38 protein-coding genes (1 of these 38 cut by a window edge) are annotated in these 43,531 nt (G+C 38.7%); 20 read left to right on the forward strand and 18 right to left on the reverse strand.

Features of this window, described 5'->3' with window-relative positions; genetic code table 11:
• Both bioB and queG read right to left on the reverse strand, forming a co-directional pair.
• Positions 1-845, reverse strand: partial view of a biotin synthase BioB gene (gene bioB, locus GA0116959_RS02350; RefSeq protein ID WP_053580049.1) — the 5' portion only. The gene continues 148 nt to the left of window position 1, outside the view; the window shows 845 of its 993 coding nt (coding positions 1-845); the start codon lies at positions 843-845; the stop codon falls past the left edge of the window.
• A 296-nt stretch (positions 846-1,141) separates the two neighbouring features.
• Positions 1,142-2,242 carry a tRNA epoxyqueuosine(34) reductase QueG gene (gene queG / locus GA0116959_RS02355; RefSeq protein ID WP_092717974.1) on the reverse strand — a complete coding sequence of 367 codons (1,101 nt, stop codon included), beginning with the start codon at positions 2,240-2,242 and terminating at the stop codon, positions 1,142-1,144.
• A 23-nt stretch (positions 2,243-2,265) separates the two neighbouring features.
• On the opposite strand from queG, the gene GA0116959_RS02360 reads away from it, so the two are divergent.
• On the forward strand, positions 2,266-3,801 hold the full coding sequence (locus tag GA0116959_RS02360; RefSeq protein ID WP_092717977.1) for an NAD(P)H-hydrate dehydratase: 1,536 nt from the start codon (positions 2,266-2,268) through the stop codon (positions 3,799-3,801).
• Positions 3,802-4,058: 257 nt separating this feature from the next.
• Positions 4,059-4,394: a hypothetical protein gene (locus tag GA0116959_RS02365; RefSeq protein ID WP_092717980.1), complete on the forward strand. Its 336-nt coding sequence runs from the start codon at positions 4,059-4,061 to the stop codon at positions 4,392-4,394.
• 9 nt (positions 4,395-4,403) lie between these two features.
• Here GA0116959_RS02365 and ruvC read toward each other — a convergent pair whose 3' ends face one another.
• Entirely contained in the window at positions 4,404-4,949 is a 546-nt protein-coding gene (gene ruvC / locus GA0116959_RS02370) for a crossover junction endodeoxyribonuclease RuvC (RefSeq protein WP_053580053.1), read from the reverse strand.
• Between the two features lie 122 nt (positions 4,950-5,071).
• Here ruvC and GA0116959_RS02375 point away from each other — a divergent pair, with 122 nt between their 5' ends.
• Positions 5,072-5,647 carry an FxsA family protein gene (locus GA0116959_RS02375; protein WP_092717983.1) on the forward strand — a complete coding sequence of 192 codons (576 nt, stop codon included), beginning with the start codon at positions 5,072-5,074 and terminating at the stop codon, positions 5,645-5,647.
• A 310-nt stretch (positions 5,648-5,957) separates the two neighbouring features.
• Here the strand turns inward: GA0116959_RS02375 and GA0116959_RS02380 are convergent, their stop codons facing one another.
• Positions 5,958-6,158 carry a hypothetical protein gene (locus GA0116959_RS02380; RefSeq protein ID WP_092717986.1) on the reverse strand — a complete coding sequence of 67 codons (201 nt, stop codon included), beginning with the start codon at positions 6,156-6,158 and terminating at the stop codon, positions 5,958-5,960.
• Positions 6,159-6,480: 322 nt separating this feature from the next.
• Between GA0116959_RS02380 and GA0116959_RS02385 the strand changes: the two genes are divergently transcribed.
• Entirely contained in the window at positions 6,481-6,711 is a 231-nt protein-coding gene (locus tag GA0116959_RS02385; protein ID WP_053580056.1) for a hypothetical protein, read from the forward strand.
• A 74-nt stretch (positions 6,712-6,785) separates the two neighbouring features.
• Here the strand turns inward: GA0116959_RS02385 and GA0116959_RS02390 are convergent, their stop codons facing one another.
• Both GA0116959_RS02390 and metK read right to left on the reverse strand, forming a co-directional pair.
• Positions 6,786-7,094, reverse strand: a complete 309-nt coding sequence (locus GA0116959_RS02390; protein WP_053580057.1) for a monooxygenase — start codon at positions 7,092-7,094, stop codon at positions 6,786-6,788.
• Between the two features lie 144 nt (positions 7,095-7,238).
• Positions 7,239-8,405, reverse strand: a complete 1,167-nt coding sequence (metK, locus tag GA0116959_RS02395) for a methionine adenosyltransferase (RefSeq protein WP_092717989.1) — start codon at positions 8,403-8,405, stop codon at positions 7,239-7,241.
• 749 nt (positions 8,406-9,154) lie between these two features.
• Between metK and tkt the strand changes: the two genes are divergently transcribed.
• Positions 9,155-11,143, forward strand: coding sequence for a transketolase (gene tkt / locus GA0116959_RS02400; protein ID WP_092717992.1), 1,989 nt, complete (start codon positions 9,155-9,157; stop codon positions 11,141-11,143).
• 199 nt (positions 11,144-11,342) lie between these two features.
• Complete coding sequence (locus GA0116959_RS02405; RefSeq protein WP_053580060.1) at positions 11,343-11,558, forward strand: hypothetical protein; 216 nt, start codon at positions 11,343-11,345, stop codon at positions 11,556-11,558.
• 61 nt (positions 11,559-11,619) lie between these two features.
• Here the strand turns inward: GA0116959_RS02405 and GA0116959_RS02410 are convergent, their stop codons facing one another.
• The gene (locus tag GA0116959_RS02410) at positions 11,620-12,027 is read right to left on the reverse strand and encodes an OsmC family protein (RefSeq protein WP_092717995.1); all 408 of its coding nucleotides are present in this window, start codon (positions 12,025-12,027) and stop codon (positions 11,620-11,622) included.
• 295 nt (positions 12,028-12,322) lie between these two features.
• On the opposite strand from GA0116959_RS02410, the gene GA0116959_RS02415 reads away from it, so the two are divergent.
• A complete protein-coding gene (locus tag GA0116959_RS02415) occupies positions 12,323-12,907 on the forward strand; it encodes a YceI family protein (protein ID WP_092717998.1) in 585 nt (194 codons plus the stop codon).
• Between the two features lie 60 nt (positions 12,908-12,967).
• On the opposite strand, the gene GA0116959_RS02420 is transcribed toward GA0116959_RS02415, so the two are convergent.
• From GA0116959_RS02420 to GA0116959_RS02450, 7 genes are all read right to left on the reverse strand, one after another.
• A complete protein-coding gene (locus GA0116959_RS02420; protein WP_092718001.1) occupies positions 12,968-13,588 on the reverse strand; it encodes a LysE family transporter in 621 nt (206 codons plus the stop codon).
• A gap of 61 nt (positions 13,589-13,649) precedes the next feature.
• Positions 13,650-14,369: a glutamine amidotransferase gene (locus GA0116959_RS02425; protein ID WP_092718004.1), complete on the reverse strand. Its 720-nt coding sequence runs from the start codon at positions 14,367-14,369 to the stop codon at positions 13,650-13,652.
• A 333-nt stretch (positions 14,370-14,702) separates the two neighbouring features.
• Positions 14,703-16,214: an acetaldehyde dehydrogenase ExaC gene (gene exaC / locus GA0116959_RS02430; RefSeq protein WP_092718007.1), complete on the reverse strand. Its 1,512-nt coding sequence runs from the start codon at positions 16,212-16,214 to the stop codon at positions 14,703-14,705.
• A 498-nt stretch (positions 16,215-16,712) separates the two neighbouring features.
• Positions 16,713-17,681 carry an alpha/beta hydrolase gene (locus GA0116959_RS02435; RefSeq protein WP_092718009.1) on the reverse strand — a complete coding sequence of 323 codons (969 nt, stop codon included), beginning with the start codon at positions 17,679-17,681 and terminating at the stop codon, positions 16,713-16,715.
• Positions 17,682-17,720: 39 nt separating this feature from the next.
• Positions 17,721-18,551, reverse strand: coding sequence for an SDR family NAD(P)-dependent oxidoreductase (locus GA0116959_RS02440; protein ID WP_092718012.1), 831 nt, complete (start codon positions 18,549-18,551; stop codon positions 17,721-17,723).
• A 260-nt stretch (positions 18,552-18,811) separates the two neighbouring features.
• Positions 18,812-19,807 (reverse strand): ABC transporter substrate-binding protein, encoded by a 996-nt coding sequence (locus GA0116959_RS02445; protein ID WP_092718015.1) that lies wholly within the window; start codon positions 19,805-19,807, stop codon positions 18,812-18,814.
• A 3-nt stretch (positions 19,808-19,810) separates the two neighbouring features.
• A complete protein-coding gene (locus tag GA0116959_RS02450) occupies positions 19,811-20,398 on the reverse strand; it encodes an ANTAR domain-containing response regulator (RefSeq protein WP_092718018.1) in 588 nt (195 codons plus the stop codon).
• A 444-nt stretch (positions 20,399-20,842) separates the two neighbouring features.
• On the opposite strand from GA0116959_RS02450, the gene GA0116959_RS02455 reads away from it, so the two are divergent.
• The 8 genes from GA0116959_RS02455 (at position 20,843) to GA0116959_RS02490 (ending at position 32,124) form a co-directional block, all read left to right on the forward strand.
• A complete protein-coding gene (locus tag GA0116959_RS02455; RefSeq protein ID WP_092718021.1) occupies positions 20,843-22,216 on the forward strand; it encodes an MFS transporter in 1,374 nt (457 codons plus the stop codon).
• Between the two features lie 36 nt (positions 22,217-22,252).
• On the forward strand, positions 22,253-24,799 hold the full coding sequence (gene nirB / locus GA0116959_RS02460; protein WP_092718023.1) for a nitrite reductase large subunit NirB: 2,547 nt from the start codon (positions 22,253-22,255) through the stop codon (positions 24,797-24,799).
• Positions 24,800-24,829: 30 nt separating this feature from the next.
• Complete coding sequence (gene nirD, locus GA0116959_RS02465) at positions 24,830-26,455, forward strand: nitrite reductase small subunit NirD (RefSeq protein WP_092718026.1); 1,626 nt, start codon at positions 24,830-24,832, stop codon at positions 26,453-26,455.
• A gap of 273 nt (positions 26,456-26,728) precedes the next feature.
• Positions 26,729-29,521, forward strand: a complete 2,793-nt coding sequence (locus GA0116959_RS02470; protein WP_092718029.1) for a nitrate reductase — start codon at positions 26,729-26,731, stop codon at positions 29,519-29,521.
• Complete coding sequence (mobA, locus tag GA0116959_RS02475) at positions 29,518-30,159, forward strand: molybdenum cofactor guanylyltransferase (protein WP_092718032.1); 642 nt, start codon at positions 29,518-29,520, stop codon at positions 30,157-30,159. The genes GA0116959_RS02470 and mobA overlap by 4 nt, the downstream gene beginning before the upstream one ends.
• A 130-nt stretch (positions 30,160-30,289) precedes the next feature.
• Positions 30,290-31,330 (forward strand): GTP 3',8-cyclase MoaA, encoded by a 1,041-nt coding sequence (gene moaA / locus GA0116959_RS02480; protein WP_092718035.1) that lies wholly within the window; start codon positions 30,290-30,292, stop codon positions 31,328-31,330.
• Position 31,331: 1 nt separating this feature from the next.
• Positions 31,332-31,583 carry a MoaD/ThiS family protein gene (locus GA0116959_RS02485; RefSeq protein WP_053580075.1) on the forward strand — a complete coding sequence of 84 codons (252 nt, stop codon included), beginning with the start codon at positions 31,332-31,334 and terminating at the stop codon, positions 31,581-31,583.
• 1 nt (position 31,584) lies between these two features.
• Entirely contained in the window at positions 31,585-32,124 is a 540-nt protein-coding gene (locus GA0116959_RS02490; RefSeq protein WP_092718038.1) for a molybdenum cofactor biosynthesis protein MoaE, read from the forward strand.
• A gap of 301 nt (positions 32,125-32,425) precedes the next feature.
• Here GA0116959_RS02490 and GA0116959_RS02495 read toward each other — a convergent pair whose 3' ends face one another.
• The 4 genes from GA0116959_RS02495 to fahA form a co-directional block, all read right to left on the reverse strand.
• Positions 32,426-32,812, reverse strand: coding sequence for a carboxymuconolactone decarboxylase family protein (locus GA0116959_RS02495; protein ID WP_092718041.1), 387 nt, complete (start codon positions 32,810-32,812; stop codon positions 32,426-32,428).
• A 409-nt stretch (positions 32,813-33,221) separates the two neighbouring features.
• On the reverse strand, positions 33,222-33,797 hold the full coding sequence (locus tag GA0116959_RS02500) for a VOC family protein (protein WP_092718044.1): 576 nt from the start codon (positions 33,795-33,797) through the stop codon (positions 33,222-33,224).
• A 21-nt stretch (positions 33,798-33,818) separates the two neighbouring features.
• A complete protein-coding gene (gene maiA / locus GA0116959_RS02505) occupies positions 33,819-34,469 on the reverse strand; it encodes a maleylacetoacetate isomerase (RefSeq protein ID WP_092718046.1) in 651 nt (216 codons plus the stop codon).
• A complete protein-coding gene (fahA, locus tag GA0116959_RS02510; protein ID WP_092718049.1) occupies positions 34,456-35,772 on the reverse strand; it encodes a fumarylacetoacetase in 1,317 nt (438 codons plus the stop codon). The genes maiA and fahA overlap by 14 nt, the downstream gene beginning before the upstream one ends.
• Positions 35,773-36,162: 390 nt before the next feature.
• Here fahA and GA0116959_RS02515 point away from each other — a divergent pair, with 390 nt between their 5' ends.
• From GA0116959_RS02515 to GA0116959_RS14380, 5 genes are all read left to right on the forward strand, one after another.
• Positions 36,163-36,942 carry an IclR family transcriptional regulator gene (locus GA0116959_RS02515; protein WP_092718085.1) on the forward strand — a complete coding sequence of 260 codons (780 nt, stop codon included), beginning with the start codon at positions 36,163-36,165 and terminating at the stop codon, positions 36,940-36,942.
• 66 nt (positions 36,943-37,008) lie between these two features.
• Positions 37,009-38,310, forward strand: a complete 1,302-nt coding sequence (locus tag GA0116959_RS02520; protein WP_092718052.1) for an MFS transporter — start codon at positions 37,009-37,011, stop codon at positions 38,308-38,310.
• A gap of 75 nt (positions 38,311-38,385) precedes the next feature.
• Positions 38,386-40,095, forward strand: a complete 1,710-nt coding sequence (locus GA0116959_RS02525; protein ID WP_092718054.1) for an FAD-dependent monooxygenase — start codon at positions 38,386-38,388, stop codon at positions 40,093-40,095.
• Positions 40,092-40,277 (forward strand): hypothetical protein, encoded by a 186-nt coding sequence (locus tag GA0116959_RS02530; protein ID WP_092718057.1) that lies wholly within the window; start codon positions 40,092-40,094, stop codon positions 40,275-40,277. Before GA0116959_RS02525 ends, GA0116959_RS02530 begins: the two co-directional genes overlap by 4 nt.
• A gap of 942 nt (positions 40,278-41,219) precedes the next feature.
• Positions 41,220-43,531, forward strand: a 2,312-nt coding sequence (locus GA0116959_RS14380) for a BapA/Bap/LapF family prefix-like domain-containing protein (protein ID WP_280513240.1), incomplete at its 3' end; no start/stop codon positions are given.

Consider the following 43,531-nt stretch of genomic DNA (forward strand, 5'->3'; position numbering starts at 1 on the left):
GCACCTGCCATAAATGCGAGTGCCTGATCAGAATCAGACAAAGATTCACGACCAGCAGAAAGACGAATATAACTTTTCGGCATAATAATACGCGCCACTGCAATAGTACGAATCCATTCTGTCACTTCTAATTTTTCAACTTCTGCCAAAGGCGTACCTTCAATCGGAACCAACATATTAATCGGAACAGATTCTGGATGAATGGCCAATGTGGCCAATTCATGTAAGAGCCCAACACGATCTTGCTGGCTTTCACCCAAACCGACAATACCACCGCTACAGACTTTCATGCCCGCTTGGCGAACGAAATCTAAGGTATTTAAACGATCATCAAAAGTTCGCGTCGTAATAATATTGGCGTAGTATTCACGAGAGGTGTCAAGATTATGATTGTAGTAGTCTAAACCTGCTGAATTTAAACGTTCAGCTTGCGATTGGTTTAGCATGCCTAAAGTCATACAGGTTTCTAAACCTAAGGCTTTAACTTCACTGACCATTTCCAGTACATACGGCATATCGCGTTCATGCGGGTTTCGCCATGCTGCGCCCATGCAAAAACGTGAAGAGCCAGCGGCTAAAGCTTCTTTGGCTTCTTGAATGACTTTATCGACTGCAATACGTTTTTCAGCTTCTAGCTTAGAATCGTAACGTGCCGATTGAGAGCAATATTTACAATCTTCAGGACACTTACCTGTTTTGATAGAAAGCAAAGTGCTGACTTGAATCGTATTCGGATCAAAATGTTCACGATGAATGCGTTGTGCTTCAAAAACTAAATCTAAAAAAGGCTGGTTATACAAAGCCTCAATTTCTTGACGTGTCCAGTCATTACGTACATTCGTCATCAGTGAAATCCATAATCATCGTTATTACTTTATTTTATCATACCTAATTTAATTAAAATCTACAGGCATAAAAAGCCAATTTTAATAGTATCTATCGATTAATTTTGTGAATTTATGCTCATTATAAGATTTAACTTTATTCACGAAATTATTCTATTTTTAGCCATTATCGTTACAAAGTTTTTTTGACTTATCTTTTAACTATGCCTTGAACAGGCAACTAATTTTTTTCTACAGATGAAATTTTGTAAATATCTGGAAAACTGAGAGAGTAAACAAAAATATTATTAAAAGATTCAAACTACACCTGATTTAATCATTTGTTCCTGAATCGCCCAATCTATATGGACTTGCACAATTTCATCATGCAAGTCGTAATGCTGTTTTAAAATTTCAATAATTTGATGTGAAAAAGGTGCATTGCCTAAGCCAATGGCAATATTACGCATAAAGCTTTGGTAGCCTGTGCGTCGTAGTGGACTTCCTTCTGTATTGGACAAAAAAGTTTGCTCATCCCATTGCCATAAGTCCAGTAAAGTAACCTGATCTAATCCATGACGTGGATTAAAATCTTCAATCGTGGCTTTTTTGGCAAAACTGTTCCAGGGGCAAATGAGTTGGCAATCATCACAGCCAAACACTCGATTACCAATCCCACGACGTAATTCTTCAGCAATAATCCCTTTATATTCGATGGTTAAATAAGCAATACACTTTCGTGCATCGAGCATATAAGGTTCAACAATCGCTTGTGTGGGACAGATGTCGATACAGGCGGTACAAGAGCCACAATGCTTTGTGGTTGGGCCGTCAAAAGGTAAATCTAATGAAGTAAACAGTTCGCCTAAAACAAAAAAAGATCCTGAGCTTTTATGAATGAGTAAGGTATGTTTTCCAGTCCATCCCATACCAGCATTTTCAGCCAAGGACTTTTCGAATACTGGTGCAGAGTCCGCAAAAGGGCGCGCTTCAAAATCACCTACTTTTTCACGAATTTTTGCCGCCAAAGTTTTTAAGCGTCCGCGCATAACTTTATGATAATCACGACCACGTGCATAGCGTGCAATAATGGCTGCATTGGGTTCATCTGGAATATAACGTGGTTTTGGTGTTTCAACTAAGTAGTTCATCCGAACACAAATAATGCTTTTTGTACCAGGAATGAGTAAGGTGGGGTCAGCGCGTTTCTCTAAATTTTCTTCTAGAAATTTCATATCGCCATGATAACCCCGTTTTAAGTATTCTTTAAAACGCTCCAATTCTGCTTGAGCATCTGGTTTGGCGATGACACAATCACTAAAGCCCAACTCTAAAGCTTGCGCTTTAATCCACTTTTTGAGTGCTTCAGAATCATCTTGATCTAAATGGATTTTTTGTGACAAGGTAGAAGAAACCATAATGAAATATAAAGGGAAAAATAATGCATCAGCAAGTTTACCATAGCAGTGTTTATCATAGCCAAAGTATTCAAGCATGGGAGCAACGCTGGTTTGAGAATAAAAACAGTAGATATGGCTTAATGCAGCAAGTTGCATGGAATATAGCACAACGTTTAATTCCCATTTTTAGGCAAGAGAAAATTCACCACATTGCAGTATGTTGTGGGAAGGGCAACAATGCAGCTGATGGTTATTTAACAGCTAAATATTTAAAAAAAATGGGTTTTGAGGTCGATATTTTTGCGACTGAATTAGGGCAGTCACAAGCATTACAACAAGCGCATCAAGAAGCGATAGAGAGTGAGATTAATATTTATTCAAATTTTAACTTCCAAAAAAAATATGATTGTTATATCGATGCTTTATTTGACCTAGGTCTGAACAGAAATTTAAATCCAGATTTGCAACAGATTATTCAAATTATTAATGCGCAAAAGGGTTTAAAAATAGCCATTGATATTCCAAGTGGTTTACAGGCAAATACTGGTCAGCCCTTACCGTTTGCTATTCAAGCAGATTACACTTTTGCAGTGCTCGCTCTAAAAGCTGGGCTTTTTACAGGGCAAGGAAAAGAATTTGTGGGGCAAATCAAACTCATTTCTCTTATTCCATTTGATGCAGATTTAAAACCGTTGGCTCAGCTTTCATCGCATGATTTTTCACTGCCCAAACGTCAAGCTTTTGGTCATAAGGGGAATTATGGTCATGTACTCGTGGTAGGTGGGCATGCCAATATGGGGGGTGCAGTAATGCTAGCAGGCGAAGCGGCATTTTGTGCGGGTGCAGGCAAAGTTACCGTGGTGTGTCATGAGAAACATCACACAGCAATTTTGGCACGTTCACCCAATATTATGCTGCACGATATTAATGCTTTAACCAAGGCAGAAATTCAAAAGTTATTACAGCAAGTTGATGCAATCAGTTTTGGAATGGGTTTAGGCCGAGATTCATGGTCAGAACAGCAGTATTTAAAATGGTTTCCCCTGATCAATAATAGTGAACATCTAGAAGTAGTCATGGATGCGGATGCTTTATGGTTTTTGGCAGAATATTCTGAACCATTAAAAACACAAACTTATGCAACACCACATCCAGGTGAAGCTGCAAAACTTTTAAAGTGCTCAGTGAAAGATATTGAAGATGATCGAATTGCTGCCATTCAACACCTACAAAATCAGTATGCAGGGCAGTGGGTACTTAAAGGAGCAGGAAGTCTGATTTTAGAAGATCGCTTGTGGATTTGCACGGCAGGCAATGCGGGAATGGGCACCGGCGGGATGGGTGATATTCTGGCAGGAATGTTGGCCAGTTTAAAAGCGCAATTTCACCAGCAGATCCATCTGCATCAAGTTGTAACGCTACACGCTTTAGCAGGTGATTGGCTAGCCGAAAAAGGAATGCGTGGTTTACAGGCCCAGAATATGAATCAAGCGGTTTATCATGTGGTAAATCAGAGAAATCAGAATGCAGAAGCCCATGAAACTTTTATGAATACTTCCAGTCCAAACGATAAGTGATGACTTATAATGCAGAGGGTAAATCTAAATATTAAACTGAAAAATCAGATATAAATTTTAAGCCTAGTAAAGTTGAAATTTTGCTATTTAGTGCTTTAAAGTCGACTAGATATTCTAATAGAATAGTTCATTCTCGCTTCACTGCATGTAGAAGTTTCTCAAATGATTGAGATAAATGTTGATTTAATTCATGCTATTAAAATCATTTGAAATGCTACGCTAAATTAAAGTTCGGTGGAAAAAGTAAAGAGAACGAAATGAATAAATATTTTGTGGTTATGATAGTGCTTATAATTTGTATTTTAATCGTGATTTATACACAGCGAGCTAGCTCAACCTCAAACAAGAAATCATTCAAACACATCGTGCAGAATGAATTCAGTCAATATAAAGTCATCGAAAAGAATGAGAGCTTTGTAATCTGTGAAATCAATTCTCGCAATGAATTAGAGGAATTTATTGTCATTCGAATTGATTCAAATCAGATAAAGAACATTCGAACTTTTGGTCGTAGAGTAACGTTTACTTATTCTAAGCAACCTTCACTGCGTGAAATGCGCAAAGATTTTGCACCTTATCTTTCAAATATTTGAAATTAAGACTTAACGTCTTCTACCACTATAACGACTACGACCCCTTGCCATGCCGCCAAGTGCATTCAATACTGCCATTTTGCTCATACTACCTGAAGCGTGCGCATGACAAATAGCAGCGGCTAAGGCATCAGCAGCATCTTGTTGCGGCTTAATACTTAAATTTAAAATTCGCATGACCATCATCTGGACTTGATCTTTATCAGCTGCACCATAACCCACAACCGATTGTTTTATTTGACGGGCAGTATATTCCGCGACTTGTAAATCTAGGTTGACTAAAGCCGCAATAGCAGCACCGCGTGCTTGACCTAGTTTTAACGCAGAGTCTGGGTTTTGCGCCATAAAAACTTGTTCAACTGCAGCCTCGGTTGGACCATGAAATTTAACAATCCGTTCTACCCCCGCAAAAATGCGTTTTAAGCGTTCGGGCATTTCAGTGGTTTCAGTACGAATGGTTCCAGCATCTACAAAAGTCAATTTTTGCCCATCTTTTTCGATAATTCCGTAGCCTGTCATACGTGAACCCGGATCGATACCAATAATTAATGACATAAAAAGACTTTAAAAATAAAATAATGCCCATATTGTTACATAAGCGTATCAAAAAAGCTTGATCTGGTGATCATGCATAGAATTTTGTCCCCATTTACTTTGTTGAGATTAGATTAATTTTTATGAAATTATTTCTTATTGTTTTAGCTGGCTTAATCCTTGAAATATTCGTCTGGATTGGCGTGGGTGACCTCGTCGGTAGTATGTGGTACGTATTTTTCTGGTTTGTAATCGCCTTTTTTATTGGTCTAAATTTGATTCGTAAATATGCCGTTGGTGTCATGCCGCAGATGCAACAAATGCAAATGGGACAAATGAATGGTGATCCAACATTAACTGCGAATTTACCCAAAATTTTAGCTGGTTTTTTCTTAATGATTCCAGGCTTAATTACCGATGTTTTAGCCGTATTAATTTTGATTCCAGTCGTTCAAAATCTTTTTAAAAATGCCATGATGAAAGCTATGGCAAAACGCCAACAAGCCATGATGGAAAAAATGATGGGCGGGATGATGGGAGGCAATATGAATGGCATGGGCGGTAATGCTTCGGGTCAGAGTCCTTTTGCGGATTTGATGCGTCAAATGCAGGAGATGCAGCAGGGATCAACGCATCAAGATTCGAATGTCATAGATGGCGAAGCCCGTGAGGTTAAGCCTGAAGCCAAAAAAATTGAAATGAAAGATGTAAATAAATAAAGAGATCAATTTTTGTATTCATCAGCCGAATCATAAAGATTCGGCTTTTTTAATCTTGGTTATTTGAGGAGGAGGTATTAGAAAAGAAACATTTATATAACTGAAATAAAAACAATAATTATACTTTTTAAATCATTCATATGTATAAGCGATCATTTTATTGATTAAAATATTTTTGAGAAATTGATTTGGTTTTTTGTGATTTGATTAATTGTTGATCGGGTGCTTTGATGAGAGCATCCAAGTTAGAAGCTATAAAAATTAAAAGAACAGAGCCTAGATTTAAACTAAGTATTTATTAAGCTTTTCATCAGATTTTAATCTTTTCAACCACACTTTGCTCAAGTTGGGTAGATACAGAAGAAATAGATTCTGCTTGATTTTGCTGTTTTTGTAGATGTTGTATATAACGATTCGGCTTTAAAGTTGTTTCAGTATTTTCTGAACCTTGATAACTTCGGCTACGATTTGCACGTTCGCGTAAACCACCTTTTTTAATGAGTTGTACCATTTTTTATACTCCGAATATGATTGTGTGATTTTAACCAAAAATAAAAAATCGAGTTCATTTTTAAATCTGAAAGCATAATATGTTTTGTTTCATAGTGTAACAAAGCATTTCTCTAGAAAGATTTTAATTTCTACTTTATGAAATAAAATAAATCACTTAAGAGTGAAAACAGAAAATTATTGACTGTTGAGTTCAATTTTATTTGTAGAGTGTCTTGTATCTAGATAAAGACTCACATAAGCTCATTGAGAAGGATATGGTCTATCTGGTAAAAACAGATAGCAATAAAAAAAAGAAGGGACACTAAAATAGGAGCATACCTATGCTATATCAATATCATTGTGGTTGTTGTAATCAAGTGGTTGAGTCCAGTGAAAAGGCGTGTTCAAATTGCGGTTCGCACAATATTCGAAGTCCTTTTGGTTTTTGGATTTTTTGTGTCTTAACCTGTTTGGCTGCTGTGATTGTATTTAAAGTGGGACATATTTATTTGCAAGATCATCAGGAAATTCCTGTTCAGCAATCGGTACTTGAAGCCATTAATGAAAAGTAATAAATAACAGCAAAATATAGTCGTCGTCATTTTAAATCCTGACATTCACCTAAAATGTCAGGATTTGGCCGAGTTTAATTGAGAAAATTTGCTTTGTTAAGCACAGAGAGCGTTTGATTGACCTGAAAAATCTTACTTCGAATATTATCAATCCCAAAACTTTCTAAACGTGCAGTGTGCATTTTCAGATATTGTTCAGCATGTTTTTGCTCATCAAATAAATAAATTCCGCCAGCTTCTTGAGTCTCAGCATTTTCAGTCCAAATTTTCCAGCGTAAGCCTTGTTCTTGATTAATACTTTCTGCCAAAGCTTGAAAAGCCTCTGACATTTCTTGTCCAAAAGGTCCGTGAGTCGGAAAATCTACTTGTAATATAACGGCCATTTTATTTTCCTTCTCGTTTTTAAATATGATGAAGCTTAAAATATATCTCAGTTTTAGATTTGATGATCATTTTAAATTTTTAAAAAGTCATTAAAAAAGCTCACCAGTGTGAGCTTTTAAATTGAGAACAATTGACTTTAAAGTTTAAAGTCCTGCTGAAGCTTTAAGTGCTTCAACTTTATCCGTTTTTTCCCAAGTAAATGCATGATCTGAACCTTCACGGCCAAAGTGACCATAAGCAGCAGTTTGCTTATACATTGGTTGGATCAGGTCTAACATGCGGGTAATACCGTATGGGCGTAAGTCAAAGTGTTCACGGACCAATTGAATAATCAGTTCTTCAGCCACTTTTGCAGTATTAAAGGTATTAATGGAAATAGAAGTAGGCTCTGCAACACCAATCGCATAAGACACTTGAATTTCACATTTGTCTGCAAGACCAGCAGCCACGATATTTTTCGCAACATAACGACCCGCATATGCAGCAGAACGATCAACTTTTGATGGGTCTTTACCAGAGAAAGCACCACCACCATGACGTGCCATACCACCATACGTATCGACGATAATTTTACGGCCTGTTAAACCGCAATCACCTACAGGTCCACCAATCACAAACATTCCCGTTGGGTTGATGTGGAATTTGGTGTCTGCATGGAACATCTCCGCAGGAATCACTTGTTTCACAATTTCTTCAATAATTGCTTCTTTTAAAGCAACTTGTGAAATCTCAGGATCATGTTGCGTTGAGAGAACCACTGCATCCAAACGAACAGGCATGCCATTTTCATAAGCAAAAGTGACCTGACTTTTCGCATCAGGGCGTAACCAAGGTAAACGGCCATTACGACGTAGTTCAGCTTGCTTTTCCATTAAACGATGCGCATATGAAATTGGTGCAGGCATCAGTACGTCAGTTTCACGACTTGCATAACCAAACATTAAGCCTTGATCACCAGCACCTTGATCTTCAGGTTTTTGACGATCAACACCTTGAGCAATTTCAGGTGACTGTTTGCCAATCATGTTAATGACGGCACAGGTTGAACCATCAAAACCAAGGTCTGAATGGTGATAACCAATACCATTCACGGTTTGACGTACAATTGCTTCAAAGTCTACATTTGCTGTTGTTGTGATTTCACCTGCAAGGACTACAGCACCTGTTTTTACAAGCGTTTCACAAGCAACCCGTGCAAATGGGTCCTCCGTTAAGATTGCATCCAAAATAGCATCACTGATTTGGTCAGCCATTTTATCCGGATGGCCTTCGCTTACAGATTCCGAGGTAAATACAGCGTACTCGCGCATAAGTCCTATCACAGTTAATTCAAAAGACGCAATATGTTACATCGAGTTCGACTTTTCGACCAGTTCTACTCGACCAAAATGCCTGAAATTATTTCAATTTTACGACTTTTTAATTGATATGAGCATTTAAAAAACTGATAAGGAATCAAAAATGTGGATCTAAACTAAGTTTTCACTCTTACATATTTTGAGAATAATAAATCAAGCAAGTGATAGCTGACTTGAGCCACCTAGAGATTTTATCTTTATATTTTTAATATTTTAATGCTTATCAATGGCTTAAATTTTACTAAAATTCATTTTATAAAATAGAAAAAATTTTAAAACAAATATTAAGGTCAATCACAGAGTCATTATTATATGAATTTTTGATTTATTTTAATTAAAGTGAATTTTATTCATTTAATAAATTTTCTAGAGAATAATTTTTTCATAAGAGATGAAAAGTTCAGATAAAAGCATGAATAAGTAAAATAAGGACATTTGTCGCAGCATTTAATTGTTGAATTGAAAATTGAAAATTTTAGTCATCACATTTTTAGTGTAGAAATTCTCCTATTTTTGGCTCTTCATCAATAAAATTGATACTAAATTTCACTTAATTGTGAATAAGAGATAAGCAGTCACGAATAAATGTGGAAATGTTGACTATTAGGCTTTACCCCTTGGCGTTTTTTTAAGACAATATAGCCAACTTTGAATGTTCCTATTCATGATCTTCTTTAAACGATTTAGTTGGACGCTGACCTATGACAACCCCGCTTAATGAACGTCGTATTGCAAACGCAATTCGTGTATTGGCAATGGATGCTGTGCAAAAAGCAAATTCAGGACATCCAGGCGCTCCAATGGGGATGGCAGATATCGCTGATGTGGTGTGGCGTGATTTTTTAAACCACAACCCAAGCAATCCACAATGGGCAAACCGCGATCGTTTTGTTTTGTCGAATGGTCATGGTTCAATGCTGCAATATGCATTGCTACATTTAGCAGGATATGACCTATCAATTGATGACTTGAAATCTTTCCGTCAATTGCATTCAAAAACGCCAGGTCATCCTGAATTGGGTTATGCGCCGGGGATCGAAACGACGACTGGTCCATTAGGACAAGGGATTGCCAATGCGGTAGGTTTTGCGCTGGCTGAAAAAACCTTAGCCGCTCAGTTCAATAAAGATGACATCCAAGTGGTTGATCATTTTACGTATTGTTTCTTGGGTGATGGTTGTTTAATGGAAGGTGTTTCTCATGAAGCATGTTCATTGGCGGGTACTTTGGGTCTAGGCAAACTGGTTGCTTATTATGACGACAATGGTATTTCAATTGATGGTGAAGTTGAAGGTTGGTTCTCTGACGATACAGAGCAACGTTTCCACGCTTACGGTTGGCAAGTAATTAAAGTTGATGGCCATGATACAGAGGCATTACGTGCTGCAACCTTAGAAGCCAAAGCTGAAGCAACGAAGCCGACATTAATTATTTGTAAAACGATTATTGGTTTAGGTTCGCCAAATAAACAAGGTAAAGAAGATTGCCACGGCGCACCTTTAGGGAACGACGAAATTACGCTAACGCGCGAAGCTTTAGGCTGGACTGAAGAAGCATTTGTTATTCCTGAAGACGTTTACGCGGCTTGGAATGCAAAAGATAAAGGTGCGAAATCTGAAGCAGCTTGGAATGAAACTTTTGCTGCCTATGCTACAAAATATCCAACGGAAGCTGCTGAGCTGAAACGTCGCATGTCAGGCGATTTACCTGCTGATTTTGCGGCTAAAGCAGATGCATATATTGCTGAAGTGAATGCAAAAGCTGAAACCATTGCAACGCGTAAAGCCAGTCAAAATGCATTACAAGCTTTTGGACCTTTACTGCCTGAAATTTTAGGTGGCTCTGCTGACTTAGCGGGTTCTAACCTGACCATTTGGAAAGGTTGTGAAGGTATTCAGGATAATCCTGCGGGTAACTATGTACACTACGGTGTGCGTGAATTTGGTATGACTGCGATTGCCAACGGTGTTGCACTGCACGGTGGTTTTATTCCTTACGTTGCAACATTCTTGATGTTCATGGAATATGCACGTAATGCGGTACGTATGTCTGCATTGATGAAACAACGTGTGATTCATGTTTATACCCATGACTCAATTGGTTTGGGTGAAGATGGTCCAACACATCAACCTGTAGAACAAATTGCATCACTACGTGGAACACCAAATTTAAATACATGGCGTCCATGTGACACAGTTGAAGCGGCAATTTCTTGGAAATCTGCATTATTACGTTCAGAAGGTCCATCTGCACTGATTTTCTCACGTCAAAATTTGGCTTTCCAAACACGTACTCAAACTCAAATTGAGGATGTTGCGAAGGGTGGTTATATTCTGGCTAAAGAGAAAGGTGAGTTAAAAGCGATCATTATTGCAACAGGTTCAGAAGTATCACTTGCAATGGAGGCACATGCTCAGCTTGAAGGCGTACGTGTTGTGTCTATGCCGTGTGCTGAAGAGTTTGTAAAACAAGATGCCGCATATCGTGAAGCTGTTCTTCCTGCAAATATGCGTGCGCGTGTTGCTGTTGAAGCTGCACATGTCGATTACTGGTGGAAATTTGTCGGTCTGGATGGACGTGTGATTGGAATGACGACTTATGGTGAATCTGCGCCAGCAAAAGATTTATATCAGCATTTTGGTATTACCACTGAAGCAGTGGTTGCTGCTGTACAAGAATTAACTGCGTAATTATTTATTGTTTTATTTAACGACACAGTGAGTTTGAAAACGCTCCCATCGGAGCGTTTTTTATTGTGTGATGACCAATGAATTCTGCTGTTTAAAATTTACTAAATATGACTGGCAGTTTTGATCGGAAAGTATATAGTTGCAGCATTCATTCCGTATACATCTAGCTATGGTTTCATAAACCATAAGTGAGGAAATTATGAGCCTTTATGAACAGATTAGTGATGAAATCACTTTGATGGATGTGGGCGAGCAAAAGTGGATTGGACAGGATTTGCCTCTTGAATCCATGATGGCAGTCGTACTCATGTTGAAAGAACTTGATGAAGAGAAAGTCATTAAAGTTCGTCGACAAAATCGTGAAAAAAATACGGGTTTAAAACAGATTGATCGTGTTTTGGTTGAAAAGTTATAAATATTTAAAAATCCTTTAAAAGCCCCATCTGGGGCTTTTATTATTTGAGCTCACTTATTTTCTAAAGTGTTAATTGAGTCTGAATATGAATAGTGGAGGTGAGTAATTTATGAACGGGACAGTTTTCAGCCACTTTCAATAAGCGTTTATGCTGCTCTTCAGTAAAATTGCCTTTTAAAGTAATTTTACGTTCAATGATATTTTGGCCTATTTCAGGGTCACCCGCTGGATTTAAAACTAAATCGACTTGAACATGTTCTAACGTTATTTCTTTATGATCTGCATACATTTGTAAAGTGACTGTTGTACATGCACCTAAAGCTGAAAGCAAAAGTTGTATTGGGTTGGGAGCTGTATCTTGTCCACCTTTTGAGAGAGGTTCGTCTACATACCAAGTATGACCTGAAGGATCAGTAAGTGTAACGCGATAGGGTGTGGTTGTATTTTGAGCTTGCACGCTATGAATCATAAGAATTATTTTTTAAAAAATGATCTAGATATAGAAAACTTTATAGTGCATGAAGACTGTTTGTTTTTTGTATTAAATTATTCTCAGATAATCAGTAAAAACAATATTTTTATAAATTATTTTTAAAATCTATATTTTTATCAATTGCTTAGTTTTATCTATTATTTTTAAATATCAGACATTAATAAAGCCCTATAGATTGTTCTATTCTTGCAACATATCGTTTTATCAAGAGCAGTGAATTAAGATAGGAAAGGTATAAACTCATCACTATTCGAAAACGAGATAAAAACACATGAACTTAAAAGCAATCACTTTAGGCTTGGCAGTTGCATCAATTGCAACATTCTCTATCGCAAAACCTGTTGCGTACAAAATTGACCCAACCCATACTGCCACTGTTTTTTCTTGGAATCATTTAGGCTTCTCTACGCCTTCTGCCAACTTTACTGATATTCAAGGCACAATTAACGTTGACAATGAAAAGCCTGCCAATTCTTCAGTGAATGTGACTATTCCTGTTAGCAGTATCAATTCAAATGTGCCTGCTTTAGACAAAGAGTTTCAACAAGAGGGTTGGTTTGATGCAGCCAAATATCCAAACATTACTTTTAAAAGTACCAAACTAGAAACCAAAGATAAAAAGCATTTTAAAATCACGGGTGATTTAACCGTCAAAGGTATTACTAAACCCGTTGTATTGGATGCTGTACTAAACAAACGCGGTATTCATCCAATGAGTAAATTGGATACAGTGGGTTTTAATGCAACCACCTCTTTTAATCGTTCAGCATTTGGCATTGGTAACCTTGTACCGAATGTAGGCGATAAAATTACGGTCAATATCACCACTGAAGCATCGGTTGCTGCTCCTAAATAAATAACGCTTGTGTAATAAAAAAGCACCCTAACTTTAGGGTGCTTTTTTAATTTTTTAATTTTAATCACGATTGAGAATCAAATAACAGCCAAAGCTAATAAAAATACCGCCAGTCAGACCATCAATCCATTGGCTTAAACGTTGATATGCGCTATTCATTTTCTGCCAAGAAAATAAATACGCGACCAGTGCAAACCAAATCAAGCTTTCAATCCAGATGAGAGTCAATAAAGAACTTTGAGTGCTTAAGGGTAAATCTGCATTGATTGCCAAAGAAAAAACACTACTAAAATAAACCAAGGCTTTCGGATTTGCCATATTGGTGAAAAAGCCTTGTAATAATAAAGAAGTTTTGGATTTAGGCGCACTAGCTAAATTTTGAAGCGTTATAGGTTTTTGATTAAATGCAGATTTTAATAATTGGATGCCCAAGTAGAAAAGATAGACCCCACCCAAAATAATTAATGCCTGTTGTAACCAAGCAATTTTTTGAAAGAGAAAATGCAAACCACTCAGCGCACAAATCGCCCAGACCAAAATACTTAAGGAAATTCCTAAAGCCGCGAACATAGCATGAGATCGAGATTGACGAATTGCACATTGAGTGACAAAGAAAAAATCTGGACCAGGACTGAGCAGGGCAAAAAAATGAATGATGGCAATACTTATAAAAAGTGTCATCGGATGACCTGATTCGTGGAAGATGACACTTTTATAATGTGCAAATTAAGGCTTGTACAGCTTAATTTTCAATGATCTGTTTTAAATATTGCTGAATAATTTTGCCTGACACTTGTTCTAGTGCTGAAGCATAACGAAGATTATCTGATCTGAGCGCTGAAATATTGATATTGGCTTGTCGAAGCTCACAGGTATGACCAATTAACCATTTTTCCAAACTTTCTCCCGCCACTTCAAGATGAAATTGTAAGGCTAAAATATTTTTTCCTATCGAAAAAGCCTGATGTGGATAAAGTGCTGAGCTTGCTAATAATTCAGCATGTTCAGGCAAATCGAAAGTATCGCCGTGCCAATGTAAGACAGGAGTGTTGCTTAACGCTGAAAGCAGATTATTTGCACTATCTGAAATATTCAGCGTACTCCAACCAATTTCTTTTTGATCTCCTGCATAAACTTTCGCACCCAAAGCATGTGCAATCAGTTGAGCACCCAAGCAAATGCCTAAAGTAGGTAAATTTTGTTTTAAACGTACTTTAAGTAAGTCTATTTCTTTTTGTAGGAAAGGGTAGTCGTTACTTTCATATACCCCAAGTGGGCCGCCTAAAATAATCAATAAGCCTTTATGCTGAAATGCTTTGGTTAAATCATCAACACCTGCTTCAAAATAACGTACCCGAAAGCCAAGTTGATAAAATACATCTTCTAATGCGCCTAAGTCCTCAAAGGCAAGATGTTGAACGGCATAAATAGTATCGGGAAAGTCTGTCGAAGTGCTGAGCATAAGAACGTTCAAAAAAATTGAAGAGAATAAGAATTTAGCCTGAATATAAAGAAAAATGAAGATATTAATGGAGGTTGAGTGAATATTTTTCAATTTAAGATTCATGCTTTCAGCGCTGAGCTTATTTAAGATTTTGGCAAAGAACTCAATAAAAATAACCACTTTTAAAATGAACAGATCATCTTTGATATTTAAAAATTATTTAATAGCTCAAAGATCATCCTTTTGTTATCGCAACAGATTGGCGCAAGTGTAAAGGAGCAATATAAAATAAAAAAGCGAACCAAAATTCGCTTTTTTATTTTATATTTAAATCATTAGAGGATTAATTTTTTAGAAAAATCCCATCGGTTTGGTTGCATAACTGACCAATAAGTTTTTGGTTTGTTGATAATGATCAAGCATCATTTTATGGTTTTCACGACCAATCCCTGATTTTTTATAACCTCCAAACGCGGCATGGGCAGGGTAAATATGATAACAGTTCGTCCATACTCTTCCAGCTTGAATGGCACGACCTGCTCGATAAGCCGTATGCGCTGAACGTGACCAAACTCCTGCACCTAAACCATAAATTGTGTCATTGGCAATTTGGATTGCATCGTCAAAATTTTTAAATGTCGCGACGGAAAGCACAGGGCCAAAAATTTCCTCTTGGAAAATTTTCATGTTATTTGTGCCTTTAAAAATGGTCGGCTCAATATAGAAACCTGCTCCAACTTCACTCCGGTCATTGCCACCTGTAAGCACTTGAGCACCTTCACTACGACCTGTGGCAATACAACCTAAAATTTTATCTTGCTGTTCTTGAGATGCTTGCGCACCAATCATGGTATCGGTATCCAGAGGATGACCCGTCTTAATCCGTTTTACCCGTTCAACTGCCATTTCTAGAAATTGATCAGCAATACTTTCCTGCACTAATGCACGAGAAGGGCAAGTGCAAATTTCACCTTGATTTAAGGCAAACATGGCAAAGCCTTCTAATGCTTTATCTAAATAATCATCATGTTGTGCCATCACGTCTTCAAAGAAAATGTTTGGTGATTTGCCACCCAATTCAAGCGTGACTGGAATAATATTTTCAGTTGCATACTGCATAATTTGCTGACCGACGGCAGTTGAACCCGTAAAAGCAATTTTGGCAATCCGTGGGTTGGTTGCAAGTGGCCGACCCACCTCGATCCCGTAACCATTGACGATGTTCAATACACCTTCAGGCAGCAAGTCTTGAATGAGTTCAGCCAATACCAAAATACTGGCAGGGGTTTGTTCAGCAGGCTTTAAAACAATGCAATTACCAGCAGCGAGCGCAGGGGCTAATTTCCACGTGGCCATGAGAATAGGGAAATTCCAAGGAATAATTTGCCCGACGACACCTAAAGGTTCATGAAAATGATAGGCAACAGTATCTTCATCAATTTCTGAAATACCACCTTCTTGGGCACGAATACAGCCTGCAAAATAGCGAAAGTGATCAATTGCTAAAGGAATATCAGCTGCTAAGGTTTCGCGAATAGGTTTGCCGTTATCCCAAGTTTCTGCAACTGCCAAAAGTTCTAAATTGGCTTCTAAACGGTCAGCAATTTTTAATAAAATATTGGAGCGAGTTGTAGGAGATGATTTATTCCACTGTGTTTTGGCTTTATGGGCCGCATCCAGTGCAAGTTCAATATCTTCAACTGATGAACGTGGAATTTTGGTAAAAACCTGACCATCAACAGGAGAAATATTGTCAAAGTATTCACCTTTTACAGGTGCTAACCATTGTCCACCAATAAAATTTTCATATTGAGTTTTAAACTGAATTTTTGAACCATCTTGATTAGGGTCGACATAACGCATATGTATATTCCTTTGCTTCTTATGATGTATTAAACCGTATCTACAATTTGCTATAAGGTACTTTTGTACATTACTGAATGAGCATACAGGGAATAAGGTCGCAAATAAGTGGAGGAAAAGAAGGGTTACAATCTTTGTCAGATATCCTTTAAAAATAAATCTGATCATGGGAATCATGAATGATGCTGAAAATGGAGAGTAAGAAAGGATAAAAAATAGGATGTAATTTGGAAGTGAGAGAAAAATAGGGCAGTCTAGGTAAATGAGCTGTGAATCGTTCTTTTCTTATTGAAATTGATCGGTTCTAACGGAGTTGAAAGATAAAATAAAGCATATTTTCTGCGTTGAAAGTTCCTGTATATTTTTTAGCATCTTTGATGTAGCAAGTTTTCCTAAAAAGATTGATGCAATAGAACAAGGAATGGAAATCATACCCAAAATATTCTATGCATCAAATTTGATTAAGCTCTAAAGAATAAGGTTTTTTTAAAAATTGCTTTATAGCCCTTTTTGTTTAAGCCATTCAAACAGCTGTTGATAGACATTTTCACGTACCGATCTTTCAGACAAAACTAAGTCATGGATGCCATTTTTTATTTCGCTAATGCTGACATCTCCTTTAATTTTTTTGGCGTACTTTTTAATATGTTGGACATCTAAAATCACATCACTTTTGAGGGCATCAGCATGCCATTTTTTTGGGTTTTTTGTCTGATGGGAATGCATGACTAATACAGGAATATTAAGATGCACCCCACGATGAATTTCTTTTTGTGCTTCAAAAATGGCCCTTACAAAACTTAAGCGAACCATAGGGTAGGCGGTTTTTTTCCATTCCAGATTAAAATCCCATTCGCCATTCATGGTTTTATGCAAACTAGGGACATAGAATTTATTCAACTCACTTGGAAATTTTAAATCTGGACAAAGTTTGCCAATACGACTTAAATTTGGAACACCCAATTTTTTCTTGATGGGGTTCATATTGAAGTCATAAAAAGGACTATTGACCCAAAGTGCTTTAATTAAAGGATGTTCTGGATGGTGGGCTGCATACAAGGTGGTGGTTAAACCACCAGTAGAATGTCCACTCAGCACAATAGCATCATGACCTTCAGCTGCAATGATATCAAGCGCTTGGCCAATTTCAGCATCATATTCGGCTAGGTCACGCACGTTATAATATTTTTGATGTGGTAGGTACGAGCGTCCATATTTGCGTAAATCAACGGCGTAAAAATCAAAACCATGTTGATTAAACTGCTCTGCCATTTCAGTTTGAAAGAAATAATCAATAAAACCATGAATATATAGGACGGCTTTATGGGTTGTTGATCCTGCCTTTTTACGGATTAAGGTTGCTGTGACTTGACCTTCATGATCATCGGGAAAATTTAAAGTGGCCTGTTCATAGCCCATTCCCAATATATCTTGTTGATAAAGCGGTTCAATGATTTTTCTGGTCATTTTGCTGTACCTTCGATGGAGACATCTAAGTTTTTAAAATTATAGATATTGTTTGATCAGATCATAAGACAGATCATAAAGTTGTTGCGCCAATTGCATGTCTTTAGACTTTGGCGAACGAAGTGCAGGTGTTTGCACACTGGCGTACTGTCCATTCTTTTTTGCCCATGATTTGTCTAAAGCCATTTTTTTAATGAGCTGAGCAGGTTTGCTGGCAGGAATTAAAGCCAAGGAAACCACTCGATATTGAAGTTTAGGCAGCTGACGATATAACTCAGAATCGACTACACCTGGATGGATCGCATTACTGGTCACATTGGAATGTTGAAGTTGTTTCGCCAACACATGACTAAACAATAAATTCTGCAATTTACTGCTGCCATAACTTGAAAAGGTATGATAAGCAGGATGATGATCTGCATGAAAATTTTCAGGCTGAATACGTCCAGCCCAGTGTGCCAGTGAAGATAAATGAATAATTCGACCTTGTTGCGCTTTTTTGAGCAAAGGTAACAATTTTAAGGTCCATAAATAATGGCCCAGATAATTTACCCCAAAATGTTTTTCAAAACCGTCTTCTGTACGCGCCAGATGGGTGGAAATGAATCCTGCATTGTTAATTAAAACATCAATATGATTATATTGAGATAAAATTTGATTGGCTGAATGGTTAACTTTTTCGAGACTATTTAAATCAAGTTCAATCAGATCAACTTGACCTTTGCCTTGTTGTTGCAAGAGCTGTCTGGCTTGCTGCGCTTTTTCCATATTTCTACAGGCCAGAATGACATGATGACCCTCATTTACAAACTGTTCCGCAGTTTTGAGCCCAATGCCTGCATTGGCGCCGGTAATTAGAATTGTTTTCATTATTTTAATTGCATTTTCTGTAAAGGTGGACTCATTTATAAACCGAATAGGGTCGATAGTGAATACTTATTCAGCATTTTCAAACATAAAAAAATATAATGACGAAGATCTTGCTTCAACAGGGACGATCTGTGATCCATTCTATATCTATCACTATTTCTATAGACGTATTTAGCTCATAGAGCAAAAACCTTTCATTTTTGAAGTTGTACTGCGTCGTTATTTTTCTGCATGAATAGGTTTTGGCTTTAAAAGGTCACTTATTCTTTTAAATATAAAATACAGTTTTGACTGATTTGTTCAATTTCTGCTATATCAATTTCAATTTGATCCCATTTCTGCATTTGTTCAATTAACCATTTAAAATCCTCACTTCGAGGTTTTGAAGATTCATGAACAAAGTAACGGATAATCATTTGAATGGAGTGAAATTTTTGTACATGAATACGATCAGAACATTGAAATTGAATAATATTAAACTCAATCAACATTTGCCAGACCGCTGTGTAATCTTCTAATATTTTGAGCTCTTGTTGTGCTTTTTGAATGGCTTGAACTAAAGCAAAATGGGTATGTGGATGTTGCTCAGCCCAATCTGCAGTAACAGCCAATACTTTATCTGCCACTGGGGGAATGATGTCTTGGCTTTCGGCTACAATCTGACTCATTCCAGAAAGTTCGGCTTGAGTATTCCATGGCTCACCCACACAAAAACCATCAATCACATGGTTACTCAAAGCTTCAAACATGTAGGGCGGCGGTAGTGTCGCCAGTTTGATATGTTGAGCAATATTGATGTTAGCTAAAGCCAACCACTCTCTTATACAATAATGGTGGATAGACTGCTGAAACACATGTGCTAACTGAATGGATTTCTGTTGTTGTAGTGCAGAGACTATTTTCTGTGCCGATTCCTGCGCGCTATCTTGCCTTGAAATATGGAGCTCAAAACATAATTTCTGACTTAAACTAATAAATGCACAATTTTGACTTAAAACCAAAGCCGTCTGTAAAGGAATGCCAAGCTGATCTTTACCTAATGCAGCAGCAGGCAGCATGGCAGATAAACAATGTGCTGCATCTAAGAAACCAAAAGCCAAGCGATCTCTTAAACTTGCCCAAGACGCTTCTTTGACCAAAGTGACCTTTAAACCCAGTTCATCAAAAAAACCGCGTTGCTTGGCCCACAGTATGGCCACACAATCCAACAAAGGAATGTAGCCGATTTGAATTTCATTTTTTTCTAAATCGGTCATAGTTCAATCCTTCAGTTGGTTTTGTAACAGTTGTTGAGCATCTAACAGGCGTCGCGACATTTCCCCAATGGTCATGCGATGACTCATGGCATTTTTTCTTAGCAGTTGAAATGCTTGATCTTCAGTTAAAGCATGTAAGTGCATCATCAAAACTTTGGCTTTTTCGACATCTTTACGGTCTGCCAATTTATTTTTCGTTTCTTCTAAATCACCCAATAATTTCTTATGTTTTTTAAATTGTTCAATTGAAATCTCTAAAATATTTTCCAATTTACTCGGATCAATACCATCGACGATATACGCCGTGACGCCTGCATCAATTGCATTTCTAATGGTATCTTTATGACTGTTTTTCGTAAATAAAACTGTGGGTAAATCGAATTGACTCACGCAACTCTCAATAACATCGCGCTGCGGATGATCCATATCTAACAAAATTACATCGGCATAGAGTTGCTCCAATCGGAACATATTTAAATGATCAATCGTCAAACAGGCGACGACATCGAAATGATGTTCGATCAAGGACGCTTTAATATAATTAGCACGCTCTTGATCATCATCAATCAATGCGATTTTAAGTTTTGGCATAAGGGCTAAACAACAGGCAAAGCCTGAAAAAAATTATAGTAAAAATAAAGCAATTACAGTGCCAAGATATTAATTATTATATTTAATTAATTAAATCAATAATCTAGATTTAACTCTATATTTTTGTGCACTGTCTTAAAGCAAAAATGCGCTATGAGAATGCAGGATCTGGAGTGTTTTTAGTTGCTCCCTAGGGTTTGGCTCTCTGAAATAACACTTCTATAAGCTTAAACACAATAGATAGAAATTATAAAAATTATTATTTATAAATAGGTTATCTAATTTTTTATTTACTTGGCACGGTGTTTGCATTATTTAATTTGAGTCAAAGACGACTCTAAAAAATTTGTAAGACGGCCAACGACGTCCGTTCTGATCGAATCTGATATGCAGCAACCCGCATAGCAGATAACCCTACACGTTCAGTTCAGGAAGGAGATGACAATGTCTTCAAATTTATATGCTAAAAAAGCCACAAAAATAAGTCTTTTTAACTTCAGCAGCGCAGCGACACGAGCCTTCCATATGAGTTGGCTCGCTTTTTTTGTCTGTTTCTTTGCATGGTTTGCCTGCGCACCTTTAATGCCTGTTATTGCTGGTGAATTTCATCTGACGAAAGATCAAATTGCCAATATTAATATTGCTGCCGTTGCTATCACTATTTTGGTGCGTCTGATTGTGGGTCCACTCTGTGATAAGTATGGTCCTCGAAAAACCTACACGGCATTGCTCATTATCGGCAGTATTCCAGTCTTTGGCGTGGCATCGGCCAACAGCTATGAATCTTTCTTGTTCTTCCGTTTATTGATTGGTGCGATTGGTGCCAGTTTTGTCATTACTCAATATCACACCAGTATTATGTTTGCGCCAAATGTCGTGGGAACTGCAAATGCAACCACAGCAGGTTGGGGAAATGCAGGCGGTGGTGCAACGCAAGCACTGATGCCACTGATGCTGGCGGCTTTGGTCATGTTTGGTGTCGAGCAAGCCATGGGCTGGAGAATTGCACTCATTGTGCCGGGTGTATTAATGCTGATAGTGGGTGCAATGTACTGGAAATTTACCCAAGACTGCCCACAAGGTGATTTTAAAGAACTCCGTGCAGAAGGTGTACAGGTCGGTAGTGATAAAAAAGGCGGTTTAGCTATTTTAAAACATGCAGCCAAAAACTACCGCGTATGGATATTGTTTGGTGCTTATGCAGCGTGTTTTGGAATTGAAATTTTTATTCACAATATTATTGCACTGTATTTTGTTGACCACTTTCAGTTCGGTTTAAAAGAAGCTGGTTTTGCTGCGGGGATCTTTGGATTGCTAGCACTATTTGCCCGTGCTTTGGGCGGAATTGTTTCAGATAAAATCGCGATTAAAAAAGGCTTGGATGGGCGTACCAAAGTTTTGTTCAGCATGATTTTGCTGGAAGGTGTGTTCTTAATTTTATTCTCACAAATGAATACCGCCATTCTCGCCATTCTTGTGATGACCGTATTTGCATTGTTCACTCATATGGCTTGCGGTGCAACCTATGCACTTGTTCCATTCATTGATCGTGATGCTTTAGGGGGTGTAGCAGGCATTATCGGAGCGGGTGGTAACGTTGGTGCAGTTGCAGCAGGTTTCTTGCTTAAAGGAATGTTAGACATTCAAACCACGCTCATGATTTTGGGTGGTTTAGTGGTTATTTCGGCCAGTTGTGTGTTGATGATTCGCTTCTCTGTTGAACATAAAGAGAAAGAACAAAAGTTATTTGATGCCGCAGTACTTGAGCGTCAAAGCCTTGAACAAAACGCATCAGCCACTATCAAGCAAAGCGTTTAAGTCGAAGCATAACGATAAGAATTGAGGAGAATAGAAATGAAATTAGTAATGATTGGTCATGGCATGGTCGGCCATAAATTCATTGAATCTGTGTTGGAACACGCAGGCGATGACATTGAAATCACTATATTGGCAGAAGAACCACGTTTAGCCTATGACCGTGTACATTTAACAGAGTACTTCACAGGAAAATCAGCCAAAGATCTCACTCTTTGCCGCTCTGACTTTGCTGATGCCTATGGTATTGACCTACGTTTAAGCACTAAAGCATCCTCAATTGATACCGTAAATAAAACAGTCACGACCCATCACGGCGATGTGATTGTTTATGACAAATTAGTTCTGGCAACTGGTTCCTATGCTTTCGTTCCACCGATTTCAGGCAACGACCGTCAAAATTGCTTTGTTTATCGAACTATTGATGACTTGGATGCCATTCGCACTGCGAGTTTAAATGCAAAGACTGGCGTCGTAATTGGCGGCGGACTATTAGGTCTTGAAGCCGCCAAAGCCTTACGCGATCTGGATCTGGAAACACATGTGGTTGAATTTGCACCACGCCTCATGGCAGTACAGATTGATGATCTGGGTGGAAAGGTTTTACGCTCTAAAATTGAAAATTTAGGGGTGAAAGTTCATACCCAAAAAGCCACATCATCTATTGAAAAGGGTGCAAATAGCACGCATGTGATGAAGTTTGCTGATGGTTCAGAACTTGAAGCTGATATCGTTTTATTTTCTGCAGGAATTCGCCCACGTGATGAACTAGCACGTCAAAGTGGTTTGGCCATTGGCGAGCGTGGAGGTATTGTCATTAATGATTATTGCCAAACTTCTGAGGCCGATATTTATGCGATTGGTGAATGTGCACTGTGGCAGAACAAAATTTATGGCTTGGTTGCACCAGGTTATGACATGGCACGTATTGCAGCAAAACATGTGATGGAACAGGCTTGCAACGAATTTGCAGGCGCAGACATGAGTACCAAACTTAAACTTATGGGCGTAGATGTCGCATCGGTGGGTGATGCCCATGCCATAACACCAAAATCTCTCAGCTATTTCTATGCTGATGAAGAAACCATGACTTATAAAAAAATCGTGGTGAATAACGACAAAACCAAACTGTTGGGAGCAGTCTTGGTGGGTTGTGCCAAAGAATATAATGATCTTTTACAAATGATGCTTAATGGCTTAGCACTTCCTGAAAACCCTGAAAGCTTAATCATGCCAGGCTATGCTCAGTCTGCTGCTAAAACAGGCGGAAGTGGCGTCGATTTACTGCCTGACAGTGCCACCATTTGTTCATGTAATAACGTGTCTAAAGCAGATATTTGCTCTGCTATTGCCGAAGGTTCAACCTCACTGGGTGCATTGAAAAAATGTACCAAAGCAGCAACTGCTTGCGGTGGTTGTTCAGCATTGGTGACTCAGGTTTTAAAATCTGAATTGCAACGCCAAGGCGTCACAGTCAATAACCATCTGTGTGAGCACTTTGCCTATTCACGTCAAGAGCTGTATCACTTGGTACGTGTCAATGAGATTAAAACCTTTGATGATCTGATTCAGCAACATGGTCATGGTTTGGGATGTGATATTTGTAAACCCACTGCCGCAAATATTTTAGCGTCTTGCTGGAATGATTTTGTGTTGAAACCAAGCCATGCAGGTCTACAAGACAGTAATGATTATTACCTCGGCAATATTCAAAAAGATGGTTCTTATTCGGTTGTACCACGTATGGCAGGTGGCGAGGTCACTCCAGACGGTTTAATTGCTGTAGGTCAAATTGCCAAAGAATATGGTTTATATACCAAACTCACAGGTGGACAGCGTGTCGATATGTTTGGTGCACAATTGCATCAGTTGCCTGAAATTTGGGAAAAACTGATTCATGCGGGGTTTGAGTCTGGTCATGCTTACGGTAAATCATTACGCACCGTAAAGTCCTGTGTCGGCAGTACATGGTGTCGTTATGGTGTGGATGATTCTGTTGGTTTAGCCATCTTTTTAGAAAATCGTTACAAAGGCTTACGTTCACCCCATAAGCTTAAAATGGCAGTTTCAGGCTGTACTCGAGAATGTGCTGAAGCCCAAAGTAAAGATGTCGGTGTGATTGCCACAGAAAAAGGCTGGAATTTGTATGTGTGTGGTAATGGTGGGATGAAACCACGCCATGCAGAGTTGCTGGCATCTGATTTGGATACACAGACTTTAATCAAATACATCGACCGATTCTTTATGTTCTATGTGCAAACCGCAGATCGTTTACAACGGACCTCGGTATGGCGTGACAACATGGAAGGTGGTTTGGATTATCTGAAAGATGTCGTCGTTCATGATTCTTTAGGTGTTGCTGCCGAACTTGAACGCCGTATGAGCCATGTCGTAGGCACTTATCAGGATGAATGGCGTACTGCGGTGGAAAATCCTGAGGTGCGTAAACGCTTTGTGACTTTTATCAATGCAAAAGCGGAACAACAAAAAGATCCGCACATTCAGTTTGCAGCAGTCCGTGGGCAAATTCGCCCTAAAACAGATGCTGAACGTGATGTGACACGTATTCCTGTGGTTGAAGCTTAAGTTGCTCAAAAAGCATAAAGGAAAATAATGATGACAATTTTAAAAGAAATGAATGAATTAGATTGGATTGACGTGTGTGATTTAGATGACCTAACCGCCAATACAGGTGTGGGTGCTTTAATTGAAGATCAACAAGTGGCCATTTTTCGTGTTGGTAATGAAAAACGTGTTTATGCTTTAAGTAATCAGGATCCATTTAGTAAAGCCTACGTAATGGCGCGTGGCATTATTGGTGATTTACAGGGGGAGCGTGTGGTTGCCTCACCTATATACAAGCAGCATTTTAGTTTAGCGACAGGGCGTTGCTTGGAAGATAAAGATCAAAAATTGTTGGTTTTTCCAAGCAAAATTGAAAATGGTCGTGTGTTGATCAGTCCAACGCCACAAAAAACCTATATCACCAATAATGGTGTATCGAATGAAAAAATGAAGCTGGTGCTTATTGGCAACGGTCTGGCAGGCATGCGTTGTCTTGAAGATTTAATCGATATGGCACCTGATCGTTATGAAATTACGGTGATTGGCGAAGAGCCATGGGGCAATTATAACCGGATCATGTTATCCCCAGTATTGTCGGGTGATAAAACCATTGACGACATTATGTTGCACCCACATGCATGGTATGCCGATAAAAAAATTCGCTTTATTGCAGGCGATGCAGCGGTAAGGATCGATCGACCACGTAAACAGGTGTATACCGAAAAAGGTGTCATGGTGGATTATGACCGATTGATTATCGCCACAGGTTCTAAACCTTTTGTACCACCTGTCAACGGTGCAGATTTAGAAGGTGTGATGAGTTTCCGTGATATTTACGATGTGAATAAAATGATTGATTACTGTACTTCTAAGAAGAATGCTGTAGTGATTGGCGGTGGATTGCTCGGTTTGGAAGCTGCGTATGGTCTAAAACAACGGGGTATGAATGTCACGGTTTTACACCTGATGGATCGTATTATGGAACGTCAGTTGGATGCTAAAGCCAGTCAAATGCTTCGCCATAGTATCGGACAAAAAGGCATTTCTATTATTACTGAAGCCAATACTGAAGAACTGATCGGTGAAAATGGTCATGTCACGAAAGTTCGTTTAAAAGATGGTCAGGTTTTAGAGGCGGATCTTGTGGTATTTGCAGTTGGTATTCGCCCCAATATGACATTGGCGCAAAGCGCAGGTTTACGTTGTAACCGTGGCGTTTTGGTGAATGACACCATGCAAACTTATGACCCAAGTATTTATGCAGTCGGTGAGTGTATTGAGCATCGTAACCAGACTTTTGGATTGGTTGAACCGCTTTGGGGACAGGCATTTATTTGTGCATCACATCTAGCAGAACATGGAAGTTTAACTTTTAAAGCACCGACTGTTCCAACTCAGTTAAAAGTCAGTGGCTGTGATGTGTTTTCAGCAGGGCGAATTGATTTGGACAATAGTGAAGCCAACGAAGATTTTGAAGATATTGTATTAAATGACGAAAAACGTCAGATTTATAAACGTATTATTATTCAAAAAGATAAAGTGATTGGTGCAGTGCTCTTTGGTGATACAGAAGATGGAACATGGTATGCAGAACTCATTTCCGATCAAACATCCATTTCTTCGATTCGCAATAAACTGCTATTTGGTAAAGATTTTGCATTAAAGAAAGCAGGGTGATTCTAATCAGGCCAGAATTTTGTACGGTCTTGTTTACCTCGAAGATTAATCTGAATTTGCGTAAGCGTTTAACTTACTTTTGAAGTATGAGCCGTATTGCGGCACAAGGTAAGAAAATCTTTGTCCCTTCTATATGACATCCTTGTAATGATGGGAAATGGTGGCATTCATGCCACCTCAAGATTGTTGAGGTTTACATGGATCTAAAAACGTCTGAATCAATTGTTTTTCAAAGTAATACATGTATAAATTTAGAGAAGGAGCATAGCAGAAATGAAGAGTATCCCTGTAATGGAACTGCATAGCTCCACAGATTTAGACACCAAAATAGTGAATACCACATGCCCGTATTGTGGTGTAGGTTGCGGCGTAACAGCGACTGTGCAGCAAACAGCTGTGGGGCAAAAAGTATCAGTAATGGGTGATGTAGATCATCCATCTAACTTTGGTAAATTGTGCATTAAAGGGAGTAATCTAGCCGATACAATTGGATTGCAAACGCGTGTTTTACAGCCAATGTTGGGCCGAAAAACATCCATTGACAATCAGCGTAAAACCACAGATTGGGAACCGGCAATCCATTTAATTGCCAATAAATTTCAGCAATGTATAGACGATTATGGTCGTGACAGTATTGCCTTTTATGTTTCAGGGCAGTTGTTGACAGAAGATTATTATGTAGTGAATAAATTTGTCAAAGGCTACTTGGGCACAGCGAATATCGACACCAATTCACGGCTGTGTATGTCTTCTGCGGTTGCAGCGCATAAACGTGCTTTTGGGGAAGATTTAGTTCCTGCAAGTTATGAGGATTTTGAACATACGGATATGGTGGTGTTGGTCGGGTCAAATACAGCATGGTGTCATCCTGTGTTGTATCAACGCATTATGAAAGCCAAGGAAGAAAGAGATTTATTTGTGGTGGTGATTGATCCACGCTTCACCGCCACCTGTGAAGCTGCTGATTTACATTTACCGATCTTACCAGGACAAGATGTCGCGCTGTTCAATGGATTATTACAATATTTACAGCAACATGGTTATGCTGATGCCGCATTTGTTGCAGCACATACACTGGGTTTAGATGCTGCTTTAGAAAGTTCACAAACTGAAGCAAATATTGAAGATGTAGCACTGAAAACAGGAATTTCCTTAGAAAAACTACACCTCTTTTTTGAAAAATTTGCGCAGATTGAAAAAGTGATGACATTATTTTCGATGGGGGTCAATCAATCTTCTCAAGGGGTGGATAAGGCCAATAGTATTATTAACACACATTTACTGACAGGAAAAATTGGTAAGCGTGGTGCTGCGCCATTTTCCATGACAGGACAACCGAATGCGATGGGTGGGCGTGAAGTCGGTGGGCTGGCCAATATGTTGGCGGCACATCTGGAACTTGAAAATCATGAACATCAACAGCTGGTTCAGACTTTTTGGGGCAGTCCGCTGATTGCAAAAAAACCGGGTTTAAAAGCCGTTGATCTGTTTGAAGCAGTGGAAAGCGGTAAAATTAAAGCCATTTGGATTATGGCAACCAATCCTGTGGTAAGTTTACCGAATGCTGATCAGGTCAAACGTGCTTTAGATAAATGTCAGTTTGTGGTGGTGTCTGATATTTGTCAGGACACGGATACCACGCAATATGCCGATGTTTTATTGCCTGCCTTGGGTTGGGGGGAAAAAGATGGCACAGTCACCAACTCGGAACGCCGTATTTCCCGTCAATGCCAATTTTTAGATGCGCCTGAGCAGACCAAGGCCGATTGGTGGGCAGTATCTCAAGTGGCGCAAAAAATGGGCTTTTCAGGTTTTGATTTTAAAAATAGTCATGAGATTTTTTTAGAACATGCGCAACTTTCGGCTTATCAAAACCTAGAGGTTTCGAGTCGTCAAAATATCAAAAACTTTCGATATTTTAATTTACAGGGGCTAACTCATTTAAGTTTTGAAGCCTATCAAAATCTTAAACCGATTCAGTGGCCTGTTTTAAAGAACGATCAAAACGAAGCTCAATATGCCCAATTATTTTCAGAAGGGCAGTTTAGTCATGCTGATGGCAAAGCCAGATTTATTGCGACCATGGCTAAAAAACCAATCAACTTACCCAATGCTGAATATCCACTGATTTTAAATACAGGACGGATTCGTGACCAATGGCACACGATGACCCGTACAGGACTGTCTGCCAATTTAAGTACACATAAAGCTGAGCCTTATTGTGAAATACATCCGAATGATGCCTTGAAATATGGCATTAAAGAGGGTGAGTTAGTCGAGGTCAAATCAGCTTGGGGAAATTGCGTACTACGTAGTGTTGTGAGTGACAATATTCGCCGTGGACAAATTTTTGCACCGATTCATTGGAATGATCAGTTTGCTTCTGATGCCAGAATTGGCAAAGTCGTTAACCCCGTGGTCGATCCCATTTCTGGTGAGCCAGAATTTAAACATACACCTGTCATCGTTCATCCATTTTATACCCAATGGCAAGGGGTGTTCTATGTACGTGATGGTTTTGAAAAAATGGTGCAAGCTTCCATAGAGAGTTTAACGTGGTGGACAAAAATTAAAACGACTAAAGCCACACGTTATGAACTTGCAGATCGGCGTAAACTGACTGAAACCACTAAGCATTTAAAAGCGTTGTTACCATTTGAGAATGAAGATTTTGAATGGTTGAATCTGGATGATCCTTCGGCACATATGAGCCATAGTGTTATTATGAAAGATGGTATTTTGATTGCGAGTTTGTACATTGCACCCAAAGCTTTATTGCCTGATCGAGATTGGGGCGCCAGTTTATTTAAACGTGAGCGTTTAAGTGCCATGCACCGTAAAGCATTGCTGGCAGGTCAAGCCATGTCAATGGGGAATAGTGAAGGGCCTTTGGTCTGTAGCTGCTTTAAAGTCGGTAAAAACCGAATTATTGATACGATTAAAGAAAAAAATCTCAGCAATGAAAAACAGGTCACAGCATGTTTAAAAGCAGGCGGAAATTGTGGTTCATGTTTGCCTGAAATTCGTGGCTTGATTAAAGCGTGTCAAATGGAGGCCGTAGAATGAGTCGAAGTTCAATTATAAAAAGTTTGACCTCTTCATTTTATCCTCGCACGGATTTGGTGATTTTGGCAGGTGGGCAGGCGCGTCGCATGAATGGGATCAATAAACTATTACAGAAATTTGATGATCAAATTCAACTGATTAAAATTTATCAGCAGCTTAAAAATGATGTTAATGCAGTTTGGATTAATAGCCATCGAGATGATTCAATTTATCAGAAAATCATTCCCAGTATTGGTTGTTATCAAGATGAAGAAAGCGGTTTCTTCGGTCCACTTATGGGAATTAAAAGTGCTTGGTCGCATGTTGAATCGGATTATGTTCTTTTTGTGCCGTGTGATGTGACTTATATTCCACCCAAAGTCATATTGAAATTACATTTAGCTTTAACTAAAAATAGTGTAGCTGAAGTGGCCTATGTCGAAGTGAATGGTCAGGCACTGTATCCATTTTGTTTGGTAAAACGCAGTGCTTATACGACCATTTACAAGCATCTTGCGCAAAATCAGCGTAGTTTAAAACAGTGTTTTCTGGATTTACACGCTCAGGTTATTAATTTTAAAAATCAGGCTTTATTTTTTCACAGTATTAATTCAATCGATGAATTGCAGCAGCATCAACAACTCAAATTACTGCATTAACACTTTGTTCCTTAGCGGTAGCATAAAATTGGAACATTTATTGCATATTTAATCTTAGTGGATTGAATAATTTTAGTTCTATTCACAAGTACTGTGTATTTCTATATCAACACCTCAGAATGGATTGAATATGAATAGGATGCTCGGACTGAAAGATGAAATGCAATTCATGGATCAATTTGGTCGTGCTAAGCGAAAACTCAGAATTTCAGTCACTGATCGCTGTAATTTTAAGTGCATTTACTGCATGCCTGAACATCCTGAATGGATGAAAAAAAATGAATTACTGAGTTTTGAGGCGCTTTATCAATTTTGTAATTTCATGGTACAGCGAGGTATCCACTCTATACGTATTACAGGCGGTGAACCGCTGATGCGTCAAGGCGTTGTGCATTTTATTGAGCAACTGCAAGGTCTAAAAAAAATTGGATTGAAGCGCGTATCTATGACGACCAATGCGCATTATTTAAAAAAATATGCCTTCGCTTTAAAACAAGCAGGACTAGATGACTTGAATATTAGTTTAGACAGTCTCGATGAAACTCAATTTAAACAGCTCACACAAAAAGATTTGGCACCAGTACTTGAAGGAATTCGTGCTGCAAAAATTGTTGGATTACCGATCAAAATTAACAGCGTACTGATGAAGGGCATCAATGATGATCAAATCTTGCCTTTGGCGCGTTGGTCGATTCAAGAAAAAATAAACTTACGTTTTATTGAATTTATGCCGCTCGATGGTGACCATAAATGGTCAAATGCGCATGTGGTCAGCGAACAAAATATTTTAGATGTATTAAAAACTGAATTTAATGTAACTAATCAAATGAATCATTCTGCCGATCCTGCGCGACAATATCTGATTAATCATCATCCAATTGGGATGATCTCTACGATTACCCATTCATTTTGCGGAAGTTGTGATCGATTACGGTTAACGGCACAAGGTGAGTTTTATAATTGTTTATTTGCACCTCAAGGCTTGAAGCTCAGTACAGAAATTAAGGCATTGGCTTCCACTCAGGCTTTGAGTGAAGTGAATCTACATCATATTTTATCTCAGTATATCTGGAACAAAGAACAAGGCTTTCATGCCATTGAGCAACGTTTAAAAAATCAAACTACCACTACAAGCAGTCGAAAAATTAGCATGCATATGCTTGGAGGTTAAAGTGTCACAGATCAAAATTAAAATTGAAGCCTTCGGTGCAATAGAACGACATTTGCCGACTGGTTTAGAAATTAGCTGTAATTTAAATAGTTCCGTTTATGATGTTTTGAATCAAATTTCATTTGATTATCCATCAGCTTTAGCCATGTTAGAAAGATGTGCTTGTGCTATCGGTGAAGATATTATTCCACGTCAGAACAAACTCACCTCGGACAGTACTTTGGTACTGCTATCGCCTGTTGCAGGAGGTTGAAATGAACGTATTCAAACAATTTCCTAGAATTCAAGAGACTGCTTTAAATCTAGATGGTTTTGATGGAATTCAGTGTTTTCCTGAATGTGGTGGTACAGGTATTTTTGTGGGGTCGGTACGTAATCATCATCAAGGTAAAGCAGTGAAAGCACTGAAATATAGCGCTTATGCACCTGTCGCAGAAAAAATGATTCGGCAAATAGAGCAAGAAATTCAGCAAAAATTTGGAGCCTCTTATGTACGGGTGATTCATCGAGTTGGCGCTTTAGATATTGGTGAAACAGCCATCATCGCGATTGCTTATGCTGCGCATCGCCGTGAAGCCTTTGCTGCATGTGAAGAAGCAGTGGAGAGGGTTAAGCATGAGGTTCCTGTTTGGAAAGAGGAATTTTATATGGATGGTAGCAGCCAATATGTGGAAGGCTGCTGCATCCGAAAAGATGACATAGACCATAGCGCTGCATCTCAGCCTGCCGTGCCACAGCATTTATATAAGCGTCAGCCATCTGAAGATGAAGAGCATCTCTATTGTCATCATTAAATCGAAAATAATCGAATCTATTGAGTATTGAGTTTTTTTATTTCCAATATGAAGCGCTAATGACTGATCTTGAAAAAAGGTTAGCATTCATCGGCGCGTGAAAATATTAATTGTAATTTCAAAATTGGATGAATGTTATTGCCATGCGCCAAAATGATTCCATTGAAAGGCGCATGTAAGGAAATGAATAGGCAGGAACATGAGCGCATTAAGCTTAGTAAATCATGCTAAGATTTTAATAAGGATTTAAATAGCCTAAGCTGAGCAGTTGGTGATTGAATCAATTTTTACAATCCTTAACTTATTCTATTTTTTGATATTCATTGATCACTTCAAGGGCGGCACGAAAGGCTTCTTGAGTTGCTGGCGCACCACAATAAGGCAAGCTATGTAGTAAGACTTCTTGAATTTCTTCAACGGTTGCACCATTGTTTAAAGCACCACGGACATGACCTTTAAGCTCAGTTGGGCTTTTTTGGGCGGTTAAAAATGCGATGGTAATGAGTGAACGATACTTACGTGGTAGCACACCTTCACGTTGCCAAGTCGAACCCCATGCATGTTCATTAATCCAATCTTGCAATGGTTGTGTGAATGGAACCGTATTGTCCTGTGCACGTTGGACAAATGACTCACCCATCACTTCAGTACGAACTTTTAAGCCATTTTCAAAGTCTTGTTTTGACATATTATTTACTCTTGTTATATCGATCAAAAAATTAAGTGACTCAAGTTTATGCTTTGCTGATCCATCTGCATATCGGTTTATGGTCTAAATTTTAGTGTCATCACGGTTTTTAAAGTTGAAGATGATTTTCGCCAAAGTTAAAAAAATACAAAGTAATTTCTGCTGTTCTTTGCAGTGTTTATTTTCTCGCAAATTGAATTGATCTAAACGTTTCAACTGAAATTTCAATATTAATGAGTTTGATCTCTGACAATGTGTTGATCAGCATTTAAGTTCTCCTTTCATTACTTAAAAATTTATCAATGCTTAATCAACTATTGTCTAACTTAATCTTTTAACTAAGTATTCATTTGAGGAAAGAGAATGTTAATGATTTCCTTCTCTTCCCCCGTAAATTGATAATGAAAAATTAAGCATCCGCTTTTGCATAACTTGTGCTGTGCTCAAGTTCATTTGCATGTAAAAACTGCGTATGATGCGGCGCGCGTTTATTTTTGCTCCATTCTTCTAACATTTCATATTTCATTTCTTCTGTGATCAAGGCAATTTTTGAGGCGGCTTTTTCATCATCATAGGCCAACTCTAAGCGATGACCATTTGGGTCGAAAAAGTAAATAGAATGGAAAATACCGTGATTGGTCACGCCTAAAACATTATTGCCATTGGCTTCTAAATGTTCTTTCGCGGCCAGTAACGCTGAGCGATCTTTAACTTTTAAAGCAATGTGTTGCACCCATTTGGGTGTATTTTCATCACGGCCCATATCGGGTTGGGTCGGTAACTCAAAAAAAGCCAATACATTACCATTTCCAGCATCTAAAAACAGATGCATATACGGGTCAAAAGCTTTGGTTGACGGCACATAGTCTTCTGCAAATGCTAAAATGAAGTCCATATTCAGATTCTTTTTGTACCATTCCACTGTTTCTTTGGCATCTTTACAGCGATAAGCAACATGGTGAATTTTTTCGATTTGAATGGTCATAACAATATCCTTATTTATAATTTAAGCAGCATCAGCTTGCGCTTCAGGCGCAGCATTTTGAAATGCGGAGAGGGTGTTACAGTGTTGGTAAATGGCTTGAATTTTCGGGTAAAGTGTCAAATCAATTTTAAAACGTAATGCGTTATACACTTGCGGAATTAAGCAACAATCCGCAAAGCTAGCGGTTTCACCGAAGCAGAATTGGCCGTTTGAGTTTTTCAACTGTATTTCTAATGCTTTGAATCCAGTTTCAATCCAATGTCTGTACCACGTTGTTTTTTGCTCATCAGAGATTGCCAAAGTATTGGATAAATATTGCAACACTCTTAAATTGTTCAGCGGATGAATATCGCAGGCAATACTTTGGCTGACTGCGCGAATTAAAGCGCGCTGTTGAAAATCCTGAGGTAATAGAGCCACGTCTGGATATTTTTCTTCCAAATATTCCAAAATGCTGAGTGATTGGGTGAGTGTGAACTCATCTTGTATATTTTTTTCAATCCACGCTGGAATGAGCTCTGTTGGATTGATCTGACGATATTCAGGACTGTGCTGTTCACCGCCATTTTTAACCAAATGTATTGGAATATATTCAGGATCTAAACCTTTTAAATTCAAAGCAATTCGGACACGATAAGCCGCAGAACTTCGGAAATAGCTATACAGTTTCACTGAGTTTCTCCTCAGCAGTATGGGCGGTGAAGTTAAATTGAAGAGCAGGCAAAACTTTACCTGATACTTCGCCAAACCCAATCCGTAAACCCTCTTTTTGACAGTAGCCTTTCATAATGAGCGTATCGCCATCTTGTATAAAGCTACGTTGTTCGCCATTCGATAAGGTGAGTGGTTTGCTACTATTCCAAGTAATTTCCAGTAATGATCCATAAGATTCCGGCGTGGGACCAGAAATAGTACCCGAACCCATCAGGTCACCGACTTGAAGGTTACAACCTGCAATGGTGTGATGAGTCAACTGTTGTGCCATCGACCAGTACATATATTTAAAATTGGTTTGACTAATCACATCTGCGTGTTCAGCATTTTTGGCTTTTAATTCCACAGACAAATGGATGTCATAGCTGTTCTTTGCATGATCTTCACGTAAATAGTGAAGTGGTTGGGGGTCTTGAATAGGAGAGTGGGTTTTAAAGGGTTCAAGCGCTTCCATGGTCACAATCCATGGTGAAATAGAGGAGGCAAACGTTTTTGCATTGAATGGGCCTAAAGGCACATATTCCCATTGCTGTAAATCACGTGCTGACCAGTCATTAAACAGCACCATACCGAAAATATGATCCCACGCATTTTCAATAGAAACTGGCTCACCCAATCGATTTGCTTTACCCACAATAAAGCCAGTTTCAAGTTCAAAATCAAGTTTACGACAAGCTGAAAATTCAGGACGTTCACTATTTGGAAGTTTGATTTGGCCTGAAGGTCGTACTACATCCGTTCCGCTGACAATCACGGAACTCGCACGACCGTTATAACCTACGGGCAGTTCTGACCAATTGGCAAGCAGTGCATTTTTAGGATCACGGAACATGCAGCCTACATTGGTGGCATGTTCTTTAGAGGAATAGAAATCGGTATAACCTGGAATATGAACTGGTAAATGCAGGATGACATCGCTTTGTTTAAAGAAAACTTGATCACGTAAAACTAAGTTATCACGTAATTTTGGATTGTCTGCTGAAAGTAGATTTTGTAATTCTGCACGTAATTTAGACCAGTTACTTTTTCCTGACTCGATAAATGTATTTAAGGTCGGTTGATTAAAATAATTTTCATTTCGGTGAAGATTTAAACAACCATTTGCTTCTAAAGCTGCAAGATCAACGACCCATTCACCAAGTGCGACACCCACACGACGTTTACCTTCACGCGATTGGCTAAAGACACCAAAAGGTAAGTTTTGAATAGGGAAGTCAGAATCTTGTGCGACCTCAATAAATGATTTTAATTGACCCGTCATTTGAATGTTCCTTGTGTCTAAACGAATTCGATTCAATAGATTCGTTTGTTCATCCGAAATATAAAAATATCCAAACGATCTGCGACTTTAGTTGTATTTAAATGACTTTTCACACAATTTATTTAAATAACAAATTGATTTAAATAAATAAATAAAAATATACAACCTTGCTGTGAGAACGCTTGATTTTTACGCTTAATCTCATCATACTCATTTTAATTAATTACGCAATAGATAATTTAATTATGTATATCGTAATTTAATGAGGTTTTAGATGACCATAGGCAAAAAGTATTCAAGAACCCAAATTCATTTTTTGTTGTGGGATTGCTTCGAAATTGGGTCGCTTAGAGTAGAATGCTGATCATTCAATTCATGAGTTTGAAACCAATGTCAGAAGAAAAAATACAAGGTGGGGTTCAATCTTTAGAAGTAGGGCTAACGGTACTTGATGCGTTGATTGCACATCGCAGCCCTATGATGTTGAAAGAGCTTGCTGAAAATTTGTCGATGCATCCTGCCAAAGTTCATCGTTATGTTGTAAGTCTAGTTCGAATGAACTATGCCAAACAACAAAGCGATGGACGTTACGCACTGGGTGATCAGGCATGGCGTTTAGGTTTGAGCTGTATTCAGCGTACCGACACGATTCAAGCTGCTCAACCACTGATTGATGAACTGCATCGGAAAATTGATTGTGGGTTACAAATTAGCAAATGGACTTCGCAAGGACCATTAATTGTGCAATGGATGGAACCCAATCAACTGGTTTCAGTGATTACACGAGTGGGTTCGATCATGCCTTTACTTAATTCTGCCACAGGGCGTGTATATGCAGCCTTTGGTGCAGAAAAGATGATCAGACCATTGCTAGAACGTGAATGGCAGCAAAAACAGGCACTCAATCAGCAGGTTTATCCTGCCAATTGGGAAGAATTTTTGGTGTTAAAGCAAAGCATCATTCAGCAGGGTGCCGCGACAGTGTCAGGTGATTTGTTGGTCGGTGTAAACGCAATTTGTGTACCGGTTTTCAATCGATACAGTGAAATAGAGTTTTGTATTGCAGCTTTAGGAAGTGAACACCATCTTCCTATTGATTTTAAAAATGAAAGAGTTAAAGCGTTGAAGGAAACAGCAGAAGCTTTAACTCGGTACATTGCTCAAGATTAAAGTTCGATTGATGTGTGCTTTTTCTTGAGTCCTGTAAATGATGTGTATGGAAACGGGAAAAACACAATGAATAATTCGAACAAGTTGTTTTATGGTTGGTGGGTGGTTTTGGCATTGATGGTCGTATCAGGTACAGCCATAGCACTCACCATTACCACATTTAATATTTACTTAAACCCATTTACCGAGTCTATGGGAATTTCACCAACCCAATTTGCGCTGTGTTCAACCATTATTAATATCACCGTGATGTTATTTTCTCCGAAAGTCGGAAAAATTCTGCAACAACATACACAAAAAGTATTACTCATTTTCTTGCTCGGTTTTTGTTTGAGCTATGCCGCATTTTCTATTGCGACCAATATTTATATTTTATATGGCGTAGCAGCGTTGTTCGGGTTCTTCTCGACAGGTCTAACCTTCATGCCACCTAATATTTTGGTCAACCGTTGGTTTGTTCAGAAAAAAGGGTTGGCGATGAGTATCGCACTCTCGGGTAGCGCAATTTTCGGCATGATTCTTAGCCCATTCATTACCTATTGCATTCAAAATTTTAGTTATCAGTTGGCTTATCAAGTTATAGCAGCAACCATGTTTGCGTTTAGTAGTGTGCTGATCTTGTTTGTAATTAAAGCCCAACCTGAAGATATTGGTTTGAAAGCTTTAGGCGCAGATGCAACTGACGTTTGTCCGACCAAAACCCTAGGTTCAGTAATAAAACTGGTTCATCTTGAGCCTAAAGTTTTAAAGAAAAAACCGTTTTTTTGGTCTATGTTGGCAGCCCATTTTTTGGTCGGATTTGTCGGCGGAGGTATTGTTTTGCAACTTCCGGTATTTTTGCAAAATACCTTTGGGATGCAACAGGCCGCTCAATTTTTAGTGATTACTTTAGGTGTAATGATTTTTGCCAAGGTGATGTTGGGTTGGCTTTACGACAAACTGGGTACCATGAAAGCAACCACATTAGTCTGTGCCAGTATTTTAATGACATGTATTCCGTTTGCTTTAGCGACAGGTTCAAATGCATGGTTATTGGGTTTAATCGCTGTAGTGTTCTGGGGAGTTGGAAATTGTATTGGTACCGTCACACCTGCAGTGGTGGCCTCACAAACCTACGGCCCACAGCATTATGGTGAAGTATACGGTATCTGCTTACGTTTCCAAACTTTGGGAATTGCCAGTGGTGTACCTGCTATTTCTATGCTTGCCACTGCAACGGGCTCATTCACGATGGTCTGGACCATCTGTAGCATTTTAACGGTATTACTCTTGGTATTTTATGCACTGGGTTTAAAAGGCAGTCAGACGTACCGTAGTGATCAACATCGAGAACTTACGCAATGTGCATCCACTGCTCAAGCGGCTTAAGCTGGTAATACTAATTTTTTATTTAATTTAGAAACAATTTTTTAATTTATAAACAATGACGATAAGGAGTTCGATATGCACTTTCCTGAAATTCAACCTAGAAAATCACTCTATTATAATTATGAGATTTATCCCTATTTTCATTCAAATCAAAATACGCTTGCAGAATCAGATACGGTCACAGTCGTTGGTGCTGGGCCAATAGGCATGGCAACAGCGCTCTTGTTGGCAAAACAAGGCATTAAGGTTATTTTACTGTCCGCTGAACAGCAGCTATCTGAAGGTAGTCGCGCCTTGGTGTACACCAAACGTTCTATGGAAATTTTACAAGCAGCAGGTGTTGCTGATCGTATCATGACCAAAGCTTTAGCATGGACACATGGTAATTCAATTTATAAAGGTCAGGTGGCATTTCGTATGGCATCACCGATCCATGACAATGATCAGTTTGCACCACTCAATAATTTACAACAAAATTGGTTAGAGCATTTTTTATTACAGACCATCAAAGAACAAAAAAATATTGAAGTGCGTTGGGGGAATAAAATTGTTGCGCATCAACAAAATGATGAACACGTCACTTTAACAATTCATACACCTGAAGGTGAGTATCAGCACATTTCACATTGGGTGGTTGCCGCGGATGGTGGGCGTTCACCGATTCGTGAAGGGATGAAACTCCGGATGGAAGGTGCAAGTTATGAAGGTCGTTTTGTGATCGCCGATATTCGTATTAAATTAGACTATCCTACAGAACGCCTTGCATTTTTTTCACCAGATTGGAATCCTGGAAATACTATTTTGATGCATCGTGAACCAGATAATATTTGGCGTTTTGATTATCAACTAGATCCAAAAATTGCTCCAGAAGACGCTTTAAAACCTGAAAATTTAAATAAAGCAGTCAATGATCAGTTAAAAATGATTGGTCAAGATCATTTGGAATGGGAAATGGATTGGAGCACTGTGTATTCAGCCCGTGCTTTAACGCTTGATAACTATGTACATAACCGCACCATATTTGTTGGAGATGCTGCGCATTTGTTGCCAATATTTGGTGTTCGTGGTGCAAATACAGGTTTCCAAGATGCTCAAGATTTGGCATGGAAACTTGCGGCTGTTGTGAAAGGGTGGGCAACAGAAAAATTACTTCAAAGTTATAGTTTTGACCGTGTCGGTGCAGCACGCGAAATTATTGCAGAAGCGGGTAAATCAACACGTTTTATGGCACCGCCAACGGCAGGTTATCGTTTATTGCGTAATGCTGTACTCTCTTTATCACTTGAGCATGAATTTGTTCGACCACTATACCACTGGCGTACGTCACGACCACATGCTTATACGCATTCACCCTTAAACAGTCAAAACGATGATAATGCTTTGATGCACGAATTGACTGAAAATGGTGCTCTCATTCCAAATATAAAATTTGCAGATGGCTCATTTTTATATGATGCCATTAGTGGTAAATTTTCGGTCATAATGTTTACTCAAAATGGTCAAGTACCTGAAAATTTAATCAGTGAAATAAATGCATTAAAACAATTCGGTATTCCTGCTCAACTGATTGCACTGGCAATCGATGATCAAAAGGTCAAACAAGCTGATATTTCATTTACGATTGATCCAAACATAGTGAAAGACTGTTTTTTTGCAGATGTGAACACCATTTATTTAGTACGTCCTGGGCATCATATCAATGGACGTTGGTTGAACTATCGTGAAAATGCGATTACTGAAATTTTTCATCAATTCACTCAAGTCGCTGAAGGAGTCAACGCATGAGTACCATTTCAATTCCTGATTTAGAAAAAGTTTATGATCAATTGGCGGAAAGCGTAGACTCGATTTCAGTCGAAAAGCGTGAATTATTTTTAGTTAAATTGGCACTGTTGAGTGCCAATCAAATTAAGGACGCTTGTGTATTTACACAACTTATTCAGCAAGCCAAAGTTTTTGAAGATTAATTTTTTCTTTATTTTGAGCTGATTATTGAAAAAGGGCACATTATATGTGTCCTTTTTTAATTTTTTGGCATTTAAAATTGTATATAAAAATACAAATTTTTAAATTGATTTTTGGATTAAAGAACTGGTGTTAAGTCTATCTTTGATGATTAACATAGCAATAGATTTACAATTGAATAGATTTTTCCGTCTATACCTTTTAAAGCACATGGTTCTCGGTGTAATAACAATAAATAAAAAAATTCAAAGCGTCTATAAGTTGACTTGGGTATTGTTCTCTTAAAAGCTTTTATAAAAATTACACGAGTTAAAAATCAAAAATGACAATCCTAATAGTCATATTACTTCTTCAAAATATTGCTCATATGGCGAGGTACTTTATTGCACTAATAGAGTTAAAAAATCATCTAAAAGGAATAAGGTACATAGATAACTCATAATGTGTAGCTCAGGTATTAAAATAAACCATTATATTTAATAAAAGCAGAATATTAGCCTAAAAAATAAATCTTTAGTTGATGTGGATATATAAAGTCTCTTATTAATTAAACAATGATTTTAAAAAAACTAATTAATTCACTATATTTTAACATAATAAAACAAAAATCAAACAAAGCATATTTTAAATACTTCATATTTTAAGAAATCTACATATTAATAATTTAAAAAAAAATTAATTACAAATAAAGTGTGATAGAGGGCACATTATACCTATTGTTTTGTAGTTTCGGGATTATCCTTATTAATTATTTAAAATTTTTGCTTAAGAAAAACTAATCATTTATTAATTTGTATCAAGATTTATCAAAATAATAAAATTATATTTTTCAATATCTTGAGTTATTTTTTATAAATTACAAAGGCTTTTTGTAGAATGTATTTTTATTAATGAATGGATATAAACTGTATTTATTTATTAACGGTTTGTTAAGGGCGTACGATATGGATAAATTATTTATAATTGATAAAAATACACATGCAAAAAAAGAAGTCTCACAAGAAACAGGGGTATTAAAGCTATCAAATAATCCTACAGTCGTAAAATTAGATAATTTAAACGAAAAAATTATAGATATAAAAAAAGTAAATAATAATGTAGAAATTTTATTAGAAAGTGGCAAAAAAATTACGATAGAAAATTTTTTTAGTGCCGATCATAGTTTAGTGATCAATGGAGAAAATAAAGAACTTTTGTGGGTTCAATTTGTTGATCAAAAAGGTGAGTTATTAAATCAGATTCAATATCAACCGTTAGAGAATGTAGAGCCTTTACTTTATGAAGACGGGGCTATGTCTCCTCTACTTTGGGCATTGATTCCAGCAACTGCAGCAGGTATTTTGGCTTGGGTCGCTAGTGATGATGATTCGGGAGGCGCTCAGGGTCAAGCAGGGGCTACAGGTGCCATAGGTGAAACTGGGTCGACAGGTGCAACGGGTGTTACTGGTGGTACAGGTGCTACAGGATCTACGGGAGCAACTGGCGGTACAGGCGCGGATGGTGCAACAGGCGCCACGGGTAGTGACGGGGCAACGGGTGCAACAGGTGACACCGGAGCAACGGGTGCTACAGGTTCGGATGGTAAGTCTCTTTTGGAATTACTAATCGATTCGGGACAATTACCTCCTGACGCAACCACAAATGATTTAATTGAATACCTTAAAGGTGCAGATGGCGCTACAGGTGCAGACGGCAAATCCGCTTTAGAGCTGTTGATTGAAGCAGGTGAATTACCTGCTGACGCAACCACAAATGATTTAATTGAATACCTCAAAGGTGCAGATGGCGCTACAGGTGCAGACGGCAAATCCGCTTTAGAGCTGTTGATTGAAGCAGGTGAATTACCTGCTGACGCAACCACTAATGATTTAATTGAATACCTCAAAGGTGCAGATGGCGCTGCGGGTGCAGACGGCAAATCAGCCTTAGAGCTGTTGATTGAAGCAGGTGAATTACCTGCTGATGCAACCACTAATGATTTAATTGAATACCTCAAAGGTGCAGATGGCGCTGCGGGTGCAGACGGCAAATCAGCCTTAGAGCTGTTGATTGAGGCAGGTGAATTACCTGCTGATGCAACCACTAATGATTTAATTGAATACCTCAAAGGTGCAGATGGCGCTACAGGTGCAGACGGCAAATCAGCCTTAGAGCTGTTGATTGAGGCAGGTGAATTACCTGCTGATGCAACCACTAATGATTTAATTGAATACCTCAAAGGTGCAGATGGCGCTACAGGTGCAGACGGCAAATCAGCCTTAGAGCTGTTGATTGAAGCAGGTGAATTACCTGCTGACGCAACCATTAATGATTTAATTGAATACCTCAAAGGCGCAGATGGTGCTGCGGGTGCAGACGGCAAATCCGCTTTAGAGCTGTTGATTGAAGCAGGTGAATTACCTGCTGACGCAACCACTAATGATTTAATTGAATACCTCAAAGGCGCAGATGGTGCTACGGGTGCAGACGGCAAATCCGCTTTAGAGCTGTTGATTGAAGCAGGTGAATTACCTGCTGATGCAACCACTAATGATTTAATTGAATACCTTAAAGGCGCAGATGGCGCGACAGGTGCAACCGGATCTACAGGTGCCACGGGTGCAACGGGTGATACTGGCGGCACAGGATCTACAGGCGTAACTGGAGCAACCGGCAGTACTGGTGCAACGGGTACAGATGGTAATGATGGCGCGACAGGTGCAACCGGATCTACAGGCGTAACTGGATCTACGGGAGCAACGGGTACAGATGGTAATGATGGTGCGACAGGTGCAACCGGATCTACAGGTGCAACGGGTACAGATGGTAATGATGGCGCGACAGGTGCAACCGGATCTACAGGCGTAACTGGAGCAACTGGATCTACAGGTGCCACAGGTGAAACTGGATCTACAGGTGCCGCAGGCGAAACTGGTGCTACGGGATCTACAGGTGCCACAGGCGAAACTGGTGCTACGGGATCTACGGGAGCCACAGGCGAAACTGGTGCTACGGGATCTACGGGAGCCACAGGCGAAACTGGATCTACAGGTGCCACAGGTGAAACTGGATCTACAGGTGCCGTAGGCGAAACTGGTGCTACGGGAGCCACAGGTGAAACTGGATCTACAGGTGCCGCAGGCGAAACTGGTGCTACGGGATCTACAGGTGCAACGGGTACGGATGGTAATGATGGTGCGACAGGTGCAACCGGATCTACAGGCGTAACTGGAGCAACCGGCAGTACTGGTGCAACGGGTACAGATGGTAATGATGG

Origin of the sequence: Acinetobacter albensis, assembly GCF_900095025.1 — a bacterium.
Classification (GTDB): domain Bacteria; phylum Pseudomonadota; class Gammaproteobacteria; order Pseudomonadales; family Moraxellaceae; genus Acinetobacter; species Acinetobacter albensis.

Bases quoted from the DNA above. Each gene is read 5' to 3' on its own strand.
- queG (WP_092717974.1), bottom strand. From the start codon at position 2,242: ATGGTTTCTTCTACCTTGTCACAAAAAATCCATTTAGATCAAGATGAT.
- GA0116959_RS02360 (WP_092717977.1), top strand. From the start codon at position 2,266: ATGCATCAGCAAGTTTACCATAGCAGTGTTTATCATAGCCAAAGTATT.
- GA0116959_RS02365 (WP_092717980.1), top strand. From the start codon at position 4,059: ATGAATAAATATTTTGTGGTTATGATAGTGCTTATAATTTGTATTTTA.
- ruvC (WP_053580053.1), bottom strand. From the start codon at position 4,949: ATGTCATTAATTATTGGTATCGATCCGGGTTCACGTATGACAGGCTAC.
- GA0116959_RS02375 (WP_092717983.1), top strand. From the start codon at position 5,072: ATGAAATTATTTCTTATTGTTTTAGCTGGCTTAATCCTTGAAATATTC.
- GA0116959_RS02380 (WP_092717986.1), bottom strand. From the start codon at position 6,158: ATGGTACAACTCATTAAAAAAGGTGGTTTACGCGAACGTGCAAATCGT.
- GA0116959_RS02385 (WP_053580056.1), top strand. From the start codon at position 6,481: ATGCTATATCAATATCATTGTGGTTGTTGTAATCAAGTGGTTGAGTCC.
- GA0116959_RS02390 (WP_053580057.1), bottom strand. From the start codon at position 7,094: ATGGCCGTTATATTACAAGTAGATTTTCCGACTCACGGACCTTTTGGA.
- metK (WP_092717989.1), bottom strand. From the start codon at position 8,405: ATGCGCGAGTACGCTGTATTTACCTCGGAATCTGTAAGCGAAGGCCAT.
- tkt (WP_092717992.1), top strand. From the start codon at position 9,155: ATGACAACCCCGCTTAATGAACGTCGTATTGCAAACGCAATTCGTGTA.
- GA0116959_RS02405 (WP_053580060.1), top strand. From the start codon at position 11,343: ATGAGCCTTTATGAACAGATTAGTGATGAAATCACTTTGATGGATGTG.
- GA0116959_RS02410 (WP_092717995.1), bottom strand. From the start codon at position 12,027: ATGATTCATAGCGTGCAAGCTCAAAATACAACCACACCCTATCGCGTT.
- GA0116959_RS02415 (WP_092717998.1), top strand. From the start codon at position 12,323: ATGAACTTAAAAGCAATCACTTTAGGCTTGGCAGTTGCATCAATTGCA.
- GA0116959_RS02420 (WP_092718001.1), bottom strand. From the start codon at position 13,588: ATGACACTTTTTATAAGTATTGCCATCATTCATTTTTTTGCCCTGCTC.
- GA0116959_RS02425 (WP_092718004.1), bottom strand. From the start codon at position 14,369: ATGCTCAGCACTTCGACAGACTTTCCCGATACTATTTATGCCGTTCAA.
- exaC (WP_092718007.1), bottom strand. From the start codon at position 16,214: ATGCGTTATGTCGACCCTAATCAAGATGGTTCAAAAATTCAGTTTAAA.
- GA0116959_RS02435 (WP_092718009.1), bottom strand. From the start codon at position 17,681: ATGACCAGAAAAATCATTGAACCGCTTTATCAACAAGATATATTGGGA.
- GA0116959_RS02440 (WP_092718012.1), bottom strand. From the start codon at position 18,551: ATGAAAACAATTCTAATTACCGGCGCCAATGCAGGCATTGGGCTCAAA.
- GA0116959_RS02445 (WP_092718015.1), bottom strand. From the start codon at position 19,807: ATGACCGATTTAGAAAAAAATGAAATTCAAATCGGCTACATTCCTTTG.
- GA0116959_RS02450 (WP_092718018.1), bottom strand. From the start codon at position 20,398: ATGCCAAAACTTAAAATCGCATTGATTGATGATGATCAAGAGCGTGCT.
- GA0116959_RS02455 (WP_092718021.1), top strand. From the start codon at position 20,843: ATGTCTTCAAATTTATATGCTAAAAAAGCCACAAAAATAAGTCTTTTT.
- nirB (WP_092718023.1), top strand. From the start codon at position 22,253: ATGAAATTAGTAATGATTGGTCATGGCATGGTCGGCCATAAATTCATT.
- nirD (WP_092718026.1), top strand. From the start codon at position 24,830: ATGACAATTTTAAAAGAAATGAATGAATTAGATTGGATTGACGTGTGT.
- GA0116959_RS02470 (WP_092718029.1), top strand. From the start codon at position 26,729: ATGAAGAGTATCCCTGTAATGGAACTGCATAGCTCCACAGATTTAGAC.
- mobA (WP_092718032.1), top strand. From the start codon at position 29,518: ATGAGTCGAAGTTCAATTATAAAAAGTTTGACCTCTTCATTTTATCCT.
- moaA (WP_092718035.1), top strand. From the start codon at position 30,290: ATGAATAGGATGCTCGGACTGAAAGATGAAATGCAATTCATGGATCAA.
- GA0116959_RS02490 (WP_092718038.1), top strand. From the start codon at position 31,585: ATGAACGTATTCAAACAATTTCCTAGAATTCAAGAGACTGCTTTAAAT.
- GA0116959_RS02495 (WP_092718041.1), bottom strand. From the start codon at position 32,812: ATGTCAAAACAAGACTTTGAAAATGGCTTAAAAGTTCGTACTGAAGTG.
- GA0116959_RS02500 (WP_092718044.1), bottom strand. From the start codon at position 33,797: ATGACCATTCAAATCGAAAAAATTCACCATGTTGCTTATCGCTGTAAA.
- fahA (WP_092718049.1), bottom strand. From the start codon at position 35,772: ATGACGGGTCAATTAAAATCATTTATTGAGGTCGCACAAGATTCTGAC.
- GA0116959_RS02515 (WP_092718085.1), top strand. From the start codon at position 36,163: ATGTCAGAAGAAAAAATACAAGGTGGGGTTCAATCTTTAGAAGTAGGG.
- GA0116959_RS02520 (WP_092718052.1), top strand. From the start codon at position 37,009: ATGAATAATTCGAACAAGTTGTTTTATGGTTGGTGGGTGGTTTTGGCA.
- GA0116959_RS02525 (WP_092718054.1), top strand. From the start codon at position 38,386: ATGCACTTTCCTGAAATTCAACCTAGAAAATCACTCTATTATAATTAT.
- GA0116959_RS02530 (WP_092718057.1), top strand. From the start codon at position 40,092: ATGAGTACCATTTCAATTCCTGATTTAGAAAAAGTTTATGATCAATTG.